This is a genomic window from Serratia sp. X10 (assembly GCF_017811775.1).
Lineage (GTDB): Bacteria > Pseudomonadota > Gammaproteobacteria > Enterobacterales > Enterobacteriaceae > Serratia > Serratia ureilytica.
Window position 1 is genome coordinate 171338 of record NZ_JAEIOH010000005.1, and the last position, 57671, is coordinate 229008.

52 protein-coding genes (2 of these 52 running past the window's edge) are annotated in these 57671 nt (G+C 59.7%); 21 read left to right on the forward strand and 31 right to left on the reverse strand.

The window, feature by feature from the left end; genetic code table 11:
* Window positions 1-779, reverse strand: partial view of an esterase-like activity of phytase family protein gene (locus tag J9788_RS17825; protein ID WP_182265629.1) — the 5' portion only. Its footprint begins 565 nt before the window's first position; the window shows 779 of its 1344 coding nt (coding positions 1-779); it begins with the start codon at window positions 777-779; the stop codon falls past the left edge of the window.
* A 75-nt stretch (window positions 780-854) separates the two neighbouring features.
* A complete protein-coding gene (locus tag J9788_RS17830; protein ID WP_072056095.1) occupies window positions 855-2054 on the reverse strand; it encodes a cyanate transporter in 1200 nt (399 codons plus the stop codon).
* Window positions 2055-2180: 126 nt separating this feature from the next.
* Between J9788_RS17830 and J9788_RS17835 the strand changes: the two genes are divergently transcribed.
* The gene (locus tag J9788_RS17835; RefSeq protein ID WP_046898795.1) at window positions 2181-3035 is read left to right on the forward strand and encodes a LysR family transcriptional regulator; all 855 of its coding nucleotides are present in this window, start codon (window positions 2181-2183) and stop codon (window positions 3033-3035) included.
* Window positions 3036-3041: 6 nt separating this feature from the next.
* Here the strand turns inward: J9788_RS17835 and J9788_RS17840 are convergent, their stop codons facing one another.
* Together J9788_RS17840 and J9788_RS17845 are read right to left on the reverse strand one after the other, a co-directional pair.
* On the reverse strand, window positions 3042-3482 hold the full coding sequence (locus J9788_RS17840) for a hypothetical protein (RefSeq protein ID WP_046898794.1): 441 nt from the start codon (window positions 3480-3482) through the stop codon (window positions 3042-3044).
* Window positions 3433-4053, reverse strand: coding sequence for a nucleotidyltransferase domain-containing protein (locus J9788_RS17845; RefSeq protein ID WP_046898793.1), 621 nt, complete (start codon window positions 4051-4053; stop codon window positions 3433-3435). The genes J9788_RS17840 and J9788_RS17845 overlap by 50 nt, the downstream gene beginning before the upstream one ends.
* A 206-nt stretch (window positions 4054-4259) precedes the next feature.
* Here J9788_RS17845 and J9788_RS17850 point away from each other — a divergent pair, with 206 nt between their 5' ends.
* The 3 genes from J9788_RS17850 to J9788_RS17860 all read left to right on the forward strand — a co-directional run bounded on the left by J9788_RS17850 (window position 4260) and on the right by J9788_RS17860 (window position 7226).
* A complete protein-coding gene (locus J9788_RS17850) occupies window positions 4260-5648 on the forward strand; it encodes an amidohydrolase family protein (RefSeq protein ID WP_046898792.1) in 1389 nt (462 codons plus the stop codon).
* A gap of 100 nt (window positions 5649-5748) precedes the next feature.
* Window positions 5749-6300, forward strand: coding sequence for an isochorismatase family protein (locus tag J9788_RS17855; protein WP_046898791.1), 552 nt, complete (start codon window positions 5749-5751; stop codon window positions 6298-6300).
* Between the two features lie 2 nt (window positions 6301-6302).
* The gene (locus J9788_RS17860; RefSeq protein ID WP_182265628.1) at window positions 6303-7226 is read left to right on the forward strand and encodes a GlxA family transcriptional regulator; all 924 of its coding nucleotides are present in this window, start codon (window positions 6303-6305) and stop codon (window positions 7224-7226) included.
* On the opposite strand, the gene J9788_RS17865 is transcribed toward J9788_RS17860, so the two are convergent.
* Window positions 7221-8213, reverse strand: coding sequence for an acyltransferase (locus J9788_RS17865; protein WP_182265627.1), 993 nt, complete (start codon window positions 8211-8213; stop codon window positions 7221-7223). The genes J9788_RS17860 and J9788_RS17865 overlap by 6 nt on opposite strands.
* 217 nt (window positions 8214-8430) lie before the next feature.
* Between J9788_RS17865 and J9788_RS17870 the strand changes: the two genes are divergently transcribed.
* A complete protein-coding gene (locus J9788_RS17870; RefSeq protein WP_182265626.1) occupies window positions 8431-9678 on the forward strand; it encodes an MFS transporter in 1248 nt (415 codons plus the stop codon).
* 176 nt (window positions 9679-9854) lie between these two features.
* Here the strand turns inward: J9788_RS17870 and J9788_RS17875 are convergent, their stop codons facing one another.
* The 10 genes from J9788_RS17875 to fdnG all read right to left on the reverse strand — a co-directional run bounded on the left by J9788_RS17875 (window position 9855) and on the right by fdnG (window position 20709).
* Window positions 9855-10130: a type II toxin-antitoxin system RelE/ParE family toxin gene (locus tag J9788_RS17875; protein WP_033631416.1), complete on the reverse strand. Its 276-nt coding sequence runs from the start codon at window positions 10128-10130 to the stop codon at window positions 9855-9857.
* A complete protein-coding gene (locus J9788_RS17880) occupies window positions 10130-10390 on the reverse strand; it encodes a CopG family ribbon-helix-helix protein (protein WP_094141698.1) in 261 nt (86 codons plus the stop codon). Before J9788_RS17880 ends, J9788_RS17875 begins: the two co-directional genes overlap by 1 nt.
* Before the next feature lie 82 nt (window positions 10391-10472).
* Window positions 10473-12314 (reverse strand): selenocysteine-specific translation elongation factor, encoded by a 1842-nt coding sequence (gene selB, locus J9788_RS17885; RefSeq protein ID WP_182265625.1) that lies wholly within the window; start codon window positions 12312-12314, stop codon window positions 10473-10475.
* On the reverse strand, window positions 12311-13705 hold the full coding sequence (gene selA, locus J9788_RS17890) for an L-seryl-tRNA(Sec) selenium transferase (RefSeq protein ID WP_182265624.1): 1395 nt from the start codon (window positions 13703-13705) through the stop codon (window positions 12311-12313). The genes selB and selA overlap by 4 nt, the downstream gene beginning before the upstream one ends.
* A gap of 69 nt (window positions 13706-13774) precedes the next feature.
* Window positions 13775-14380 carry a glutathione S-transferase gene (locus tag J9788_RS17895; RefSeq protein WP_182265623.1) on the reverse strand — a complete coding sequence of 202 codons (606 nt, stop codon included), beginning with the start codon at window positions 14378-14380 and terminating at the stop codon, window positions 13775-13777.
* A gap of 40 nt (window positions 14381-14420) precedes the next feature.
* Window positions 14421-15071, reverse strand: coding sequence for a DcrB-related protein (locus tag J9788_RS17900; protein WP_016929564.1), 651 nt, complete (start codon window positions 15069-15071; stop codon window positions 14421-14423).
* A gap of 114 nt (window positions 15072-15185) precedes the next feature.
* A complete protein-coding gene (fdhE, locus tag J9788_RS17905) occupies window positions 15186-16115 on the reverse strand; it encodes a formate dehydrogenase accessory protein FdhE (protein ID WP_046898785.1) in 930 nt (309 codons plus the stop codon).
* Complete coding sequence (gene fdoI / locus J9788_RS17910) at window positions 16115-16750, reverse strand: formate dehydrogenase cytochrome b556 subunit (protein WP_004934017.1); 636 nt, start codon at window positions 16748-16750, stop codon at window positions 16115-16117. The genes fdhE and fdoI overlap by 1 nt, the downstream gene beginning before the upstream one ends.
* Entirely contained in the window at window positions 16747-17649 is a 903-nt protein-coding gene (gene fdxH / locus J9788_RS17915; RefSeq protein WP_004934014.1) for a formate dehydrogenase subunit beta, read from the reverse strand. Before fdxH ends, fdoI begins: the two co-directional genes overlap by 4 nt.
* 12 nt (window positions 17650-17661) lie before the next feature.
* On the reverse strand, window positions 17662-20709 hold the full coding sequence (fdnG, locus tag J9788_RS17920; RefSeq protein WP_182265622.1) for a formate dehydrogenase-N subunit alpha: 3048 nt from the start codon (window positions 20707-20709) through the stop codon (window positions 17662-17664).
* 427 nt (window positions 20710-21136) lie between these two features.
* Here fdnG and sodA point away from each other — a divergent pair, with 427 nt between their 5' ends.
* Entirely contained in the window at window positions 21137-21757 is a 621-nt protein-coding gene (sodA, locus tag J9788_RS17925) for a superoxide dismutase [Mn] (protein ID WP_004934003.1), read from the forward strand.
* A 125-nt stretch (window positions 21758-21882) separates the two neighbouring features.
* On the forward strand, window positions 21883-23811 hold the full coding sequence (locus J9788_RS17930; RefSeq protein ID WP_182265621.1) for a methyl-accepting chemotaxis protein: 1929 nt from the start codon (window positions 21883-21885) through the stop codon (window positions 23809-23811).
* A gap of 32 nt (window positions 23812-23843) precedes the next feature.
* Here J9788_RS17930 and J9788_RS17935 read toward each other — a convergent pair whose 3' ends face one another.
* The gene (locus J9788_RS17935) at window positions 23844-24458 is read right to left on the reverse strand and encodes a histidine phosphatase family protein (RefSeq protein ID WP_182265620.1); all 615 of its coding nucleotides are present in this window, start codon (window positions 24456-24458) and stop codon (window positions 23844-23846) included.
* 131 nt (window positions 24459-24589) lie between these two features.
* On the opposite strand from J9788_RS17935, the gene yiiM reads away from it, so the two are divergent.
* Window positions 24590-25261: a 6-hydroxyaminopurine reductase gene (gene yiiM / locus J9788_RS17940; protein ID WP_015376169.1), complete on the forward strand. Its 672-nt coding sequence runs from the start codon at window positions 24590-24592 to the stop codon at window positions 25259-25261.
* Window positions 25262-25362: 101 nt separating this feature from the next.
* On the forward strand, window positions 25363-26142 hold the full coding sequence (locus tag J9788_RS17945; protein WP_046898780.1) for a class I SAM-dependent methyltransferase: 780 nt from the start codon (window positions 25363-25365) through the stop codon (window positions 26140-26142).
* Window positions 26143-26152: 10 nt separating this feature from the next.
* On the opposite strand, the gene J9788_RS17950 is transcribed toward J9788_RS17945, so the two are convergent.
* Window positions 26153-26515, reverse strand: coding sequence for a YibL family ribosome-associated protein (locus tag J9788_RS17950; RefSeq protein ID WP_015376167.1), 363 nt, complete (start codon window positions 26513-26515; stop codon window positions 26153-26155).
* Window positions 26516-26588: 73 nt separating this feature from the next.
* On the reverse strand, window positions 26589-28055 hold the full coding sequence (locus J9788_RS17955; RefSeq protein WP_046898779.1) for a PLP-dependent aminotransferase family protein: 1467 nt from the start codon (window positions 28053-28055) through the stop codon (window positions 26589-26591).
* A 148-nt stretch (window positions 28056-28203) separates the two neighbouring features.
* Here J9788_RS17955 and J9788_RS17960 point away from each other — a divergent pair, with 148 nt between their 5' ends.
* Window positions 28204-28812: a LysE family translocator gene (locus tag J9788_RS17960; RefSeq protein WP_046898778.1), complete on the forward strand. Its 609-nt coding sequence runs from the start codon at window positions 28204-28206 to the stop codon at window positions 28810-28812.
* On the opposite strand, the gene J9788_RS17965 is transcribed toward J9788_RS17960, so the two are convergent.
* The 4 genes from J9788_RS17965 to J9788_RS17980 form a co-directional block, all read right to left on the reverse strand.
* Window positions 28809-29360, reverse strand: a complete 552-nt coding sequence (locus tag J9788_RS17965) for an MltR family transcriptional regulator (protein ID WP_046898777.1) — start codon at window positions 29358-29360, stop codon at window positions 28809-28811. The genes J9788_RS17960 and J9788_RS17965 overlap by 4 nt on opposite strands.
* Window positions 29361-29454: 94 nt before the next feature.
* Window positions 29455-30600: a mannitol-1-phosphate 5-dehydrogenase gene (locus J9788_RS17970; RefSeq protein ID WP_182265619.1), complete on the reverse strand. Its 1146-nt coding sequence runs from the start codon at window positions 30598-30600 to the stop codon at window positions 29455-29457.
* 58 nt (window positions 30601-30658) lie between these two features.
* Window positions 30659-32578, reverse strand: a complete 1920-nt coding sequence (locus tag J9788_RS17975) for a PTS mannitol transporter subunit IICBA (protein ID WP_182265618.1) — start codon at window positions 32576-32578, stop codon at window positions 30659-30661.
* Window positions 32579-33277: 699 nt separating this feature from the next.
* Window positions 33278-33997, reverse strand: a complete 720-nt coding sequence (locus tag J9788_RS17980; RefSeq protein ID WP_046898774.1) for a DUF3053 domain-containing protein — start codon at window positions 33995-33997, stop codon at window positions 33278-33280.
* Window positions 33998-34216: 219 nt separating this feature from the next.
* Here J9788_RS17980 and J9788_RS17985 point away from each other — a divergent pair, with 219 nt between their 5' ends.
* Entirely contained in the window at window positions 34217-35221 is a 1005-nt protein-coding gene (locus J9788_RS17985) for a Fic family protein (protein ID WP_060660858.1), read from the forward strand.
* Window positions 35222-35261: 40 nt separating this feature from the next.
* Here the strand turns inward: J9788_RS17985 and glyS are convergent, their stop codons facing one another.
* Window positions 35262-37331, reverse strand: coding sequence for a glycine--tRNA ligase subunit beta (gene glyS / locus J9788_RS17990; protein WP_182265617.1), 2070 nt, complete (start codon window positions 37329-37331; stop codon window positions 35262-35264).
* 9 nt (window positions 37332-37340) lie between these two features.
* On the reverse strand, window positions 37341-38258 hold the full coding sequence (gene glyQ, locus J9788_RS17995; RefSeq protein ID WP_004933966.1) for a glycine--tRNA ligase subunit alpha: 918 nt from the start codon (window positions 38256-38258) through the stop codon (window positions 37341-37343).
* Between the two features lie 466 nt (window positions 38259-38724).
* On the opposite strand from glyQ, the gene J9788_RS18000 reads away from it, so the two are divergent.
* The gene (locus J9788_RS18000; protein WP_042783396.1) at window positions 38725-39399 is read left to right on the forward strand and encodes an acyl-homoserine-lactone synthase; all 675 of its coding nucleotides are present in this window, start codon (window positions 38725-38727) and stop codon (window positions 39397-39399) included.
* Here J9788_RS18000 and J9788_RS18005 read toward each other — a convergent pair.
* Window positions 39346-40092: a LuxR family transcriptional regulator gene (locus tag J9788_RS18005; RefSeq protein WP_033645125.1), complete on the reverse strand. Its 747-nt coding sequence runs from the start codon at window positions 40090-40092 to the stop codon at window positions 39346-39348. The genes J9788_RS18000 and J9788_RS18005 overlap by 54 nt on opposite strands.
* 585 nt (window positions 40093-40677) lie before the next feature.
* Window positions 40678-42666 carry an autotransporter outer membrane beta-barrel domain-containing protein gene (locus tag J9788_RS18010; protein WP_182265616.1) on the reverse strand — a complete coding sequence of 663 codons (1989 nt, stop codon included), beginning with the start codon at window positions 42664-42666 and terminating at the stop codon, window positions 40678-40680.
* 197 nt (window positions 42667-42863) lie between these two features.
* On the opposite strand from J9788_RS18010, the gene J9788_RS18015 reads away from it, so the two are divergent.
* The 8 genes from J9788_RS18015 (at window position 42864) to ghrB (ending at window position 50299) form a co-directional block, all read left to right on the forward strand.
* A complete protein-coding gene (locus tag J9788_RS18015; RefSeq protein WP_042783395.1) occupies window positions 42864-43430 on the forward strand; it encodes a DNA-3-methyladenine glycosylase I in 567 nt (188 codons plus the stop codon).
* Window positions 43427-43879, forward strand: coding sequence for an N-acetyltransferase (locus tag J9788_RS18020; RefSeq protein WP_046898772.1), 453 nt, complete (start codon window positions 43427-43429; stop codon window positions 43877-43879). The genes J9788_RS18015 and J9788_RS18020 overlap by 4 nt, the downstream gene beginning before the upstream one ends.
* A 248-nt stretch (window positions 43880-44127) precedes the next feature.
* On the forward strand, window positions 44128-44790 hold the full coding sequence (locus J9788_RS18025; RefSeq protein ID WP_033645129.1) for an OmpA family lipoprotein: 663 nt from the start codon (window positions 44128-44130) through the stop codon (window positions 44788-44790).
* Window positions 44791-44914: 124 nt separating this feature from the next.
* The gene (locus tag J9788_RS18030; RefSeq protein WP_182265615.1) at window positions 44915-45949 is read left to right on the forward strand and encodes a LacI family DNA-binding transcriptional regulator; all 1035 of its coding nucleotides are present in this window, start codon (window positions 44915-44917) and stop codon (window positions 45947-45949) included.
* Between the two features lie 165 nt (window positions 45950-46114).
* Window positions 46115-46867: a sugar phosphate isomerase/epimerase gene (locus J9788_RS18035; RefSeq protein WP_182265614.1), complete on the forward strand. Its 753-nt coding sequence runs from the start codon at window positions 46115-46117 to the stop codon at window positions 46865-46867.
* A gap of 7 nt (window positions 46868-46874) precedes the next feature.
* Complete coding sequence (locus tag J9788_RS18040) at window positions 46875-47840, forward strand: sugar kinase (protein ID WP_046688560.1); 966 nt, start codon at window positions 46875-46877, stop codon at window positions 47838-47840.
* 139 nt (window positions 47841-47979) lie between these two features.
* Window positions 47980-49248, forward strand: coding sequence for an MFS transporter (locus J9788_RS18045; protein ID WP_182265613.1), 1269 nt, complete (start codon window positions 47980-47982; stop codon window positions 49246-49248).
* A 73-nt stretch (window positions 49249-49321) separates the two neighbouring features.
* On the forward strand, window positions 49322-50299 hold the full coding sequence (gene ghrB / locus J9788_RS18050) for a glyoxylate/hydroxypyruvate reductase GhrB (RefSeq protein ID WP_033645132.1): 978 nt from the start codon (window positions 49322-49324) through the stop codon (window positions 50297-50299).
* A gap of 67 nt (window positions 50300-50366) precedes the next feature.
* Here ghrB and J9788_RS18055 read toward each other — a convergent pair whose 3' ends face one another.
* From J9788_RS18055 to J9788_RS18075, 5 genes are all read right to left on the reverse strand, one after another.
* On the reverse strand, window positions 50367-51317 hold the full coding sequence (locus J9788_RS18055) for a hypothetical protein (protein ID WP_046898771.1): 951 nt from the start codon (window positions 51315-51317) through the stop codon (window positions 50367-50369).
* Complete coding sequence (locus tag J9788_RS18060; protein WP_182265612.1) at window positions 51307-52569, reverse strand: ATP-grasp domain-containing protein; 1263 nt, start codon at window positions 52567-52569, stop codon at window positions 51307-51309. The genes J9788_RS18055 and J9788_RS18060 overlap by 11 nt, the downstream gene beginning before the upstream one ends.
* Before the next feature lie 103 nt (window positions 52570-52672).
* Window positions 52673-53611 (reverse strand): phosphotransferase, encoded by a 939-nt coding sequence (locus tag J9788_RS18065; RefSeq protein ID WP_182265611.1) that lies wholly within the window; start codon window positions 53609-53611, stop codon window positions 52673-52675.
* Window positions 53612-53616: 5 nt separating this feature from the next.
* Window positions 53617-54756, reverse strand: a complete 1140-nt coding sequence (locus tag J9788_RS18070) for a PLP-dependent aspartate aminotransferase family protein (RefSeq protein ID WP_046687995.1) — start codon at window positions 54754-54756, stop codon at window positions 53617-53619.
* A gap of 79 nt (window positions 54757-54835) precedes the next feature.
* Window positions 54836-55615, reverse strand: coding sequence for a 2OG-Fe dioxygenase family protein (locus tag J9788_RS18075; protein ID WP_182265610.1), 780 nt, complete (start codon window positions 55613-55615; stop codon window positions 54836-54838).
* 1014 nt (window positions 55616-56629) lie between these two features.
* Here J9788_RS18075 and J9788_RS18080 point away from each other — a divergent pair.
* Window positions 56630-57671 carry the 5' portion of a valine--pyruvate transaminase gene (locus tag J9788_RS18080; protein WP_047025992.1) on the forward strand. The gene runs 209 nt beyond the window's last position, so the window shows 1042 of its 1251 coding nt (coding positions 1-1042); its start codon is at window positions 56630-56632; its stop codon lies off the right edge, out of view.

Consider the following 57671-nt stretch of genomic DNA (forward strand, 5'->3'; position numbering starts at 1 on the left):
AGCGGGTACAGCTTGCTGCCGTCCGGCGAGGCGGCCATGCCTTCAAAGCCTTTGGAACGCGCCACCTGGAAGTTCTGTTTGCCGTCCGGCGCGCCCGGCAGGGTTAGCGTCGGGTTGTCTGGCGATTTCACCACCTTGCCGTCCACTTTGGTGTCGAACACCGCCAGCACCTTGCCGTTCAGGTCGGCCTTGATCAGGTAAGGCCCGAACTCTTCACCGATCCATAAGGCATCGTCGGCAAACTGGAAGCTTTCCGGATCGAAATCGCTGCCGGTCAGATAGCGCTGCTCGGTGCTCTCGTTGATGATGTGGAACGGCACCTTTTTATCCGGATCGTGCAGGAACACCGTCTTCAGCGGCGCGACCGTGCCGTCTTTGAAATCGATCTTGTAGTGGTTGAGGTACAGCATGGCGTCCGGGGAGTTGGCCTTGCTGCCGAAGCCGTTGTCGGTCAGCACCCAGTAGGTACCGTCGGGCATGTGTTTGATGCCGGAGTGGCCCTGCAGCGGCTGGCCGTTGATCGGCAGGCCGATGCCGGTCAGGCGATCGGCGGATTTACCCGCCACGCTGCCCAACTCGGTGACGCGTTTACCGCTGGTGTATTTGCCACTCTGTTGCAGATCGCTCGGCGCGTCCTTCGGTGTGGAAACGGCGGATTTCACCGGCAGCAGCGCATGCCCCGCCAGCGTCGCCGGCACCGGCTGCGCCTCGGCCCACAGGTTGGCGCTCAGCGCCATGCAGCCGACCAGCAGCGCCAGCCGGGTTTTGGTGTTGTGCATGTCATTGTCCCTTTTCGTTGTTATCGCCCAGAAGTAAAAGCAACGTCACTATAGGGAGCGGCAATGACAGAAATATTATTCGGCGAACGCCCGCCGGTAACTGTGCGGATGGAAGCGCCAGGTGATGGCGATCAACACCACCACCAGCAGCGCGTGGATCTGCCAGTCCAGCACGAAGCCACCGCTGTAGTCGCGCAGCAGGCCGGAGAGGTAGGGCGTCACGCCCGCCAGCAGGAAGCCGACGCCCTGCATAAAGGCCACCAGTCGCCCGGCCGCCGCTGGCTGGTGCAGGTGATCGAGCGCCAGCACCAAACACAGCGGGAACGCGCCGCCCAGCCCCAGCCCGGAAAGCAACACCCACAGCCACGGCAGCGTCTGCGGCAGATAAATCAGGCCGATAAAGCCGATCAGTTGCATCATCAGCGCCAGCAACAGCAGCGGCCGCCGGTCATGATTGCGCGCCAGCGCCGGCAGCAGCAGCGCGCCCATCACCTGGCCGAAGGTCATCAGCGCCAGCAGTGAACCGCTGGCCTGCGGCTGCCAGCCGAGCTGCATGTAATACGGCGGCAGCCAGGCGATCAGGCTGGTATAACCGCCGTTGATCAGGCCGAAATAGGCGCCGAGCAGCCAGGCGCGCCGGTTGCGCAGCAGGCCTGGCCCGCGGTGTTCGCCCGCCGCGCCCAGGCGAGACAGCCCGCGGCTGACCGGCCACCAGGCCAGCAGCGCCACCAGGGCCGGTAACGCCCACCAGGCCAGCGCGCTGTGCCAGTCGTGCCCCGTACTCATCAGCCACGGGGTGATCGCCGCACCCAACCCGCCACCGCCCATCAGCGCCGCCGACCACAGCCCGGCCACCAGCGCCATGCTTTTAAGGAAGTGATGCTTGATGATACCGGGCATCACCGCCTGGATCACCCCGATGCCGAGCCCGCCCAGCACCGCGCTCATCAGCAGTTGCACGCTGCCGGGGGCCAGTTCGCGCCAAAGCGCGCCCAGCCCGATCGCCAGCAGGCTCAACGCCACGGCGCTGCGTTCGTTGAACAGCCGATTGATGGCGCCGCCCGCCAACGCCATCAGCCCCATCATCAGCACCGGCAGCGTGGTCAGCAGCGCCGCGCCGCCAAAACTCAGCCCGGTGGCCTGGCGCAACGTCGGCAGCAACGGGCCAATCGAGGTCAACAGCGGCCGCATGTTCAGGCCGATCAACACCAGCGCCAGCAGCAGAGGATTGAGCCAGCGGCGTGGAGAAGATGAATTAACAGAATGATTTAACACGGTATATTCCTGGTACTGCGAAATGAAGAGTGCGGCGTCACAGCGCGATCGCCGCAGCGTTGCGTTACTGTAGGCAACGCCGCTAGTATTGGGAAATTAAATAATAAAATAGCCAACAGTGGGAAAATGAATCGTTACCCGATGTTCAATCCGCAGCTGCTGCTCAGCTTCGTCGCCGTGTGCGACAGCAACAGCTTCACCCGTGCCGCAGAGCGGGTGTTTTTGTCGCAGTCCACCGTCAGCCAGCAGGTGCGCCGGCTGGAAGAGATGCTGGGCAAGCCGCTGTTTGAGCGTTCCTCGCATCAGGTGCTGCTGACCGAAGAAGGCGTCAAGCTGTTGAGCTACGCGCGCCGCATTATCGCGCTGAATGAAGAAGCCCACGATGCGCTGACCGGCATCTGGCGCGACGGCGTGCTGCGGATCGGCATGCCGGAAGATTTCGCCGTGCCCACCACCGGGCTGCTGGCCGAATTCAACCGTGAGCACCCGCACCTGCGGCTGGACGTCGCCAGCGGCCTGAGCGCCGATCTGCACAGCGCCTACGCGCGTGAAGAGCTGGATCTGATCATGGTGAAGCAGCGCCGCCGGCAACCGCCGCGCGCCGCGCGGCCGGAACCGCTGCTGTGGCTGGACAGCCTGGCCTTCCCGGCCATCGAGCAATCGCCGGTGCCGCTGGCGGTATTTCCACTGAACGGCCTGTACCGCGACGAGCTGTGCCAGGCGCTCGACAACCTCGGCAAACGCTGGCGCATCGGCTACAGCAGCGCCAGCCTGGCGGCGCTGACCGCCGCCTCCGCCGCCGGGCTGGGCGTCACCCTGCTGCCGGCCGGCTGCCGTTTGCCAACGCACCGGGTGCTGGGCGCGGCCGAAGGATTGCCGCCGATAGACAGCTTCGAACTGGCGCTCTACTACCGCGACGGCGCCCCCGCCGCCACGCTGGCGCTGGCCCAGCGGCTGGCGGCGTTTTGCGGGCTTAAGTAAGGCAGCTTACGCCACTATCTGCGGATATTCGCGCTGCAGCCAGTCGATAATCCGTACCCACAGCGCTTCTGTCTGCTCAAGGCAAGCCTGTACCGCCGCGTCCGTCACCAAGTCGCCGGAATAATCCGCCACGTTGCGCTGCTTTCGCAATGCATCCAGGCAGATCATTTCCTCTCGCGGCAGCCCTACGGTGAGCGGCAACGATTGGATCATGATCTGGTGATGGCCGGGTTTGCTGGTCAGCGTGCGGTATCCTTTGGCTTGCAAAGCGGCATTCGCCATTTGCATGACCGCTTTATATGCCGTGTCGAAACGGCTCTCATTGCTGAGCTGAGTGATACCCGCATCGCGTCGATTGCGAGCGGCGGCGGCCAGCAATTTTTTAATCGCCCCCGCGTCAGGCGTTATCACCTCCAGTCCCAGCCCGACCAGATTGTCCAGCGTCATCCTTGTCTCCCGCAATCCAAAGTTGGGGTTTCTGCATAATGTCCTGTATAAACGCGGAGTTCTCGGCCAAAGCCGCTCGCCACTCTTCTGGCGAGTACAGTTTGGGGTTAATTTCCCGACCCAGCGTTTCCTGCAGCGGGTAAACCGCCTGAATCACCTCCGCAAAAGACAGTTTGCCGACAATCAGAACATCGATATCACTGGCCGCCGTCGCTTTGCCACTGGCGACAGAACCAAAAATAAAAGCGCGTTCAATAGCTTCGCCAAACGCTGCCAATGTCTGCCTTAAGCACTCCGCCGGCCCGCAAACCTTGCGGAAAATCGCCGCCAGCTCAGGGAAAATCAGGCAATCGGCGTTGGCCTGATAGCAAATTTGGTTACCCTGCCGCTGCCTGAGCAAGATGCCGCTCTCCGCCAACCTGCTCAACTCTTTATGTAAAGTGCCAGCCTGAGTTGCGGTGCGCCGCGCAATTTCTCGCACATGAAACGCACGCCCGGCTTCAATAAACAGCAGGCTTAGCACTTTTCTACGGTATTCGCTGAACAGCAATTCGAGCATCGGATCGTGCATCACGCTAACCTCATGTAGCTTTAATGACTACAAATGTAGCTATTAAAGCTACGAAAGAGCAAGCCAGGAAAATCCTTGCCCCGGCCGCACGCCGATCATTACCAAATCGAATAGTCACCAGTGGCAAATGTCGCTGCCAACCGGCCGGTTCCTCTCCTAAATTGGAGGATGTTTTCACCCCTCACCTCTGGATTAAGGAACCGAACGTGGAAAACCCTCAACAACCGGGCCGCAGAGCCTTCCTCAGCCAAACCGGCAAACTCACCACCGCCTGCGCGGTGATCGGCCTGACCGGCGGTGTGGCACAGGCCGCGTCTCTTGGCGGCGAGCCGTGTGCGCCAACGCCGATGACCCTGACCGATCGTCACTACTGCCTGAGCGAGGTGCGGCTGGAAGACGGCTTTGAATACGACGGCGACACGGTGATCGGCACCCGCACCGCGCTGTACACACTGGAGATCAAAGACGGCAAGATCGCCGCCATTCACGCCGCCAACGCCGCGCTGCCCGCCGGCGCGCCCCGCTATAAGGCGCAGGGCCAACTGCTGCTGCCGGCGTTTCGCGATATGCACATCCACCTTGACAAAACCTTCTACAGCGGGCCGTGGCAGGCGCCGCGCCCGCGTCAGGGCAAGACCATCATGGACATGATCGCGCTGGAGCAGACGCTGATCCCGACACTGCTGCCCACCTCGCAGCAACGGGCGGAAAACCTGATCGCCCTGCTGCAGTCCAAAGGCAGCACCGTGGCGCGCAGCCACTGCAATATCGATCCGGTCAGCGGCCTGAAAAGCCTGGAACACCTGCAGCGCGCGCTGGAAAACCACCGGGCGGACTTCAGCTGTGAAATCGTCGCTTTCCCGCAGCACGGCCTGCTGCACTCCAGGGTCGATGCGCTGATGCGTGAAGCGATGCAGATGGGCGTGCAGTACGTCGGCGGGCTGGATCCGACCAACGTCGACGGCGCGATGGAGAAATCGCTCGACGCCATGTTCCAGATCGCCCTCGATACCGGCAAAGGTGTGGATATCCACCTGCATGAAACCAGCCCGGCCGGGGTCGCCGCCATCAACTACATGATCGCCACCGTGGAGAAAAACCCGGCGCTGCGCGGCAAGGTCACCATCAGCCACGCTTTCGCCCTGACCACGCTGACGCCGGGTGAACTGGCGGAAACCGCCACCCGGCTGGCGGCGCAGCAGATCACCATCGCCTCCACGGTGCCGATCGGCGGCCTGATGATGCCGCTGCCGCAGCTCAGCGAGAAAGGGGTGTTCGTGATGACCGGCACCGACAGCGTAATCGACCACTGGTCGCCGTTCGGCACCGGCGACATTCTGGAGAAGGCGAACCTTTACGCCCAGCTGTACCGCGGTTCCGACGAGTATCACCTGTCGCGCGCCATGGCCATCTCCACCGGCGGCGTACTGCCGCTGGACGATAAGGGCCAGCGCGCCTGGCCGAAAGCCGGCGATGCCGCGGAGTTCGTGCTGGTCAACGCCAGCTGTTCCGCCGAGGCGGTCGCCCGTCTGCCGGCGCGCAGCGCCACCTTCCATCAGGGGCGCCTGGTGGCCGGTCAGGTGAGCAAAGCCTAAGGTCGGTCCGTTGTTGTCATCATGATGGCCGTTTTTGGCCTTCTGCCAGAGTAAGGCGCGGCGCAAGATGGTCGCCACACACACTGGCGGAGGGCCGAAAATGTCACAGAGCGCGTTATTGATCATCGATGTCCAGCAATCATTCCAGCACCGTCCATTCTGGCAGGAGGACGATCTGCCGGCGTTTCAACAGGCGCTGACCCGCCTGATTGCGGGCTGCCGACAGCGCGGCGCGGCCCTGGTCGACGTGCTGCACGTTTCGCCGCAAGGTCCGTTCTCACTGGCTTCGGGCCATGTGCAGCGCCTGCCGTTCCTCACCCATCAGGCGGATATCACCGTACACAAGCATGTGCACAATGCGCTGACCGAATCCGGCCTCGACGCCTGGCTGCGCGAGCGGGACATCAACCACCTGATCGTCTCCGGCATCCGCACCGAACAGTGCTGCGAAACCACCACCCGGGTGGCGTCCGATCTCGGTTATCGGGTGACTTTCGTCACCGAGGCGACGCTGACCTTCCCGATGCGCCATCCCGACGGCGAAGTCTTTACCCCCGCGCAGTTGAAGCGGCATACTGAAACCGTACTGGTCGATCGTTTCGCCCGCATCGCCAGCGTGGATGAGGCGCTGGCGCAACTCGCACAGGAGTAATCATGTCGCAGGCCGTCTATTTTCTGCTGTTGCCCAACGTGCTGTCGCTGGACGTCAGCGGCCCGGCGGAAACCCTGCGCCTCGCCGGGCAGTTCAGCCTGCGTTACCTCAGCCCGGCGCCGCAGATCGTCTGCTCCATCGGCATGACGCTGAGCGGCCTGCAGCCGTTGCCCGAGCGCCTGGAAGACGGCGCCATCCTGGTGCTGCCGGGCGTCGGCGATTCGCAGCGCTATTTCGCCGGAGAGGAGGCCGAGCAGGCGCGCCGCTGGCTGGCGACGCTGCGGCCCGATCTGCAACGGCAGCGCATCACCCTGGTGTGCATCTGTTCCGGCGCGCTGCTGGCGGCGCAGGCCGGGCTGCTCGACGGCTATCAGTGCACCACCCACCACGACGTCATCGAACGTATCCGCCTGCAGGCGCCGGCGGCGCAGGTGAAAGAAAACCGCATCTTCGTCGAAGACCGTGGCGTCTACACCAGCGCGGGCATCACCACCGGCATCGATTTGGCGCTGCACCTGGTCCACCACCACTGTGGCTCCGGCCGGGCGCGCGACGTCGCACGCGACATGGTGGTTTATTTCCGCCGCGCCGGTGACGATCCGCAGCTGTCGCCCTGGCTGCGCTACCGCAACCACCTGCACCCGGCGGTGCACCGCGCGCAGGACGTGATGGCCGCCGAGCCGGAGGCCGACTGGTCAGTGCCGCAGATAGCGGAGAAGGCGCACGTCAGCAGCCGCCACCTGGCGCGGCTGTTTCGCAACCACGTCGGCATCAGCGTGCGGGAATATCATGAGCAGCTGCGGCTGGCGGTGGCGCAACAGCGTCTGCAGCAAGGGTATGGCTTGGAGAAGGCCGCGCTGGCGGCTGGGTTTTCTTCCGGGCGGCAGCTGCGCCGCGCCCAGCAGCGCCAGCGCTCGCCGCTATGACACCAGCCGGCGGGTATCCAGCCGCTGCAGGCCGACAGACAGCAGTAGGCTGCCCCCCAGCGCCACGCCGAACACCCAGAAGATATCCAGCAGCGGGTGGCCGATGAAATCCAGGTGCCGATTGCGCATCACGTTGACGATAAGGGCGTGAAAACCGTAAATCGCCAGCGAATGACGGGAAAATACGCTCAGCCAGCCGATCGGCTGCGGCAGACAGTGTTTCACCCACACCAGCAGCGCCACCGCCGCCATAAACACCAGCGGGCCGCTGTAGATGTAATAGGTATCAGCGAAGTTGCCGTTGATGAACAGCTGATGTTTGGTGCCGCGCGCGATCAGCGCCACGCACAGCGCAAATCCCAACGCCGCCAACCAGCCCACGGCGCGCCCGCGCGCCTCCATCATGCCAATCGCCCGTCCGGCCAACGCATACAGCAGGTAGTAGAAGGTATCGCCGTAGATATACAGGTTAACCGGCAGCAGATGCGCGTTGCCGAAGGTCAGCTTATCGGTATTCGGATTGGCGATCGCCGCCAACACCACCAGCGCGGCGGCCAGGTAGCGGCGCGATACCGGTTTGACGCTAATCAGCGGCGACAGCAGGTAAATCACCGCGATGGCGTAGAAAAACCACAGATGATAGAACACCGGCTTTTGCAGGATGCCGCGCAGCGACGGCCAGAAACCGATCTTGGTGAAAGCCGCGATATAGATCAGCGCAATGGCGCTGTAGAACAGAATGCAGCAGAGGATGCGGGTGAAATGCCGCCGGCCGGCACTCTTTTCGCCGAAGAACAGGTAGCCGGAAATCATGAAGAACAGCGGCACCGACACGCGCGACAGTGAATTCAGCACGTTGGCGATGTCCCAGTTGTGCAACCCTATCGCCGCGCCGTTGGTGACGTAATAGGTGGTGGCGTGGATCATCACCACCATCATGCACGCCATCGCCCGCAGGTTGTCTATCCAGCCGATTTTCTCGCTCAAACGCTCGCCCGATCTTGTGTCATATTGATATGTTAAGAAGAGGTTATCGGGCACGGCGTTCGGCGACAACCCAAAAGCGAAATATCAGAATGCACTTAAACAACACCTTATGATTGCGAAGGTGAACAATTGGCGGCAAAATAGCCGCCATAACTCGCTCAGTTTGCGCTTCCCGCCCTGGCAGTTCCTTTTTCTCTTTTACTATCAGTACAATAATATGAAAACGACATTACCACCTGCGGCACGTTTGGGCCGGCAGGCGCTTTTATTCCCTCTTTGTCTGGTGCTGTTCGAGTTCGCCACCTATATCGGCAACGATATGATTCAGCCCGGCATGCTGGCCGTCGTGGCGGATTTCAACGCCGGCGAAGAGTGGGTGCCCACCTCGATGACCGCCTATCTGGCCGGCGGCATCTTCCTGCAGTGGCTGCTCGGGCCGCTGTCGGATCGCCGCGGCCGTCGCCCGGTGATGCTGGCCGGGGTGGCGTTCTTTATCGTCTCCTGCCTGGCGATCCTGCTGGTCACCACCATCGAGCAGTTCATCGCCATGCGTTTCCTGCAGGGCATCGGCCTGTGCTTTATCGGCGCGGTCGGCTACGCCACGATCCAGGAGTCGTTCGAAGAGGCGGTGTGCATCAAAATCACCGCCCTGATGGCTAACGTGGCGCTGATCGCCCCGCTGCTGGGGCCGCTGGCCGGTGCGGCGCTGATCCACGTCGCACCGTGGCAAAGCATGTTCGTGCTGTTTGCGGCGCTGGCGGCCATCGCCTTCTACGGCCTGTGGAAAGCCATGCCGGAGACCGCCACGCTGCAGAGCGAGGCGTTTTCCGCCGCTAACCTGTGGCGCGACTACCGCCAGGTGCTGGGCAACCGCCGCTTCCTGTGCGGCGCCCTGGCGATCGGTTTCGCCAGCCTGCCGCTGCTGGCCTGGATCGCCCAGTCGCCGGTGATCCTGATCAGCGGGGAGTCGTTGTCGACGCTGGATTACGGCCTGCTGCAAATTCCGGTGTTCGGCGCGCTGATCCTCGGCAACCTGACGCTGGCGCGCCTGACCGGCAAAAACAGCGTGGAACGCCTGATCAAGCTGGGCGCGGGCCCGATGCTGTTGGGGCTGCTGATCGCCGCGCTGGCGACCCAGTTCTCCAGCCACGCCTACCTGTGGATGACCGCCGGCCTGAGCCTGTACGCCTTCGGCATCGGCCTCGCCAACGCCGGGCTGTACCGCCTGACGCTGTTCTCCAGCAACGTCAGCAAAGGCACCGTGTCCGCCACCATGGGCATGCTGAGCATGATGGTGTTCACCGTCGGCATCGAGCTGGCCAAGGTTGCCTACGTCTGGGGCGGCAGCGGGCTGTTCAACCTGTTCAACCTCATCAGCGGCCTGTGCTGGCTGACGTTGGTGGCGCTGTTCCTCGCCAAACGCCGCAACGGCGACCCCACGCCGCAGCCGAACGGCGCGGCATAAGCGCGACGATAAAACGCCGGTCCGGTTTCCCGACCGGCGTTTTTTATGCGGCTTCAGCCGAGCCCCCCCAGCGCATACCCCGCTCCCACCACCGCTACCGCCAACAACAGCAACGCCGACAAGACGGAGATCGCCCGCCGGGCCGCCGTCAGGTTTATCGGGTAGGGGAATTCCGCCTATCGCTCTTCGCGGGTATGCCAAATACGCAGAACATAAATCGCTGCCGGCTGCACCTGGTAACGTATCTCATAGCGGCCGACCAGAATACGCCTCACTTCCTGCGGTAAAAACTCGTCCAATCTTTCACCCAGGCGGGGATTATCGAGCAACGCTTTAGGCGCAGCGACCAAGGCCTTCACCGAATTCGCTGCCGCAGTGCGGTTAGCCAAGGCAAGAAACTCAAACAAACGCGCCAAATCCGATAGCGCCTTACTCGTCCATTTTAATTCCATCAGCGCGGTACCGGCAGCGGCTCGTCACTGTCCAGGCTGGCCGCCCAGGCTTCTACCGACTCATGATCGATAACGTTTTGCTCTTCGACATCGGCCAGCGCCGCCAGCGTTAACCGACGGCGCTCTTCCTCTTGCTCAAGCCAGGCGGCGAGGGCTTGCTTCACTATCCATCCCCGTGAGCGGTCAAGTTTGGCGGCCATTTCATCCACCTTTTCAGCCAAAGGCAGCGGCACATGAGCGGTGATGACTTTCGTATTCATCGTCTTGCTCCTCAGTACAATCAATATCAATCAAAGTGATTAAAGCTGATTATACCGCCATCAGAGAACAAAAAACACGCAATCAGTTGCCGAACAGCCCGCCGTCGCGCAGCAGATGCTCGTTGCCCTTACGGCGGGTAAAGCCGCTGCGATCGAAGAACTCCAGCACCTGGATCGCCAGCTTGCGCCCGACGCCGAGCCGATCGCGGAAATCGGCGGCGTTGGCGCCCCCGCGCTCCGCATCCAGCTCGCGGATCAGCGCCGCGAACTGATCGATGCGTCGGCTGAGGTAGTAGCGATCCACCACCACCGCCGTCACATGGCCCAGTTGAGCCGCCTTGCGCAGCAGCGAGCGCACCCGGCTTTCCTCTTCGCCCAGCTCGCTCGCCAGATCGCGCACCCACCACGGCTCGTCGCCGAACAGCGGTTCGATGCGCGCCCACAGCGGCGCCTCTTCGGCGCTGAACGCCAGGCCGTGTTCCGGCAGGTGCAGCCAGCCGCGCGTATTACGCAGCGCGCCGGCCTTCAGCAGCCGATCGATCATCATAAACACCAACGCCTCCGGCTGCTGAGGCAGAGCCATGCGCCGCAGGCGGGCGCGCCCTAATCCCAGCTGATCGGCGTGCTGTTGGTGGTACTCCGCCAGCACCTGCAGCAGGTGGCTTTCCGCCTGTTGCACCTGATCCTGCGCCAGCGCCCGGTCACCGACGATCAGCAGATCGCGGTTCGCCAGCAGTGCCGCCAGGCCGTCGTCGGTCAACTGACGCGCCCAGGCAAACGCCGCCAGCGACAGCGCGCCGTGCGGCAACTCAAGCGCCAGCGCCTGCGCATCGTCCTGCGCCTGCGCCAGGGCCTGCAGCCAGGCCAAATAGTCCGGCTGGCGCTTGCCGCGCTTGGGCGCATTCAGCCTGAGCACCCGGGCCGCGCCCAGCGTTTGCCGCGCGCCGATATCGCGCAGCACCAGCCGATCGTTCTGTGCCAGCCACAGCGGACGATCGAGGATCAGTTCCGCCAGCCCGTCGTTCAGCAGCGAAATGCGCCCGGTGATGTGGCTGGCGGCATGGTGCAGATGCAGCGGCTGCCAATGGCGGATCGGCCAATCCGTCTCCAGCGCCACCAGAATGCGTTCCGCCGCCTCCGGCGGGCGCTGCGCCAGCAGCCAATCGCCGCGCGCGATCCGGTCTTTATCGACATCGCCGCTGATGTTAAGCGCGATGCGTTGCCCGGCCTGCGCCTGTTCCACGGTCTGATTCTGAGCATGCAGGCCGCGCACCCGCACCGGCACGTCGGCGCCGGTCAGCCACAGCGTATCCCCCACCTTCACCCGGCCGCCGAGCGCGGTGCCGGTCACCACCAGCCCCGCCCCTTTGACGCTGAACGCACGGTCTACCGCCAGACGAAAACGGCGCGTCAGCGCATGCTCGCCGGGCGACAGCGCCAGCAAATGCGCGCGCAGCGCCTCGATACCCTCGCCCGCTGCCGCCGCGGTGACAAACAGCGGCGCATCGGGCCAGCCCTGGCGCGCCAGTTCGTCGCGCACCTGACTGCGCACCTCATCGACACGCGCCGCCTCCACCCGGTCGGCCTTGGTCAGCGCCACCGTCAGCGCCGGGCGCCCGCTCAGGCGCAGGATCGCCAGATGCTCGCGGGTCTGCGCCATCACGCCGTCGTCGCAGGCCACCACCAGCAGCGCATGGTCAATGCCGCCGACGCCCGCCAGCATATTGGCGAGGAATTTTTCGTGGCCGGGCACGTCGATAAAGCCCAGCACCCGGCCGTCCGGCTGCGGCCAGTAGGCGTAGCCCAGATCGATGGTCATGCCGCGGCGCTTTTCTTCCGGCAGGCGATCCGCGTTGATCCCGGAGATCGCCTGCAGCAGGGTGGTTTTGCCATGATCGACATGGCCGGCGGTGGCGATGATCATGATGCGCTCAACGCGTCGATCAGCGCCCCTTCCTGTTCCAGACAGCGCAGATCCAGCCACAGCCGGCCGTCGCCGAGGCGACCGATCACCGGCTGCGGCAGGCGGCGCCAGCGTTCAGCCAGCGCTTCCAGCGTGGCGCCACGGCCGTCACGCGGCGTGAAGGTCAGCGCATAGCTGGGCAGGCGATCCACCGGTAGCGAACCGCTGCCAATCTGCGACCAGCACGGTTCGGCGCGCAGCTCGAAATCGGCGGTGAACCGTGGCGTCAGCGCCGTCAGCAGCCGCTCGGCCGCCTGTTGCATCTCCTGCTGCGGGCGGGTCAGCAGCCGCAGCGTCGGCAGCTGCTCAGCCAGTTTTTCCGGCTGCAAATAAAGCCGCAGCGTGGCCTCCAGGGCCGCCAGCGTCAGCTTGCCGACGCGCAGCGCGCGCTTGAGCGGGTGCTGCTGCAGGCGCGCGATCAGCGCCTTTTTGCCGACGATGATGCCGGCTTGCGGGCCGCCCAGCAGCTTATCGCCGGAGAACGTCACCAGATCGACACCGGCGGCCAGCAACCGCTGCGGCATCGGTTCGGCGGGCAGGCCGTACTGCGCCATATCGATCAGCGAGCCGCTGCCCAGATCGGTGGCGGTCGGCACGCCCTGTTCGGCCCCGAGCTGCGCCAGTTCAGCCTCATCGACCGCCGCGGTAAAGCCCTGAATGCTGTAGTTGCTGGTGTGCACTTTCATCAACAGGCCAGTCTGCTCGTTGATGGCCTGGCGGTAATCCTTCAGATGGGTGCGGTTGGTGGTGCCGACCTCAACCAATTGACAGCCGGCCTGGCGCATCACGTCGGGAATGCGGAACGCGCCGCCGATTTCCACCAGCTCGCCGCGCGACACCACCACCTCTTTGCCGGGGGCGATCGCCGCCAGCATCAGCAGCACCGCCGCCGCGTTGTTATTGACGATGCAGGCGTCCTCTGCGCCGGTCAGCCGGCACAGCAGACTCGCCACCGTCCGATCGCGATGGCCGCGCCCGGCGCCGTCCAGATCGTACTCCAGCGTCACCGCCTCTCCCATCACCGCGCTCACCGCATCCTGCACCGGCTGCGCCAGCAGGGCGCGCCCGAGGTTGGTGTGCAGCACGGTGCCGCTGAGGTTGAACACCGGCAACAAAGCCGGACGTTGCTGCCGGGCCAGCTCGGTCCTCAGCGCCTGCGGCCAGTCGCCGCACCAGGCCGGTAAACGTTGCTGTTGCCTGATAGCGGCGCGCGCCTCGGCCTGCAGCCGGCGCAGCAGTTCGCCGATCAGCGTCTGGCCATGCTGCGCCACCAGCGGTTCAATCGCGGGTTCACGCAGCAGGCGGTCGATGGCGGGCAGTTGGCTGTAAAGAAGGTGGGATTCAGTGCTCATGGTCGCTCGGTTTTCAGTTTAGACGTATCGGCATAGCAAAACCCCGCCGCGGCGGGGAGAAAAGAATGTTCAGGGCGGCGCCGTGCGGGCGAAGCTTTCGCGGGCGAACAGGCGTTCGGCCAGCTTGACCAGCGCCGGACGTTGGACGCACCAGTTGGGCAGGATGCGGCGGAAATTGAGATAGCCCAGCGCGCAGCCGACGGCGATATCCGCCAGCGTCAGCCGCTCGGCATTGAGCCACGCTTTTTCCCGCGCCAGCGCCTCCAGCGCATCCAGGCCGTGCGTCAGCTTGTCACGCTGGCGCAGCATCCAGTTTTCGTCCTGCTTTTCCGGCGCGCGCCGGCTTTCGCGGAACAGTGTCGCCGCCGCCTCAGTCACGCCGTCCGCCAGCGCCGCCACCTGGCGGACGCGCAGCGCAGCGGCGCGATCGGCCGGCAAAAACGCCGGCTCCACCGTCAGCAGTTCGAGGTATTCGGCCACGATCGGCGAGTCGTAAAACACCTCGCCGTCATCGGCGATCAGCACCGGCACTTTGCCGAGCGGGTTCTGCTCCTTCACCCGGCTGCCGGGCTCATACGGCGGATCGTTGACGAATTCAAACGCGATCCCCTTCTCCAGCAGCATCACGGAAATCTTGCGCACAAAGGGGCTGGTGTAACTGCCGATAAGCTTCATCCGGTCTCCTCCGCTTCGTCCTGGCCGCGGCGCAATGCCCTTACTTCACCGCCAGAGTATCGATAATCCGCTGCACCAGCGCCTGATGCACTTCCGGCGTTTTGGCCGGCGACAGCATTTGCAGCGTTACCACCCGTTTGTTGAACACCGTCAACACCAGGGTGGACACCACCTTTTGGCCGTTGACGGTCTGCTCGGTATCCACCCGGCGAAACTTCTGTTTGCCGACGGTGAAGTTCTCTTCTTTGGTGGTCTGGATATTCTGATAGCGCTCGGCCAGCACCGTGATGGCGCTCTGCGTCAGCTCTTTCAGCATTTTGTCGCTGGTATTGATCTTCATGCCGTCCGGCGGGATCACTTCGGACGAAACCGCGCTCTGGCGCGACTTGCCGTCGAGGAAGCGCTGGATGGTGGAGGTGCTGTCATTGACGATGCCGCTGTTCAACGTTTGATCGCTAAAGCCCGGCGGCAACTCGAAGGTGATCTTGCCCTTCTGCAGCGACACGTTCAGCCCCGGCGGCGCGGGTGGGGTTTCTACCGGCGCAGGCGGCGGCGGTGGCGCGGGCTGCGTCACGGTCGGCTTGGTGTCCGGTGGCGGCACCGCCGGTTTGGTGTCGTCCTTGTTGTCGCAGGCCGCCAGTCCGATCGCCAGCACGGCGACCGCGGTCAGTTTTGCCAGGGTGTTTAACATCGTGGTTCCTTTCGCTTGGCGCGTCATGGCCTAAACGTAGCAACTCGCCCGGGCGAATGCCAGAAGCCCGTTCTGAAATTGCTTGTCCGGCCCCGCGCGAACGGGGCCGGGCGGTTACTCCGCCGGGAACAGGAACGGATTGATGCTGCTGCGGCCGAAGCCTTCCTCTTCCATGCGGGCGTCCAGCACCAGCGAAGCCAGATCGTCGGCCACCGCTTCGACCTGCGGGTCTTTTTCCTGATAGAGGATCTTCAGGTAAGTGCCGCAGTCGCCGCAGCTTTCCGCCTTCACCGCCGCCTGTTCGCTGTCCAGCGACCAGTAGTTGAGATCGCGGGTCTGCTCGCAGTTGCTGCACTTCACCCGCACCACGTGCCATTCGCTTTCGCACAGGTTGCAGTGCAGGTAGCGCAGGCCGTTGACGGTGCCGATATGCACCATGCTGGAAACCGGGATGCTGCCGCACACCGGGCAGAACTGGCGCTGCTCGCCGTATTCGGCGCGCGCCTTGCCGGGGATCAGGCTGGCCATCTGCGCCCAATAGAGCGACAGCGCGGCCCAGAGGAACGGCGCCTTCTCGCTGCCCACCTTGCCGAACTCGCGGTTGAGCAAGGCGTCGGCCATCAGCTCCAGCTCGTGCGCCGAGGCCTTCTCCAGGTTGTCCAGCACCGCCAGAATGTGTTCCGGCGCCTGCGGACGCAGCTCGGCGATCAGCGACGTCAGCAGCTTGCGCCAGTGCTCGCTGCGCGGGAACACGCTCAGATCGAGCGGCGGTTTGCCGCTGGTGGCGCCCTGCGCCAACGCTTCACTCAGATCGAGCTGCAGCGGGTTATCGTGCAACGCATGCTGCTGCGCCTGCGCCAGCTCGGCGGCGAAGTTCAGGTAGTCGCCCAGCGGGTTATCGACCGCCAGCTGACGCAGACGATCGGCGCGGCGGCTGTACAGGCTTTTCAGGTTGGCGAAAAGTAACGGCGGGATGTTCTCCGCCGTTGTGGACTTCTCACGCTGTGCCCCTAACTGCTCTTTAGGAACGATGCGGATACTCATCAGGGTTTATCTTCCTGTCGTTTCTCGCGGACCTCACGGTACCAGCGCGGATGATGTTTCTTGGCCCAGGCCGCCGGCACCCAGCCTTCCACCATCGCGGTAATGGTGCCTTTTACCCACAATGCGGCGTAAATGTGCACCATAATCACGATGATAAGGCCGACCGCGGCCAGCGAATGCACCAGCAGCGCGATGCGGATCAGCGGGATGGAGAACGACGGCGCAAAATACGGCCGCCAGATCACCACGCCGCTGGCCAGCAGCAGCACCAGGCTGATAATCGCCGCCCAGAACACGCACTTCTGGCCGAAATTATAGCGCCCGGTATCACCCACTTCCTCGTTCATGGCGATTTTGTGGATGTTCTTGGCCCAGACGATATCTTCCCGGTTGATCAGGTTATGCTTCCAGTAGCGCAGGAACATCAGCAGGAACGCGGCGAACATGATGACCCCGACAAACGGGTGCAGAATGCGCGCCAGCTGCGGCGTCCCGAAGATATTCATCAGCCAGTTGAAGGAGGGGAAGAAGAACCCCAGCCCGCTGATGGCGGCGAACACGAAGCAGAACGCCACGATCCAGTGGTTGATGCGCTCCGGTGCGCTGTAACGCTGAATGGGCTTTTCCTTTCTCATTTGCGCGTCTCCTCGTCGTGCGACTCGTCGTGCTCGTCCTCATCCTCGACGCGGTTAGGCCCGACGCCGACATAGTGGAACACGCTGGCCGCGAAGGTGGCGGCAAAGCCGATGGCCGCCAGGGGTTTCCACACGCCCTTCCAGAAGGTCACCGCCGGGCTGATGCTCGGGTTGTCCGGCAAACCGTGGTACAGCTGCGGTTTGTCGGCGTGGTGCAACACGTACATCACGTGCGTGCCGCCCACCCCCGCCGGATCGTACAGACCGGCGTTCTGGTAGCCGCGGGTGTTCAGCTCGCTGACGCGATCCGCCGCCACCTGCTTCATCGCTTCCTTGGTGCCGAAGTGAATCGCGCCGGTCGGGCAGGTTTTCACGCAGGCCGGTTCCTGGCCGACGTCCACGCGGTCGACGCACAGGGTGCACTTGTACACCCGGTTGTCGTCCTTGTTCATGCGCGGCACGTCGAACGGGCAGCCGGCGATGCAGTAGCCGCAGCCGATGCAGTGCTCGGACTGGAAGTCGACGATACCGTTGGCGTACTGAATAATCGCGCCTTCCGACGGGCAGGCCTTCAGGCAGCCCGGATCCGCGCAGTGCATACAGCCATCCTTGCGGATCAGCCATTCCAGCTTGCCGTTTTCCTCCACCTCGGAGAAGCGCATCACCGTCCACGACTTGGCGGTCAGATCGGCGGGGTTATCGTACACCCCGACGTTGTGCCCCACTTCGTCGCGGATGTCGTTCCATTCGGAACAGGCCACCTGACAGGCCTTGCAGCCGATACAGGTGGTGACATCGATCAGTTTGGCCACTTCTTCCTGGTGGTCACGGGCGCGCGGCGCCGGCGTGAAGCCATTGGTGGCGGATTTACGAATGATGTCTTGAGATTGCATGGCCATAATTCGTCTCCGTTACACCTTTTCCACGTTGACCAGGAACGCCTTGAACTCCGGCGTTTGCGTATTGGCGTCGCCGACGAACGGCGTCAGCGTGTTGGCGATAAAGCCTTTCTTCGCCACCCCTTCGTAACCCCAGTGGATCGGGATGCCGATGGTGTCGACTTCCTGGCCGTGCACCTGCAGCGTGCGAATACGCTTGGTCACCACCGCCTTGGCCTTGATGTAGCCGCGGTTGGAGCTGACTTTCACGGTATCGCCTTGCTTGATGCCTTTCTTCTCCGCCAGCTTCTCGCCGATCTCCACAAACTGCTCCGGCTGCGCTATGGCGTTCAGCCGCGCGTGCTTGGTCCAGTAGTGGAAGTGCTCGGTCAGACGATAGGTAGTGCCGACGTACGGGAACTTGTCGGATTTGCCCATCGCCGCCAGATCGTCCTTGAACACGCGCGCCGCCGGGTTGGACACCACGTTCGGGTGCAGCGGGTTGGTGCCGAGCGGCGTTTCGAACGGCTCATAGTGTTCAGGGAACGGCCCTTCCGCCATCTTGTCGGTGGCGAACAGGCGGCCCATGCCTTCCGGTTGCATGATGAACGGCCCGACGTCGCTGCCCGGCGCAGCGGTGCTGTAGTCCGGGATATCGGCCCCGACCCACTTGGCGCCGTCCCACTCCAGCAGCTGGCGTTTCGGATCCCACGGTTTACCCTGCGGATCGGCCGAGGCGCGGTTGTACAGAATGCGGCGGTTGAGCGGCCATGCCCAGGCCCAGCCCAGCGTGTTGCCGAGACCGGACGGATCGGCGTTGTCGCGCCGCGCCATCTGGTTGCCGGCCGGCGTCCAGCTGCCGGCGAAGATCCAGCAACCGCTGGCGGTGGTGCCGTCGTCGCGCAGCTGCGCGAACGAGCTGAGCAGCTCGCCTTTTTTCACCACCACTTTGCCGTCGGCATCCAGCAGATCCGCCAGCGCCTTGCCGTTGTTCTCCTGCGCCACCTCTTCCGGCGCCGGGTTGTCCGGCGTCAGGTAGTCCCAGCGCATGTTCAGCACCTGTTCCGGCACCGCGCCGCCGTCGCGCGCATACATCTCGCGCAGGCGGCTGAAGATGCCCGCCAGGATCTCGCCGTCGTTCAGCGCTTCACCCGGGGCGTCCGCGCCTTTCCAGTGCCACTGCAGCCAGCGGCCGGAGTTGACGATCGAGCCGTTCTCTTCGGCGAAGCAGGTGGACGGCAGGCGGAACACTTCGGTCTGGATCTGCGAGGAATCCACTTCGTTGAACTCGCCGTGGTTCTGCCAGAAGTTGGAGGTCTCGGTGTTCAACGGATCGATGGTCACCAGGAACTTCAGCTTGGACAGCGAAGCCACCACCTTGTTTTTGTTCGGGAACGACGCTACCGGGTTAAAGCCCTGGCAGAAGTAGCCGTTGACCTTGCCCTGCGCCATCATCTCGAAGTACTGCAGCACGTCGTAGCCTTTGTCCCACTTCGGCAACCAGTCAAAGCCCCAGCTGTTGTCCTTCTGCGCCTTGTCGCCGTAGAAGGTCTTCATCAGGCTGACGAAGAATTTCGGGTAGTTGCCCCAGTAGTTCACCTGGCCCGGCAGCAGCGCCTTCGGCGTGTTGGCCTTCAGGTAGGTCTCGAGATCGGTCTGTTTCTCCGACGGCAGCGTCAGGTAGCCCGGCAGGCTCTGCGACAGCAGGCCGAGATCGGTCAGCCCCTGGATGTTGGAGTGGCCACGCAGCGCGTTGACGCCGCCGCCCGCCATGCCCATGTTGCCGAGCAGCAGCTGGATCATCGCCATGGTGCGGATGTTCTGCGCGCCGACCGAGTGCTGAGTCCAGCCCAGGGCGTACAGGAACGAAGCGGTCTTATCCGCGACGCAGGTTTCGGCGATGTATTCGCACACCTTGAGGAAATCGTCCTTCGGCGTGCCGCAGATGTTGGTCACCACGTCAGGCGTGTAGCGGCTCACGTGCTGCTTCAGCAGGTTCCACACGCAGCGCGGATCCTGCAACGTGACGTCGCGCTTGGCGAAGCCGTTCTCGTCGAACTGGTAGTTCCAGGTGGTTTTGTCGTACTTGCGGTTTTCCGCGTCGTAGCCGCTGAACAAGCCGTCTTCGAAGGCAAAGTCTTCCCGCACCAGCAGGCTGGCGTTGGTGTAGGCCTCGACGTACTCGCGATTAAACTTGTTGTTGGTCATCAGATACAGCAACACGCCCGACAGGAAAGCGATGTCGGTCCCGGAGCGGATCGGCGTGTAGAAGTCCGCCACCGATGCGGTTCGGGTAAAGCGCGGATCGATCACGATCAGCTTGGCATTGTTGTGTATTTTGGCTTCCATCGCCCAGCGGAACCCCACCGGATGCGCTTCCGCCGCATTACCGCCCATGACGATAATCAAATTCGCGTTCTTGATATCAACCCAGTGGTTGGTCATCGCACCGCGACCAAATGTTGGAGCAAGACTTGCTACCGTTGGTCCGTGTCAGACACGCGCCTGGTTGTCTACGGCAAGCATGCCGAGAGCGCGACTAAATTTTTGCGACAGAAAACCGGTTTCGTTGCTGGCGGCAGAGGCGCACAGCATGCCGGTGGTCAGCCAACGGTTGACGGTAACGCCCTGGTCGTTGGTTTTGATGAAGTTGGCGTCACGGTCTTCTTTCACCAGCTTGGCGATGCGGGTAAAGGCGTCGTCCCAGCTGATGCGCTGCCATTTGTCCGACCCCGGCGCCCGGTATTCCGGGTACTTGAGGCGGCTTTCGCTGTGGATAAAGTCAACCAGGCCGGCGCCTTTCGGGCAAAGCGCGCCACGGTTTACCGGGTGATCCGGATCCCCTTCGATATGGAAAATGCTTTCTTTGGCGTTTTTGGCGCCATCACCAAGGCTGTACATCAACAGCCCACAGCCGACGGAACAATACGTACAGGTATTACGGGTCTCGCGGGCGCGCAGCAGTTTGTACTGCCGGGTTTCCGCCAACGCCACTTCGGGGGCAAAGCCCAGCGCGGCCACCGTCGTTCCTGCCATACCGCCAGCGCAGATCTTAAAGAACTGCCTTCTGCTGACCTGCATGGGGGTCTCCTTTACTCTCGATTGTCACATTGTTCAAATGGCGCTCCTCGCCAAAACGGCGGAGCGCTAATGTCACTGTTGTTATGCTGATACGCGACGCGGCGATATTACCACAGCGTGCTTGTGGTTGTTACACACTCGTGCTCATTCAGTGAACGCATTGGCACATTTCGATACATTTCGGCGTCGCAGCAGGCTCGGCGCTCTCTACAGTATAGAGAGTAACCAACGCATCGGCGCCAAGGCATGAAGAGGCGCTCAAGGCCTCTTTTCTATCAGTATGTTAACGCAGCGATTTGTTCATTAACCACACAGTCAGCAGGGCATTGATAATCATTTTCAATATCATTTAATTAACTATAATGATCCGACTGCTTACGCGGTGCTCGCCCTTTGCGCCGCCCATACACCACTGGAGATGATGATTATGAGTTATTCACTGCCATCCCTGCCGTACGCTTACGACGCACTGGAACCGCATTTCGACAAGCAGACGATGGAAATCCATCACACCAAACACCATCAGACCTACGTCAACAACGCCAACACCGTGCTGGAAGCTTACCCTGAGCTGGCCAAATACAGCGTTGAAGAGCTGATCCAGGATCTGGATAAAGTGCCTGCCGACAAACGCACCTTCATGCGCAACAACGCCGGCGGCCACGCCAACCACAGCTTCTTCTGGAAAAACCTGAAAACCGGCACCACGCTGGGCGGCGATCTGAAAGCGGCCATCGAGCGCGATTTCGGCAGCGTTGAGAAATTCCAGGAAGAGTTCGAGAAAGCCGCAGCCACCCGCTTCGGTTCCGGTTGGGCCTGGCTGGTGCTGAAAGACGGCAAACTGGCCGTGGTGTCTACCGCTAACCAGGACAGCCCGCTGATGGGCGAAGCCGTCGCCGGCGCTTCCGGTTTCCCAATCATCGGTCTGGACGTGTGGGAACACGCTTACTACCTGAAATATCAGAACAAACGCCCTGACTACATCAAGGCGTTCTGGAACGTGGTCAACTGGGATGAAGCGGCCGCACGCTTCGCCGCGAAGAAGTAATTCGCCCCCGTTGATGAAGATGCCCGCCGCAGGCGGGTATTTTTTTGCCTGGAATCCGCTAAAGTTTGACCACTTCTTGCCGATGGTTTGTTCAATTGACGTTCGCCCGGAGAAGGAAAAACGCTATGGCGGCATTGCAAGCATTGGCAGAAAAGTTCACCCATCTCACCGTAGGTAAAAAGCTCGGCCTCGGCTTCGCGCTGTTGCTGCTGTTGGCGGTCGTCATCGCCGGCACCGGGGCGCAATACCTGCATATCATCGAATCCCGCGCCGATCGCATCGACTTCAGCAACCGGCTGAACGAGGAGATCAATCAGGCCAAATACAACCGCGCCATGTATGGCCAGACCTACCAGCCGGAATACATTCAGAACAATCGCGCCAATATCGACAACGCCGTCAAACTGATAGACCAGGGGCAGGCGCTGGATTGGGACGCCCAAAGCCGCAAGGATCTGCAGCGTCTGGTGACGCTGATCGGGGAATATCAGCAGCAGCAAAAAGTCTTTGAGCAGGCGGTGGCGGCCAAAGACGCGGTGCGCCAGAGCTGGAACATGTCGGAAGTGCAGGCCAGCCTAAGCCAGGTGGAACGTCAGCTGACCAACGGCGATCTGCAGCTGGCCTTTATCCAGCTGAACCAGAAGCTGACCCAGGTGCGCTACGGCGCACGCGGCCTGCTGCTGAGCCTGAACAAGGAAACCGAGGCGCCGCTGATGGCGGCCATCGACGACGCGCGTGACGCGGCCAACGCCCTGAGCCGCCGGGTCAGCGACGCGCAACGCCCGCAGCTGCAACCGCTGCTCGCCGCTTTGGACGATTACAAAAACCGCATTGCGGCCTACCTGCCGGCCTATGAGCACGAGCAGCAGATCAGCCGGCAGCTCGGTGAACGCGCGCAGGCGATCGGCACGCTGGTGAACGCCTTTATGCAGGACGAGCTGGTGCAGACGCGCAACAACATCAATCTGGCGCAGCTGCAGATGGGCATCACCACCCTGATCGCCATCATCGCCGGAGTGCTTATCGCCTGGCGTATCACGCTGCAGATCACCCGTCCGCTGCACAGCACGCTGGCGATGGCGGAACGCATCGCCAGCGGCGATCTGCGCCAGGCGCAAACCAGCACCCGCCGCGATGAGCTGGGGCAGCTGCTGAACGCGGTGGCGGCGATGAGCCAAAATCTGCGCACCATGATTGAAAAGATCCAGATGGGGGTCAGCCAGGTCTCCACCGCCTCCGCGGAAATCGCCGCCGGCAACACCGATCTCTCTTCCCGCACCGAGCAGCAGGCGGCGGCGGTCGAGGAAACCGCCGCCAGCATGGAACAGCTGACCGCCACGGTGAAACAGAACGCCGACAACGCCCATCATGCCAATCAGCTGGCCACCGACGCCTCGCAGACCGCGCAACAGGGCGGCAAGCTGGTGGAGAACGTGGTCAGCACCATGCGCGATATTTCCAGCAGTTCGCAGCGTATCGCCGAAATTACTACCCTGATCAACGGCATTGCCTTCCAGACCAACATCCTGGCGCTCAACGCCGCGGTGGAAGCGGCGCGCGCCGGCGAACAGGGACGCGGCTTCTCGGTGGTCGCCAGCGAAGTGCGCAGCCTGGCGAGCCGCAGCGCCCAGGCGGCGAAGGAGATCGAAGGGCTGATCGCCGAATCGGTCAGCCGGGTGAAAACCGGCACCGAACTGGTGGAAAGCACCGGCAATACCATGGAGCAGATCGTCCGCTCGGTTACCCACGTGCGCGACATCATGGCCGAGATCGCCGCCGCCTCCGATGAACAGACGCGCGGCATCGCCCAGATTGGCCAGGCGATCGTCGAAATGGACCATACCACTCAGCAGAACGCCGCGCTGGTGGAAGAGTCCGCCGCCGCCGCCGATTCGCTGGAAGAGCAGGCCGACATGCTGTTGCAGAGCGTTTCGGTGTTCCGTTTGGCGGAGCAGACCGAACCCGCCGCCGTGAAAGCCGCCGCGCCGAAAGCGCCGGCCGTAAAACCCGCGGCCGCCAACGCCGCAGCGGAAGAGAACTGGACCACCTTCTGACGCCCTCAGGCGAGGAATAGCCGTTCCTCGCCCTATCTTTGTGGCAACAGGTGGGTCGCGACTCCCCAATTCAACAAGTTAAAACCAGAGGCGGTCGCATCAAGCATTGCGTAGCCGCAATTGCGATGACCGTATCTGCGGAGGTCCTCCTGCGGGTCGGCCCCTTTAAGCCACCAAATCAGTGCCTGCAGAGCATGGCCGTGCGTAACAACAGCAAGCGTTTGATTTTGTCCATCGACAGCCAGATCGGACAGACAAGCCATCAGGCGCCAGGCAACCTCATAAGCATTCTCCCCTCCCGGAGCCGACGCCTCTGCCTTACCGGCAAAGAGGCACTGCGTCGCTTCTGGATAATCGCGCATGGCCTGCGCATAAGATAATCCTTCCAGTCGGCCAAAATCTTGCTCCTGCAAACGCTCATCCATTTGCACAGTGCAGCCACATCTCTCAGCCAACGTCTCCGCTGTCGTAAAAGCCCGGCCAGCCGGTGAACTGATCAACGAAGTGACCGATAACATTTGCAAGCGAGCGCCAAGCCCAGCGATTTGACGTCGCCCCTCTTCTGTCAGCGGACTGTCACTTCGTCCCTGAATAATCCCCGAGCGGTTCCATTCTGACTCCGCATGCCTCAATACAATGAAACGCATGGTTTTTTCTCGACGATAAAAACCTAAATATAGACAGGAAAAACACATCCTTCCGTACAGGTAAACGCCAGGTAGTGTACGAGAACAACTCAGGCTATGCTGAGCCCTCGACGCGAGACACGGAGGCGCACATGCATCACCCAGACGTTTACATCGGCAGCATCCAACCCTATGAAGGCGGGCGCCCCAGCGCCATCGCCAAACGCCAGGTGGATGGCGCCATCCGGCTCACGCCGCTCGGGCTGGAAGGCGACGAACAGGCCGAAAAAAGCTACCACGGCGGGCCGGACCGCGCGCTGTGCCACTACCCGCGCGAGCATTATGCCCACTGGCGCGAGCAGTTTCCGGCGCAGGCCGAGCAATTTTGCGCCCCGGCCTTCGGCGAGAATATCTCCACCGAAGGGCTGACCGAACACAATGTGTTTATGGGCGACATCTTCCGCTGGGGCGAGGCGCTGATCCAGGTCACCCAGCCGCGCTCGCCGTGCTTCAAGCTCAATTATCACTTCGCCATCGAGGACATTTCGGTGCTGATGCAGCAAAGCGGCCGCTGCGGCTGGCTGTATCGGGTGGTGTCGCCGGGCGCGGTCAGCGGCGACCGTCCGCTGGCGCTGGCGGCGCGCAACAGCGATGTGTCGGTGGCCGAAGCCATCGCCATCGCCTGGCACATGCCGTTCGATGCGGAACAGTATCGCCGTCTGTTGGCGGTGGCCGGCCTCTCCGCCAGCTGGAGCAAGACCATGCTCACGCGGCTCGCCGAAGGGCGCCTTGAGGATTTCAACCGCCGCCTGCTCGGCCGTTGAAAGCGCGGGCGGAAAATGAAAAACGTGCGCCGAATGCCGCGTTAACCCTTTTCTTCCGCCTATACTGTAGCCGCACGTTTTTTCAGCCAGGAGCCAGGTATATGACCACCCCGACCCATTCGATTCATCACGCCGCCGCCGAGGGCTATCAGGCCAATGCCGATCGCTATGTGAAAGGCCGGCCGGATTACCCGCCGGAAATCGCCGACTGGCTGCGTGACGTCATCGGCCTGCACGCCGGCATGACGGTCATCGATCTCGGCGCCGGTACCGGCAAGTTCACCCCGCGCCTGCTGGAAACCGGCGCGCAGGTGATCGCCGTCGAACCGGTGCCGCAAATGCTGGAAAAACTGTCGGCGGCGCTGCCGCAGGTGAAAACGCTGGCGGGCACCGCCGACGCGATCCCGCTACCGGACGAGTCGGTGGATGCCGTGGTGTGCGCCCAGTCCTTCCATTGGTTCGCCACGCCGCAGGCGCTGGCGGAAATCCAGCGCATTCTCAAGCCCGGCGGCAAACTCGGCCTGGTGTGGAACATGCGCGATGCGCGCGTCGGTTGGGTGCGTAAACTGAATCAGATCGTCGATAGCCATGAAGGCGATGCGCCGCGTTTCTATACCGGCGAATGGCGCAAATTCTTCCCGTTCAAAGGCTTTGAACCGCTGCAGGAGCAGGTGTTTATGCTCGGCCACCGGGGGGCGGTGGAGGACGTGATCTACAACCGCGTGCGTTCAACCAGCTTTATCGCCGCGCTGCCGCAGGCGCAACAGGAGCAGGTTATCGATCGGTTGCGCCAACTGGTGGCGGAAGAAGAGGAACTGCGGGGCCAGGACACGGTCACCGTGCCCTATCAGACCAAGGCGTATTTCACCACCAAGGTCTGACGCCCGGGATTCAGAACGCTTTCTTGGCGTAGCCGGTGACCGCTTTCAGGCCCATCTCGCGGCCCAGCGCAGTCATCGGGTGCACTACGATCAGCCCGCGCGCGCTTTTCTTCAGCGCGCCCATATCGGCCTGCTCTTTCTTGGTGATCTCGCGGCTGAACGGCAGCTGGCTCAGCTTCTGCGCTTCGGCGCTCAGCTTCTCGCCGCGCACGTTTTTCAGGCGCTCGATCTCCGTCGCCAGCTTCTCTTTCTCTTTGGTGTGCTGCGCGATCAAGTCAGGGTTGCCCTGTTGGATCACGGTGGCGTCTTTGTGGTTCAAGGCGTCCAGCAGGTCGCTCAGGCGCTTGATCTCTGCCTTTTCTTTCTCTTTCATGGTCTCTGGCCCGTTGTGCCCAAAATGGCACTCTAATCAATGATACCGGCATTGTAGCAAAAGGCGCGCGCCGTTACCCGTCCTGCGCAATGCCGGGCGGCAGGCCGCTCATCTCGCAGGCCCTGGCGCCGAGCCGAGCCAGCGCCTGGGTGTAGCGCGCGTTGAACGGGTAGCAGCAGGAGAGCCGCAGCGCGTTGCGGTAGCGCCCGCTCGGGGAATACAGGGTGCCCGGCGTCAAACAGATCTGCTCCTCCAGCAGCTGATGGAACAGCGCCACGCTGTCCACGCCGGGGGGGAATTCGACCCAGAACACGAAGCCGCCCGCCGGCTGCGTGGCCAGCGTGCCGCGCGGGAAATGCCGGGCGATCAGCGCCCTCGCCTCGTCGACCTGCGCCGCATAGCGCTTGCGCAGGTTGCGCAAATGGTGATCGTAGCCGCCGCTCTCCAGGAAGGTCGCCAGCGTTTCCGACAGCAGCTGCGACTCGGACATCGACGACACCGCCTTCAGCTTGCGCAACGCCTCGTGAAAACGGCCGCCGCAGATCCAGCCGACGCGAAAATCCGGCGCCAGCGTTTTGGTGAAGCTGGAGCAAAACAGCACCCAGCCGTCGCGATCGAACGCCTTCACCGCCGGCGACAGCGCCCCGCCGAACTGGATCTCGGCATACAGCCCGTCTTCAATCAACGGCACCTGATGATCGTTCATCAGCCGCGCCAGCCGCTTTTTCGCGGCCAGCGGCATAGTGCAACCCAGCGGGTTTTGCACCGTCGGCATGGCGATCACCGCATTCAGCCGCTTCTCGTTCAGCAGCAGCTCCAGCGCGTCCAGCGACAGCCCCAGCTGGGGATCGGTAGGGATTTCCAGCGCTTTCAGCCCCAGGCTGGCCAGCAGCGGCAGCAGATAAAAGTAGGTCGGCGACTCCAGCCCGACGCAGTCGCCCGGTTTGGTGGTGACGCGCAGCGCCAGCTGCAGCGCCTCCATGCAGCCGTGGGTCAACACCACGTCGCCCGGCTCCAACAGCATGCCGAGCGTCATTGAGCGGCGGGCGATCTGCTGACGCAGCCGCAGGCTGCCGGGCGGCAACGGATATTGTCCGATCAGACCCGGCTGGCGGCGCAGTTGGGAAGACAGCATGCGCCCCAGTTTGCCGCCGGGATAGAAATCGCTGGTCTGCGGGCAGGCCAGCGCAATGTTGGTGAAGGCCGGATTCTGCTGGGCGGCGAACACCGTATCGATCAACGCCAGCACGTCGTCCGCCGGCGGCTCGATGCGGCTGCTGGGCGCCGAGGCCATCTTCAGCGCCGGCAGCGTGCTGCGGACATAAAACCCCGACTGCGGCCGCGCTTCGATCAGCCCGCGATCCTCCAGCGTGCGGTAAGCCGACACCACGGTATTGATGCTGACGCGATGGGTTTGCGCACAGCGCCGCACCGAAGGCAAGCGGTCGCCGGGCTGCAGCGTGCCGCGGCGAATGGCTTCGGCCAGCGTATCCGCCAGCTGCAGGTAACGGGTATCCGGGGTTTCATCGAGCAAGGTCACAGTTTCTCTCCAGGCAATGGGTACAGTTTACATTTCATACAACTGTAACCATGACAATATCCGATTTGTGATTCTGTCACCATCCCATCGCAGCGATTATGCTGATCCTCTCGTTATTACCGTCATTTTCACGTTCAAGGAACCTGCCATGCTGGACTCCGCCTTTGTCAGCTACGTCACCGTCATGTCGATCACCCCCGGTCCCAACAACCTGCTGCTGGCCTCGTCGGGCGTTAACTTCGGCCTGCGCCGCACCCTGCCGATGCTGTTCGGCATCTGCGTCGGTTGTGCGGTACAGCTGGCGATCATTATCCCGCTGCTGGCGCTGGCGCTGAGCTGGGCCGGCGTCATCCGCCTGCCGCTGGCGGTGATCGGCTGCGCCTATCTGCTGTGGTTGTCATGGAAGCTGTTTCAGGCGGCCTCGCCGGACACCAAAGAACAGGCGCAGCCGATGAGCCTGCTCAGCGGCGCGCTGTTTCAGGCGGTCAACCCCAAGGCCTGGCTGATGGTGATCAACGTGGCGATCCTGTTCACCCCGCGCGAAGGCGCCACTTTCGTCCATACGCTGTCTATCATCGCCGGTTTCGCGCTGCTGAACTTGCCGTGCGTGCTGCTGTGGGCGGTGTTGGGTGACCGGTTGCGCAACGCGCTGCGGGTCACCTGGAAACTGCGCGCCTTCAACGGCGTGATGTCCGGGCTGATGGCCGCCACCGCGCTGTGGTTGCTGTTCGACGAATGGCGCGCGGCCTTTGCTTAGCCGCGGCCGAGAGGAGAGAGTCGGGAAGGTTGTTTGGCGCCGATGCCGGCGATCAGGTCGGTAATGGACAGCACCATGGTGGAGCGCACCATCTGCTGATAACGCTGGCGCTGCATGGCGATCAGCGCTTCATCCGCCTCGCCCGGCTGCAGGAAGGTCGGCACCGGCGGCAGCGCGGCCACGCAGTGCAGCTCGCCGAACGGCCCGAGGATTTCGTCGTCGACGAAGCGGTATTCCGAACCGTCGTGGTTCAGCTCTTCGCGCATCGCCATCAGCAGCTCGGCGTCTTCATATTCGTGGCGGGAAATCACCCCCAGCCCGTACATCAGCTTCAGACGCACCGACAGATCCCCCAGCGGGCCGCTGCCGGACAATAGCGGTTCGACGGCATATTTCACCGCGTAGTCGTCCTTGCGGAATACCTGCACCACCAGCACGTTGAGCGCTTCCGCCAGCAGCTCTACCGCTGCGATCAGGAAGCTGCGCACCGTTTTGCCCGCGTTCAGCTTTTCCAGAACCTGGTTTTCAAATGCCTGTGCTTCTTCCATCGTCGCTTTTCGAAAGGCGTGGGGAGGGCCGTCGATGCCGAACTCGGGTTGCAGGAGCGCAGCAAGCTGCGCTCGGGTGTTCATCATCACGATTCTACTTGTGCATGGCGTTATACACAGCAACGGCCTGTTCTACAACCTCGCTTTCCGCCGGCAGGCCGGAAATTTGCGCCAGCGCGGCTTTCGGCCCGAGCGTGTTCAGCAGTTCCGCCAGTTCCTGCGCCTGCGGATCCTGTTCGCTGCGGTAGCTCATGGCGGCGGCGATGCCCTGGATCAGGTTGGCATGCGGCAGGCCGTATTCCAGCGTGCCCAGCAGCGGTTTGATCAGGCGATCGCCGGCGCTCAGTTTGCGCAGCGGCTGGCGCCCCACGCGCTCGACGTCATCGTGCAGATACGGGTTTTCGAAGCGGCCGAGGATTTTGTTGATGTAGGCGGCGTGCTTGTCGGCGTCGAAGCCGTAGCGTTTGATCAGCACCGCGCCGCTCTCTTCCATCGCCCCTTTCACCACCCGGCGGATCGCCGGATCGAGAATGGCGTCGCGAATGGTTTGCAGCCCGGCCCGTTGGCCGAGGTAGGCGGTGATCGCGTGGCCGGTGTTGAGGGTGAACAGCTTGCGCTCGACGAAGGCCATCAGGTTGTCGGTCAGCTCCATGCCGGCGATCGCCGGAGGCTGGCCTTTAAACTGCGTCTGATCGACGATCCATTCGCTGAAGGTTTCCACCGTCACTTCCAGCGGATCGCTGCTGTCCGCCGGCGGCACGATGCGATCGACCGCCGAATCGACGAAGCCGACATGCTGCTCAACCCATGCCTGCTCATCCTGCGGCAGCGCGGCGAACACGTGCTGCTTCAGCTGGCTGGTGCCGCGCACCATGTTCTCGCAGGCGATGATGTTCAGCGGCTGCACATTGCCCTGCTGATGGCGCAGCACCAGTCCTTTGGCGATCGTGCCGGCGATTTTGGCGAGAATTTGCGGACCCACGGCGGTGGTCACCAGATCCGCCTCGGCGATCAGCGCCACCGCGGCTTCGCCGCCGCTGTTGACGGCGCTGACGTTGGTGACGTTCTCCACGCGCTCTTGCTCGCCCACCACATGCACCGAGTAGCTTTTTCGGCTGTTCAGCAGATCCAGCACCGTTTGATTGACGTCGGCGAAGGTCACCTCAACGCCCGCGTCCGCCAGCAGCTTGCCGATAAAACCGCGGCCGATGTTCCCTGCGCCAAAATGTAATGCTTTCATAACTCTACCTTCTTAATGTCGAAGGGTGCAGCAAGCTGCACCCTTTAAAATGATTCTGTTATCCGGCTTTTTTGCCGCCGAGCAGGTCCAGCACTTCCTGGACGCTGGTGGTATTCGCCAGCCGCTCGATCACGCTCTCGTCATCCAGCGCGTTGGTCAGGCTGGTGATCACCTGAATATGCTCGTTGTTGCGCGCGGCGATGCCGATCACCAGGCGCGCCACTTCGTCCTCTCCATCGCCGAAGCGCACGCCCTGCGGGTACTGACAGAACACCACGCCGGTGCGCAGCACCCGGTCTTTGGCCTCGATGGTGCCGTGCGGCACGGCGATCGACTCGCCCAGGTAGGTGGAGGTGAGCTTTTCGCGCTCCAGCATCGCCGGCACGTATTCCGCCTCGACGTAGCCGCCCTTCACCAGTTGCTCGCCGGCGAAGCGGATCGCCTGCTCTTTGTCGCTGGCCTGCAGGTTGAGGAACACGTTGCTCTCGCTCAGCTTGAACAGGTTCGGTTCCCCGGCTTCAAAGCTGTCGTCCAACGCGCCCATCACCTTCTGCTGGTTGTCGGTGGTTTTGTTGACCGCCACCAAACGCTCGACCAGATCGCTGTACAGCTTGCTGTCGAGGAAGTTGGTCAGCGAGATGTGCTGGGCCTGCGGCGCGTGGCGCATCGCGCGCTCGGTCAGATCGCGGTGGGTGATCACCAGATCCACGTCGTCCGGCAGGCTGTTGATGGCGCTGTTGGTCACCGAGATATTCTTCAGCCCGGCGTCGGTCACTTTCTTGCGCAGCACCCCGGCGCCCATGGCGCTGGAACCCATGCCCGCATCGCAGGCGACGATGATTTTGCGCACGGTGCTCAGATCGCCGTCGACCGATGCCGGCGCCGCCGCGCCGCCTTTGGACTGCGATTTCATCTCTTGCATGCGACGGGTCGCGGCTTCCAGATCGTCATCCTCTTTCACCTTGGAGGTTTTCAGCAGGAAAGCGGATACCACGAAGGAGACGGCGAAGGCAGCACATACCGCCGCAATGTTGGCGAAGTAAGCGCCTTTCGGCGTCATCGCCAGCACCGCCAAAATCGACCCCGGGGAAGCCGGAGACACCAGGCCGCCGTTCAGCATCGTCAGGGTAAAGACGCCGGTCATGCCGCCCAGGATCACCGCCAGCAGCAGGCGTGGGTTCATCAGCACGTAGGGGAAGTAGATTTCGTGGATGCCGCCCAGGAAGTGAATGATCGCCGCACCGCCGGCGGATTGCTTGGCGCTGCCGCGGCCAAAGAACATGTAGGCCATCAGCACGCCCATGCCCGGGCCTGGGTTGGCTTCTATCAGGAAGAACACCGACTTGCCGGCTTCCGTGGCCTGCTGAATACCCAGCGGCGAGAAGATGCCGTGGTTGATGGCGTTGTTCAGGAACAGGATTTTCGCCGGTTCCACGAAGATGGACGCCAACGGCAGCAGGTTGTTCGTCACCATCACGTGCACGCCCGCGGCCAACAGTTTGGAGAGCACCTCCACCAGCGGCCCGATGCCCAGGAAGGCCAGGATCGCCAGCAGCATGCCGATGATGCCGGCGGAGAAATTGTTCACCAGCATTTCAAAGCCGCTTTTGATCTTGCCGTCCACCCAGCGGTCGAAATGCTTGATGGCCCAGCCGCCCAGCGGGCCGGCGATCATCGCGCCGAGGAACATCGGCATGTCGGCGCCGACGATGACGCCCATGGTGGTGATGGCGCCGACCACGCCGCCGCGATCGCCGCCCACCAGCCGCCCGCCGGTGTAGCCGATCAGCAGCGGCAGCAGGTAGGTGATCATCGGGCCGACCAGCTTGGCCAAGGTCTCATTCGGCAGCCAGCCGGTTGGAATGAATAGCGCGGTGATAATCCCCCAGGCGATAAAGGCGCCGATGTTGGGCATCACCATGTTGCTCAGGAAGCGGCCAAAGTTTTGCACTTTAACCTTGATGTCTGGTGAAAACATAAAACACACCCCTATTGTTACGCGCTGACAATAGAGCGCGTGATTATTGTTGTGACGATCCAGCCGTGTTGCCGCTGTATGCGAAACGGACTCTATCACGCTGTTTTTGTCACGCGAACTTCACGGATTTTTTGTGATACAAATCACATACAACACCCCAGCAAACCCTCATTTATAGTGATTTAGATCACATTTATGACGTGTAAAAAAAGCACAACGAGAAAAAAATCGCCTTAAAACCCGAAATAAAGTGATGTCAGTCACACTTTCAACTTTGTGTTTTGTTTTTAAATTGCGACAAGCATCACAATTTATTTTTAGCTGCCGCGCCCGATAACCACGCGCTGTTTGATCTTCCCTGTGAGCACTCATCCCGCCGGGAACTAGCGAAGTGATGAGTGAAAGAAAACTACATTGCCTAATGAATGGATTAATTGAAGTGTAGTACAGAAGCCTGCGCAATAAGCCAGCAAGCTATTGGAAACGCTGAGGGGAAATAAAACAGGCCGGCAATGCCGGCCTTTAGCTGCTGACAAAGGAGGAAAAAGCGTGGTTTTTCCTCCTTTGTGGTGAGCAGCCGAAAATCAATGAATTGATTTTCCTTATTCTTATATGTTGCCTTCTATAAACCCGGCAACGTCTTCAAGGTTGGTATTAACCTCAGGCCGGCAATGCTGGCCTGTCTCATGCGTGGGCGCGTTATTGCATCACGCTTTGAATGGTTTTCTGCGCATTCATCAGGTTCTGCTGCTTAGCCACCAGATTCGACATCATGGTGTTGTATTGCGCCACCTGCTGCGCAGTGCGGAACTGCACGCCGTTGTTGTTGAAGCTGACCTGATTGCCCTGGCTCTGCAAGAAGTCGCCGACCTGCACCAGATCCTGCACAAAGCTGGCGGTGGTCGGGATCGCCGGCATCAAGGCGTTGGCCGGTGCGGTGACGATCTTGTCATAGGCCTGGTTGTACACCGCCTTGAGATCGTCAGGCTGCTTCAGCGCCGCGTGGGCAGTATCCGCCTGCGATTTGGCCGACTGGATCTGCTGGCCCAACAGGTTCAACGCCCCGACCGATTGCTGCAGCGCGTCGCGTTTGTTCAGGTAGTCCTGCGCGGTGCGGATCTGGTTAATCTGATCCAGCGCCGGGGTCAGGCTGGCGCCGACCGACTTGGACAACTGCTGAGAAAAACCGACCAAAATCGCGTAATCACCGGCATAGTTGCCGAACTTCTGTTTCTGGTCTTCGCTCAGCGTGGGGATGTTCGCCCCGCTGCGCATCACGGTATTCTGTAAGTAATCGATAAATGCTTTGCGCTGTTCCGGCTCTTTATCGCCGCAGGCGGTCAATTGCATGACCACCAACAATGCCAATACCGGTGCCAACCAACGCGCGAAACCTCTGCTCTGGATCCCTACCGCCATGTGACATAACTCCTGTTATAAACCTGCTTTTTCATTGGACTCCGCCCCTTTTTCCGCACTCCGTGCGCCTATAAGAATAGATCAACTGGCGGCGTTCCGATACGCGATTCCACTTGCGGTGAACATTGTCTCGGCCGGAGGCGGTTGAAAACGGCGTACTGCACGTGCCACGCACGCATGGTACACTTTTCCTACGTTTATCGTCGGGCCAACTTGCTCATGTCCTCTTATCAGCCACCGTTGACCATCACGCCCTCCATTCTGCATCTGGCGACAGACGTCGGCGCCGCATTGGCCCGTTTGACGATACAAGCGGAACAAGAGCATGCGTTGCGGCTAAGGCGCATCAATCGGATCCGCACTATTCAAGGTTCGTTGGCGATCGAAGGCAATACCCTGAGCGAAGAGCAGATCACCGCTATCATCGCAGGTAAGCGCGTCATCGCCCCTCCGCGTGACGTTCAGGAAGCAATGAATGCCATCCATTGCTATACCAACCTGAATCATTGGCATCCCGAAAATGAACGCGATCTGCTTGCCGCACATGGGATGTTGATGAACAGCTTACTGCCTGATGCTGGCCGCTATCGTCAAAGCGGCGTCGGCGTGATGAACGGCAATGTCGTTATCCATATGGCTCCACCGGCGGAACGCGTACCGTTGCTAATCCGTCAATTGCTCATCTGGCTGCAACAAACCGACCTGCCACCGCTGATCGGCAGCTGTGTATTTCACTATGAATTCGAATTTATCCATCCCTTTGCCGATGGAAACGGCCGTATGGGACGGTTGTGGCAAACGCTGATTTTGTCACGCTGGGATCCGTTGTTCGCCAACGTGCCGGTTGAGAGCCTGGTACATGATAACCAGCCCGGATATTACCAGGCTCTGAATGCCAGCAACCAAAAGACCGATTGCTCACCCTTCGTTGAATTCATGCTGGAAATGATTCTAAAAGCGCTTGAGCTGAGCATTACCCCCCAAGTCACCCCCCAAGTCACCCCCCAAGTCGCTGACTTGCTAGCGGCGCTGCAAGGGGAGATGTCGCGAGAAGCGCTCCAGAATGTTCTACAGTTGCAAGATCGAAAATCTTTCCGCGAGCGCTATCTACAGCCGGCCTTGAATGCGGGTTGGATTGAAATGACGCTACCGGATAAACCCAAGAGCCGTTTACAACGCTATCGCTTGACCGCTGCCGGTATCAGACTGTTACGCCAACCATAAAAAAGGCGCCCGAGGGCGCCTTTTCACAGCAAAGAATCGCTTATTGCAGCACGGAGATATCCGCCACCTGCAGGAACAGCTCGCGCAGTTTGCTCAGCAGCGTCAGACGGTTAACGCGCACTTCCGCATCGTCCGCCATCACCATCACGTTGTCGAAGAACGCATCCACCGGCTCACGCAGCGCGGCCAGTTCCACCAGCGCTTCCTGGTAGTTGCCCGCCGCGAAGTACGGCTGCAACTTGTCGCGCAGCACCACCAGGTGAGTCGCCAGCTGGATCTCAGCCGCATCCTTCAGCACCGAGGCGCGCACGCTGTCGTTCAGCGTTTCGCTAGACTTGGCCAGAATGTTGGAGACGCGTTTGTTGGCCGCAGCCAATGCCGCCGCCTCGTCCAGCGTGCGGAAATGGGATACCGCCTTGACGCGCGCGTCGAAGTCGGCCGGTTTGGTCGGACGGCGCGCCAGCACCGCCTGAATGGTATCGACCGCGTGGCCTTCTTCCTGATACCAGGCGCGGAAGCGGCCCAGCATGAATTCCACCACGTCGTCGACCACCTTGGCATTGGTCAACTTGCTGCCGTACAGGCGCACGGCCTCTTCGGTCAGAGTCTGCAGATCCAACGGCAGGTTTTTCTCGACGATGATGCGCAACACGCCCAGCGCGGCGCGGCGCAGCGCGAACGGGTCTTTATCGCCTTTCGGATGCTGCCCGATGCCGAAGATGCCGGCCAGGGTGTCCATCTTGTCGGCGATCGCCAGCGAGCAGGCCACCAGCGACTGCGGCAGCGCATCACCGGCGTAGCGCGGCTGATACTGCTCGTTCAGCGCAACGGCGATGTCTTCCGCCTCACCGTCGTGGCGCGCATAGTGCATGCCCATCACGCCCTGGGTGTCGGTGAATTCGAACACCATGTTGGTCATCAGGTCGCACTTCGACAACAGGCCAGCGCGGGTGGCGTGGTTGACGTCGGCGCCAATCTGGCCGGCAACCCAGCCCGCCAGCGCCTGGATGCGATCGGTTTTGTCGCGCAGGGTGCCCAGCTGCTGTTGGAACAGCACGGTTTCCAGGCGCGGCAGGTTGTCTTCCAGACGTTTTTTGCGGTCGGTGTTGAAGAAGAACTCGGCGTCGGCCAAACGCGGACGCACCACCTTCTCGTTGCCGGAGATGATCTGCTGCGGGTCTTTCGACTCGATGTTGGCCACGAAGATAAAGTTAGGCAGCAGTTTGCCTGCGGCGTCGTACACCGGGAAATACTTCTGGTCGCCCTTCATGGTGTACACCAGCGCTTCCGCCGGCACCGCCAGGAATTTCTCTTCGAATTTGGCGGTCAGCACCACCGGCCATTCCACCAGAGAGGCCACTTCTTCCAGCAGGCTGTCGCTCAGATCGGCCTTGCCGCCGATCTTCTGCGCCGCCAGTTCGGCGTCGCGTTTGATAAGGGCTTTGCGCGCTTCGTAGTCAGCGACCACTTTGCCGCGCTCCAGCAGGATCTGCGGGTATTGGTCGGCATTGTCGAGGGTGAACTCGGCTTCGCCCATGAAGCGGTGGCCGCGCACGGTGCGCGCGGATTCGATGCCCAGCACGGTGCCCGGGATCAGATCGGCGCCCAGCAGCATCGTGACGGTGTGCACCGGACGCACGAACTGCACGTCGGAATCGCCCCAGCGCATCAGTTTCGGGATCGGCAGCTTGCCGAGCGCGGTGCTGACCATGCCGGCCAGCAGTTGTTGCGCCGACTGGCCTTTGACGTGGGCGCGGTACATCAACCACTCGCCCTTGTCGGTCACCAGGCGCTCCGCCTGATCGACGGTGATGCCGCAGCCGCGCGCCCAGCCTTCGGCCGCTTTGCTCGGTTTGCCTTCGGCGTCGAACGCCTGAGCGATCGCCGGGCCGCGTTTTTCAATTTCGCGATCGGCCTGCGCCGCGCTCAGGTTGGCCACTTTCAGCGCCAGGCGGCGCGGTGCAGCGAACCAGCTCACGTTACCGTGTTCCAGGCCGGCGTTGTCCAGCTCGGCGGTGAAGTTGGCGGCGAAAGATTCCGCCAGGGAACGAAGAGCCTTCGGCGGCAGCTCTTCCGTGCCGATTTCCACCAGGAAAGTCTGTTGAGTCATGGCTGCCTCTTAGTTCTCGTTCTTCTTGTTGCACATCGGGAAGCCCAGCGCTTCGCGGGAAGCGTAGTAGGCTTCGGCAACGGCTTTGGTCAGCGTGCGGATACGCAGAATGTAGCGTTGACGCTCGGTCACCGAAATCGCCTTGCGCGCGTCCAGCAGGTTGAAGGTATGGCCCGCCTTCAGGATGCGTTCGTAGGCCGGCAGCGGCAGCGGTTTTTCCAGCGCCAGCAGCGATTGGGCTTCTTTCTCGTACTGCTCGAAGCAGGAGAACAGGAAGTCGACGTCGGCGTATTCGAAGTTGTAGGTGGACTGCTCCACTTCGTTCTGATGGAACACGTCGCCGTAGGTGGTGACGCCCAGCGGGCCGTTGCTCCACACCAGATCGTACACGCTGTCCACGCCCTGGATGTACATCGCCAGACGCTCCAGGCCATAGGTGATCTCGCCGGTCACCGGCTTGCACTCCAGGCCGCCGACCTGCTGGAAGTAGGTGAACTGCGTCACTTCCATGCCGTTCAGCCACACTTCCCAACCCAGGCCCCAGGCACCGAGCGTCGGGTTTTCCCAGTTGTCTTCCACGAAGCGGATGTCGTGGATGGTCGGATCCAGACCCAGCTCTTTCAGCGAGCCCAGGTAGAGTTCCTGAATGTTGTCCGGCGATGGCTTAATCACCACCTGGAACTGGTAGTAGTGCTGCAGACGGTTCGGGTTTTCGCCGTAGCGGCCGTCGGTCGGGCGACGGGATGGCTGCACATAAGCGGCGGCCATCGGCTCCGGCCCCAGTGCGCGCAGGCACGTCATCGGGTGTGAGGTTCCCGCGCCGACTTCCATGTCCAATGGTTGAACGATGGTGCAGCCCTGGCGCGCCCAATAATCCTGCAGTGTCAGGATCAGGCCCTGGAAGGTCTTGGTATCAAACTTTTGCATGTTGAATTCGCACGCGATACAAGTGGATTTATATGGAATGCGCCAGTATACCCTTTGACCGTAAGATATACAGCCAGAATCCGGCAACAAGTGCGAATCGGGGCGAGAAGCGCTGGATTTTCACCCGTCGGTCAAGAAAACCGTCGGCGGCATCGGCGCCGCAGAGGGCGAGATAACCGCACCGCTTTCGCTATCGGCTGGCTTTAGAGAAACGCCGATTCATCCCCCGCTTGCTTCCACTACCGGCAGCTTGAGGCTTCTTCGACAAACAACAGGCGTGTTGAACAACATTCAAATAAGTGAATGGAATGAAAAAAAACATAACTCAGTGTTATATATTTACTTTATTCTCACCGACGCGGCATCGACTGAAATTTACTTGCCATAGTGACTCTGGTAGTATAACAAGAACAAATAACAGCCGCAGCTAAAAAGCCATTTAAGTCGCTTAGGAAAAAGATTGAAAATGATAGAGCTCTTTGACGTAGACTATAATTTGCTGCCAGATAACAGATCGAAAGAACTATTCTCCTTAAGAAAAAAAACGTTTAAAGACCGTTTAGACTGGCTCGTTAATTGCGAAAATAACATGGAGTTTGACGAATACGACAACCGTCACGCCACCTATATTTTCGGCACCTACCAAGATCACGTCATTTGCAGCTTGCGATTTATCGAAACGAAATACCCAAACATGATCAGCGATGGCGTATTCGACAATTACTTTAACGATATAAAACTCCCCGAAGGGAATTACGTTGAAGCCAGCAGATTATTTATAGACAAGGCGCGCATTCAAGCACTTCAACTCCATCAAGCGCCAATTAGCACCATGCTTTTCCTGTCGATGATAAACTATGCAAGAAGCTGCGGCTACGAAGGCATATACGCCATTATCAGTCACCCGATGCGCATTATTTTCCAACGCTCCGGCTGGCATATCTCGGTGGTAAAAACCGGATGCTCCGAAAAGAATAAAAATATTTATCTGATCTATCTGCCGATAGACGATGCCAACCGGAACAGATTGCTGGCGCGCATCAACCAACACGCCACAAAGTGGGATAACCCATTGGATTCCTGGCCATTATCCTTCCGAGTCAGCGAGAAGCGGCCGGATGAGCTGCAGCTCCACACCTAACCTGATGGCATGTTTGGCATTGGTGACGCCAAGCTTTTTGACGGCGTTACCGATGTGATATTTTACGGTGGTGAGTTTTATTCCCAGGATAAGGGCAATTTCTTGATAGGATTTACCTAAGCTCGCCCAGTAGATGATCTCATTTTCACGCTTGGAGAAAAACTCCCGCTGGTTCATTTTTTCAAAGTCAGCAGGCGTGCTCATTTCCTGGTAGAGCGCCGTCATTTTTCCGTGCATGGTAATCAGCAGCATTTGAATTTCGGCCTTATTATTGTCAATCTGCTGTTCAACATCCGCATCACAATGCTTATCCAACATAATGGATAACACCACCAGATTATGATGATGATCGTGCAAGACGAAAGTATACCCATTAATAATATTGTAGTTCTTGGCCATATCAAAAATCTTTGGCAATTTTAATCCTGCGCCAATTTCCAAATCTTTATCCCAGGTAAACGGGGTGATTCTATGTGATGCGGTAATCAAAACGGGATCAATAAACTGATAGTTGTTTTTGATATAAAACTCGAACCACTCAGTCCTATTGGAAATGATTGAAAAGCTAGTCGGATTTCTTTTATTCATTATAGCATAGGCATATTTTATATTATTGTATTTGCTCAGCCCGCGTTCCAACTCTTCTTTTATAGAGGCATTAATGGTTTCATTATTGAAAAAAAAGTTAGACACTCACCAATCCTCTTCAAGAAATAACATCACTATAAAACTGAGAAGAGTATAACCCGGTTGCGCCGCCAAGTAAATTAAACCGACAAGCATAATGGGAAGCGTTAATAATCAACAGGTGTTTTCAAGAGTCAATTAAAATAATTTCGGGAGGGGAATTAATTTAATCGAGAAATAAGCGCGTCGCTGAAGAAGGGGCGGCGGAGGGCATTATCCGGCAAAGAAACACAAATAAAACAAAATCATAACAACCCGGCATCATGACATGCATCTGACAAAAGCGTTCTGTCGCGTTGAAGATGAGAGGGGGCCAGACAGGCAGGCGAAAACGCCCCGCATCAGATGATGGAGGGAAAAAGCCATTGACAGTGAAGATTTGGATATACAATAATAACCAAAATTTTCCCTGGTGTTGGCCAAGTGGCTACCTGATCCTTTATAGGATCAGTTTTTTTTTGTAACGCTGTATTTTACCGTTATGCAATAACGATAAGAACTTTCAGCGATAAATGATAGTTGTACTAAAGTACAGTCTTATCCGCCCACATCGCCTCGCCGTCACAGGCTCCCCCCCCTCCCGAGAGTTTCTCAGAAGCGCGCGCTGACGCCGACGTTATACATAAACTGCTCGCCGCTGCTCAGACCGCCGGTTTGCGAGACGGTGGCGAAGGCCGACACTCTGTCCGTCAACGGCATGTTGGCCCCCAGCGTGACATCCACCCAGTTTTTGTCCTGACCCGCACTGTCGCGAGTAAATGAGGTTTGCGTCGATTTCAGGCCGCCGCCGGCGCGGTAGACGTCATCGCCGAACTGATGCTGATAACTCACTTCCGCATAGGGGTTAAACACGCCGAATTGCGTATCCAACCGCCAGCCCAGCGCGCCGATCTGCGAATGATAAGTTTGATCGTTGAAGCGCATGGCGGTGCTGTCATCACCGTCTTCGCTGTAGCCGGACACCTGGCTGTAATCCCAGGCGAACTGCGCCACCGGCCCGGTGGTGAGGTAAGCAGCGATAGGGAAGTCGTAGCCGGCGGTCACGCGCGCGCCCCACTGCTTGCCGGAGGTCGAACCGGTTTCGGTGCGCGTCAGCGGCCCCAACCGCATGCTGCGGCGGATGTCGTCATAATCCATCGTCGCATAGTGCAGATCGGCATTGACCCAACCCTGCTCGAATATGGCCAGCGAACTGAAGGCGGACAACAGCACCCCACGCGCCTTGTAGTCATAGCGGCTGGAAGGATGCTGATCGTCGTTGGAACCGGCGATCAACGCACCGATCAACCAGCTGTCGGTCAGTTGATAGTCCACGCCGACGGTCAGGTTGTGGGTGGTGGCGTTGCCATCTCCCGCCGCCCGGTTATCGGCATAGTCATAGTGCTGGCCTGCGTAGCCGCCGAACACGCCCAGCGAGCCCTGCGGATTGTCGCCGTTGCGCAGCTGCTGGAAACGGCTGTCGAGCGTGGCGCGGCTGTCACGCGCCATCGCCGCCGTCGCCTGATTCAGCGCCACCACCTGCGCCGGGCCATCCAGCACCGCCTGGATATAATCCGCAATCAGCAGGTGCGCCTGCGGGCTGGGGTGGAAATGGTCGGAGAACAGATAGGACTGGCCGGCGTCGAAGCCGGGCATGTCGGAACGGCAAACCGCCGAGGAAACGCCCGCCGGACAAGCCATGCCGGCCGTGTTGGCGAAGCCGAACTGCGCCGGATTGGCGATCGCTTCGGCGAACAGCTTGTTCACGTCCACCCGCACAATATTGCCGCCCCCCTGCGCCAGCAAACGGTCTTCGCTTTGATTATAGAAATCGGTCAACTGAGCGGCCTGCGCGCTCAGGCTGTCATAGGCCGCCACAAGCTGGGCGGCGATCGCCTGCTGCACCTGAGGGATCACGCTGCCCTGCTTCGCCGCGGCGGTCAACGCCGCGTGGATCGCCTGCGTGCGCGAAGCGTTGTCCGGGGTAGCCACCGAATTGAGCGTGGCATAGGCCGCCTGAATCGCCGCCCCCTGTACCGGCGGCAGCGCCTGCTGAATGATCAGCTCCATCAGCTGCGGCGTGGAGCCGATGTTCGGCACCGTCGGCACGATCACCGTGCCGGCACCGGCGTTCAGCAGCGAATGCACCTGCGCGGCCGCCGCGGCGGCGCTGTTATAGGCCACGCCGGGCGCGGTAGCGGCATTCAGCGCCGCCGCCGCCAGATCGTTGCCGCCGATCCAATGAATATACAAACCGTCGCCGTCGGCCTGGCCATTGACCCGGTTCAGATAGCGCTGCACCTGCTCCTGGGTGTTGTCGGCCGGGTTCAGGCCCGGCACCGCCACGGTGCCGCCGGCGGCGTAGTTTTCACCGCCGTTGTCCGAAGCCACCAGCGCCGCCCCGATGCGTTGCGCCAACGCTTCGTCGTACAGCAGGTGCTGGCTGCCGTCATAGGTGAACCGGCCGTTGTTGCCGGTATCGCTCAGGCTGTCGCCAAAGACGTAGAGTTGATCGTACGCCTGAGCCGGAAGGGTCACACTGCAAAGTAACGCCACTGCAAGCGCCGCCGGGCGGGGCATGCATGTTATTTTTAGAGGCATGAATCGACTCCTGAGAGCCTGCAAATGAAGGCAATGTCGTTTTTATCGTTGGCCGGTTTTCCACCGGCCATGTAGTAACTATTGTCGGCTTTTTCGTCACGTCAAGCGGGGCTGCGGACAAAACAATCAGAGGCTTGCCAAGTTCGCCGCTTCGAGCGATGATTACTGTTCATAAATACAGCATAAGGACATTCAGGATGGCAGACGAACGTTGCGGTTGGGTGACGGCCGATCCGTTGTATCTCGAGTATCACGACAAGGAATGGGGCACGCCCACCACCGACGCGCGCGAGCTGTTTGAAATGCTGTGTCTGGAGGGGCAACAGGCCGGTCTTTCCTGGATCACCGTACTGAAAAAGCGCGAGAACTACCGCCGCGCCTTCCATGATTTCGATCCGCAGCGGGTCGCCGCCATGACCGAACAAGACGTGGAAAGGCTGCTGCAAGACAGCGGCATCATCCGTCACCGCGGCAAGATAGAAGCCATCATCACCAACGCCAAAGCCTATCTGGCGATGGAGGCGGCCGGCGAGAATTTCGTCACCTTCATATGGGACTTCGTCGGCGGCCGGCCCCAGCTCAACCGCTGGCAGGCGCTGAACCAGGTTCCGGCCAAAACCGAGCAGTCCGACGCCATGTCCAAGGCGTTGAAAAAGCGCGGCTTCAAGTTTATCGGCTCCACCATCTGTTACGCCTTCATGCAGGCCAGCGGGCTGGTGAACGATCATCTCACGGGGTGCATGTGCTACCCAAAGCCACGGTGATCCTCCCCTGTGGCCCGGCGGATATCGACCGGCTGATGGCGCTGTGGCTGCCCAGCACCATCGCCGCCCATCCATTCGTGGCGGAAAAATACTGGCGTGAAAGCGCCACACTGGTGCGGGAAAATTACCTGCCGCGCGCGCAGAGCTGGGCCTGCTGGCATGAAAACGAGATCGTCGGCTTTATCAGCGTGCTGGACGAACAGTTCATCGGCGCGCTGTTTGTCGATCGGGCGTATCACGGCCGCGGCGTAGCCCGGGCGCTGATGACGCACGTGCAGCAGCGCTACCGCCGGCTCAGCCTGGAGGTTTATCAGCAAAACCTGCGCGCCTGCGCGTTTTACCACAAGCACGGTTTTCAGGTGACGCAGCGCCTGTTTAACGACGAAACCCAGGCCTATACGCTGATCATGAACTGGCCGGCAATCGAGAATTCAACCGGTTACGGTTAAAAAAGGCGCATTCGCGCCCTGGCGGCGCGCAATTAGGAATCCGCTGCATGGCGCCGCCCGGCGTTTTGTCGCATAACTCCCCCAGCACTTACCCGCGCTCATCATTTGTCACGTTTTTCTCCGGAACTGCCGGCGAGCCAACGCGTCATAGTAGCGCGGTGATGCGGGCCCCACCTGCGTCGCCTACTTTTTTGCGCCCCCGTGTTGGGCCGGCGCGTACAGATATTGATGCCATTAAGGACAAGAACATGAAAAAACGCATTGCAATTATTGCCGGCGCAGTGAGCGTCGCGCTCACGCTGTCGGCCTGTACCACCAACCCTTACACCGGCGAATCCGAAGTCGGCAAGTCCGGCATCGGCGCGGGCCTCGGGGCCGCACTGGGCGCCGGCGTCGGCGTACTGTCCTCTTCCAAGAAAGATCGCGGCAAGGGCGCGCTGATCGGCGCGGCGGCCGGTGCGGCGCTCGGCGGCGGCGCTGGCTATTACATGGACGTGCAGGAAGCCAAACTGCGCGACAAGATGAAAGGCACCGGCGTCAGCGTCACCCGTCAGGGCGACAACATCGTGCTGAACATGCCGAACAACGTGACCTTCGACAGCAGCAGCGCCACGCTGAAACCGGCGGGCGCCAACACCCTGACCGGCGTCGCCATGGTGCTGAAAGAGTATCCGAAAACCGCAGTCAACGTCATCGGCTACACCGACAGCACCGGTTCCCGTTCGCTCAACATGAACCTGTCGCAGCAGCGCGCCGATGGCGTAGCCAGCGCGCTGATCACCCAGGGCGTGGCGGCGAACCGTATCCGCACCGCCGGTGCCGGCCCGGACAACCCGATCGCGTCCAACAGCACCGCGGAAGGCAAGGCGCAAAACCGCCGCGTCGAGATCACCCTCAGCCCGCTGCAATAATCCCGCGCGGGGCGCCACCGGTGCCCCGCCGCTTCCCTGCGATTTTCTCCTTATCCTTCAACATTCCCGCCCGCACGCCGGGTATGGTAGTCTCCTTGGCAATTAACCGCAGGAGGGATCGGCTGTGAGCACTGTCAAGGCAACGCGCGCCTCAGGACGCGCCACCATCAGCGATGTAGCGAGCATCGCCAAAACCGGCAAGACCAGCGTGTCACGCTATCTGAATGGTGAACAGCACCTGCTTTCCGACGATCTCAAACAGCGCATCGAACAGGCGATCCAGCAGCTCGACTACCGCCCAAGCCAGATGGCGCGCAGCCTGAAGGGCGGCCAAACGCGCCTGATCGGCCTGATCCTCGCCGATATCACCAACCCCTATTCGGTGGACGTGATGCGCGGCATCGAGGCCGCCTGCCGCCAACAAGGCTTTACCCTGCTGGTGTGCAACACCAACAACGAAGTCAATCAGGAACAGCACTACCTGCAGCTGCTCAGCAGTTACCGGGTGGAAGGCATCGTGGTCAACGCTGTCGGCATGCGCGAGGAAGCCTTATCCACGCTGCAACAGTCGATGCTGCCGATGGTGCTGATCGACCGCAAAATCCCCGACTTCGCCTGCGACGTAGTGGGCCTGAACAACCGCGAAGCCGCCACCGTCGCCACCGAGCACCTGCTGCAACAAGGCTTCGAAGCGATCCTGTTCCTCAGCGAACCGCTCGGTACGGTCAATACCCGCCTGGAACGCCTGCACGCCTTCAGGCATACCATGGCGCAGCACCCTGCGCTGCTGGCGGAGCAGGCCGAAACGCCGCTCAACGATCGGCAAAAACTGGAACAGGTGCTGGGCGATTTCAGCGGCCGTCATCGCGGCATGCGCAAGGCGGTGATCTCCGCCAACGGCGCCCTGACGCTGCAGGTGGCGCGCGCCATGCGCCGGCTCGGCATCCAGTGGGGCAACGACATCGGCCTGCTGGGCTTCGACGAGCTGGAGTGGGCGGAACTGGCGGGCGTCGGCATCACCACGCTGAAACAACCCACCTACCAAATGGGGCACGCGGCGCTGGAGCGGCTGGTGCAGCGTATTCAGGGTCTGGCCGCCCCCAGCGGCGAGCAGATGTTCTCCGGCGAGTTGATCGTCCGCGGCTCTACCACCCGCTAACCCGCCTTCTCCGGGGCCTTAACCGCCCCGCCTTCATCGGCTGTTTTTTGCTCAGCTTCGTGATTGCGATCATATTTTTACATTCTGTCGCTTTCTACTGGAACCGGTTCCATTTAACGTACCGGTAACAGCAGCGGCGGCGACAATGCCGCCTCAGGAGTCAAAATGAAAACAGAAATCATCGTGGTCACTGGCGCCTACGGCGCCGATACCGTCAAACAACAGGGCGGCCAGCGCGCGCTGTTGCCCATCATCGCCGGCGCGGGCGCCGACGGGGTGGAGATCCGCCGCGAACTGTTCGCTGCCGGCGAACTGGACAGCCTGCCTGCGCTGGCCCAGGAGATAGAACGCCAGCAGCTGTTCGCCGTCTATTCAGCCCCTGAGGCGCTGTTCACTCCGCAACATACGTTGAATCCCAACCTGCCGACGCTGCTGGCGGAAGCGCAGGCGCTGAACGCGCGCCAGCTGAAGCTCTCCCTCGGCCATTTCCGCCCCGGCTTCGATTTTACCGAGCTGAAAGTGGCGCTGGAGCAACATCCGGTCAAACTGGTGGTCGAGAACGACCAAACGCCGGACTGCGGCATTTTGTCGATGCTGAACGCCTTTTTCCATGCAGCGGAAGATAGCCACCTGCCGGTCAGCATGACCTTCGATATGGCCAACTGGCTGTGGGTGGGGCAAGACGCCTTCGCCGCCGCCGAGCGCCTGGCCCGCCACGTCGGTTACGTGCACGTCAAGGCCGCGACGCAAGGCCTGCGCGGCTGGCGCGCCATTGCGCTGGACGATACCGACGGCAGCTGGCGCGATCTGCTGGCCCGCCTGCCACACGATGCGCCGCGCGGCATCGAATTCCCGTTGCAGGGTGATGACCTGGAAGCCGTCACCCGCCATTACGTCAATATTTTGCGTGCGGAGTAACCCCATGATGACAACGTTAACGGCAACCACGGCGCAGCAGGCGCCCCTGGATGTGGTCACGCTGGGTGAAGCCATGGCGATGTTCGTAGCGGCGCAGACCGGCGATTTGGCGGAGGTGGAAACCTTCACCAAACGCATCGCCGGCGCCGAACTGAACGTGGCGATCGGCCTGGCCCGTCTGGGCATGAACGTCGGCTGGGTCAGCCGCGTCGGCAACGACTCGTTTGGCCGCTTCACCCTGCAGCAGCTGAAAAAAGAAGGCATCAACTACCGGCAGGTGACGGTCGACGGCCACTATCCGACCGGTTTTCAGGTGAAATCCAAGACTACCGATGGTACCGATCCCAGCGTGGAATATTTCCGTAAAGGCTCGGCGGCCAGCCGCCTGTCAGTCGCCGATTTCAACCGCGAATATTTCGGTTCCGCGCGCCACCTGCACCTGAGCGGCGTGGCGGCGGCGCTGTCCGGCGAATCGCTGGCGCTGTGCCACCATGCGGCGCGCGAGATGCGCGCCATGGGCAAAACCATTTCGTTCGATCCCAATCTGCGCCCGGTGCTGTGGCCCAGCCGCGAGGTGATGATCGAGCAGCTGAACCAGCTGGCGTTCGCCGCCGACTGGGTGCTGCCGGGGTTAAAAGAGGGGCAGATCCTCACCGGCCAGTCGACGCCGGAAGGCATCGCCGATTTCTATCTGGAGCGTGGCGTGCAGGCGGTGATCATCAAAACCGGCCCGGACGGCGCCTGGTTTAAAACCGCCGCCGGCGATAAGGCGGCGGTGGCTGCGGTCAAGGTCGACAACGTGGTGGATACCGTAGGGGCGGGTGACGGCTTTGCCGTCGGCACCCTCAGCGCCCTGCTGGAAGGCAAAACGCTGGTACAGGCGGTGCAACGCGGCAACAAAATCGGCTCGCTGGCGATCCAGGCCATCGGTGACAGCGAAGGCCTGCCGACCCGCGCGGCGCTGGCCGAATAACAATAAAAAAACGACTTCTCCGCATGACGTCAGCCTCTGGCCCTACAACCGGGACGCGTCGGGAGAGCATCTGCCCCTTCGTCTTTCATGCCCAACGGGCTGGGCGAAGGGGATGCAACACCACTGAAGGATACTGAACATGAACAAAGCGACTGTCGCGGCCAAACGCTGGTGGTACATCATGCCCATCGTGTTTATCACCTACAGCCTGGCCTATCTCGATCGCGCCAACTTCAGCTTCGCCTCCGCCGCCGGCATCAATGAGGATCTCGGCATCACCAAGGGCATGGCCTCGCTGCTGGGCGCGCTGTTTTTCCTCGGTTATTTCTTCTTCCAAATTCCCGGCGCCATCTACGCCGAGCGCCGCAGCGTCAAAAAACTGATCTTCTGGTGCCTGGTGCTGTGGGGCGGCTGCGCTTCGCTGACCGGCGTGGTGAGCAATATCCCGATGCTGGCCGCCATCCGCTTTATCCTCGGCGTGGTGGAAGCGGCGGTGATGCCGGCGATGCTGATCTACATCAGCAACTGGTTCACCAAATCGGAGCGGTCACGCGCCAATACCTTCCTGATCCTCGGCAACCCGGTGACGGTGCTGTGGATGTCGGTGGTGTCCGGTTACCTGATCCACGCCTTCGGCTGGCGCGAAATGTTCATCATCGAGGGCATTCCGGCGGTCATCTGGGCGTTCTGCTGGTGGGTGCTGGCGAAAGACAAACCGGCGCAGGCCGGCTGGTTGAGCGCCGATGAGAAACAGGCGCTGCAACAGCAGCTGGACGAAGAACAGAAAGGCATCAAGGCCGTGCGCAACTACGGCGAAGCCTTCCGTTCGCGCAACGTGATCCTGCTGTGCGTGCAGTACTTCGCCTGGAGCATCGGCGTGTACGGCTTCGTGCTGTGGCTGCCTTCCATCCTGCGCAGCGGCATGCAGATGGGTATGGTGGAAGCCGGCTGGCTGTCGGCGGTGCCTTACCTGGCGGCGACCATCGCCATGATCGTGGTCTCCTGGGCGTCGGACAAAATGCAAAACCGCAAGCTGTTCGTCTGGCCGCTGCTGCTGATCGGCGCGCTGGCGTTCTTCGGCTCTTACGCCGTCGGCGCCAACCATTTCTGGATCTCTTACGGCCTGCTGGTGGTCGCCGGCGCCGCGATGTACGCCCCTTATGGGCCGTTCTTCGCCATCATTCCGGAAATGCTGCCGAAAAACGTCGCCGGCGGCGCCATGGCGCTGATCAACAGCATGGGCGCGCTGGGTTCGTTCTTCGGTTCCTGGTTCGTCGGTTACCTGAACGGCGCCACCGGCAGCCCGGCGGCTTCCTACATGTTTATGGCCATCGCACTGGTGGTGGCGGTGGTGTTGACGCTGATCGTCAAGCCCGCCCGCAACGAGATCCAGCCGCAGATGGCTTGATCCGGTTATACTTTTTCTCTGTCAATCAACCCGAGGGGGCGCCAGGCCCCCTTTGGCCCAGCTGGAGTTCGTGATGAAACCTTCTATCGTATTGTACAAAAGCCTGCCCGCCGACCTGCGTGAACGTCTGGAACAGCACTTCACCGTACACGCGTTCAACGGCCTGCAGCCGGAGAACCGCGAGGAACTGCGCCAGGCGTTGCAGCAGGCTGAAGGGATCATCGGTTCCGGCGGCAAAATTGACGAAGCCTTCCTGCAGCAGGCGCCCAAACTGCGCGCGGCCTCGACCGTTTCCGTCGGCTACGACAACTTCGACGTCGAGGCGCTCAACGCGCATAACGTGCTGTTGATGCATACCCCGACGGTGCTGACCGAAACCGTCGCCGACACCATCATGAGCCTGGTGCTGGCGACGGCGCGCCGGGTGGTGGAAGTGGCGGAACGGGTCAAGGCCGGCGAATGGCGCGGCAGCATCGGGCCGGACTGGTTCGGCGTCGACGTGCACCACAAAACCATCGGCATCCTCGGCATGGGCCGCATCGGCCTGGCGCTGGCGCAGCGCGCGCACTTCGGCTTCGGCATGCCGGTGCTGTACAACGCCCGCCGCACGCACGAAGAGGCGGAGCAACGCTTCAACGCCCGTCGCTGCGATCTGGATACCCTGCTGGCCGAGTCGGATTTCGTTTGCATCACGCTGCCGCTGACCGAACAAACTTTCCATCTGATCGGCCGCGATCAGCTGGCGAAGATGAAGAAAAGCGGCATTCTGATCAATGCCGGCCGCGGGCCGGTGGTGGATGAGCAGGCGCTGATCGAAGCGCTGCAAAACGGCGTGATCCACGCCGCGGGGTTGGATGTGTTCGAGAAAGAACCGCTGCCGGCCGACTCGCCGCTGCTCAGCATGCCGAACGTGGTGGCGTTGCCGCATATCGGTTCCGCCACCCATGAAACGCGCTACGGCATGGCCGCCTGCGCGGTGGATAACTTGATCGCGGCATTGACCGGCACAGTGAAAGAAAACTGCGTCAACCCGCAGCTGTTGCAGAAATAACTTAGCGCGGCCGGCGATCTGCGGATTGCCGGCCGCGCCGCTTTTTGCGGCTATCGACGGAGTATCTTCACTCCGTCAACCTCACGGGCTTCCCCCTTATCTTGCTGACGACAAATTTGCCAACGTCGTCATTGGCGATCAGCATGACCAGCAGCAGCATCACCAACACCGCCAGTTTCATATGGCTGTAGGCTATCGACGGGTCAAAAGCCTCCAGCAACAGCGTAATGCAGGGTGAAACATTCACAATAATGTTGGTGGTCAAGGCGCTGGTAAGTTCAATACCCTTTTGCAGCATCCATAGCGGCAATATATTCCCTAATATGACGATGATCGGCAGGTACATCCAGAAGCTGGATTGTGTCGTTGCCAATACGCCTTCGCTCGGCAACATCAGCGCGCAAACGCCAATGAGCAAGGGAAATCTGAACGACTGAATATTGACGGCGTTAAACGCTTTTTTGGACAATGATTTTGCAATATAGGTGCCGACAGCCATACAGGTTGAGGTGACGAGACACACTAAGCCGAGCGCCAGAACAAATAGGGTGTTTGAATCGAAGGGATTAAAACGCTGCCCTTTCACGGCCAATATCATCAGCACGGCGACAATAAAAGCCAGCATCACGGCTATAACGATGTTTTTTACCCCCACCGAGTTTCGGTTATAAATCTCAATGAAAACAGAAATGATCGGGCTCAGACCAAAAAGCATGGCCACCAGAATGGAGGGCTCCGTCCATTTCAACCCAACGAAAAGCCCAACCCAAGCTCCCAGCGTAGATATATTCAATAATAGAATTAACTTCCAGGCGTTGAGGCAAGCTCGCAGCTTGACGGGGAAAAACAGCACGGAGATCACAAAGAAACCGAGCCAGGTCAAGGTGAAAGTCCAAAACAATAATACGAACAGATCGATGCTCTGCAACAAACCTGAGAGAAAAACATCTATGGCCGCACCCAGGATGCAATATCCAAGAATGTACGTTGGGCCAGACGCCTTGATTTTACTGTTCATAGACTTCAAACATGCCCTTGCTTTCAAGGCCAACGATATATTGATAGTCGGCATTGAGCTGATCGGCGCAACGGTGGCTTAACGCAATCCAGCCCGGAGAGCTGTAAACGTCCGTCGTGAGTTTTATTTCCTGATCAACATCCGGCAGATTTGATTTCTTGTAGGATGGCAAACCGGCGATGGTATCGACATGCTTAACGGCCTTGATAGTGCCAGCGCTAAAAGATATCAGCTCTTTAATTTTTAAATAGTTTAACGGTTTATATTCCTCTGCGACCGCTTCCAGGAATGCCTCGGTTGAACACACGCTCAGTACCAGTTCGTCAATCTGCGTGCGCTTCAACGCCAGGGATGACAACGCCGGAAAACCCGCGCCGTGCGGTCTGGCCCCGGTTTCAATTAACGTCCAACCGTCTTTGGTTAAAAACAGTTCCGAGTGCGCTGCGCCAAACGTGATCCCTAAAGCATCCAGACAGCTAAAGATGTAATCTTTGAGCTGAGCGTGATTCTGCGCATCGAAGGAGGTCAGTTCGGTGAACTCACAGATGGAATCGGCCCCGTTGTAACTGCCTTTGCCCATCTTCCATATCGCACAGATCTTGTGACGGCCTTGATAACTGACAGTATCAACGACGTACTCTTCACCCTCAATAAAAGGCTGCAGAATAATGACTTCATTTTTTAAATTGAGCTGATTGCTTTTTTTGAACAAATCACCTGCATGAGCTTCAACTTCTTCAACCGTTTTGCAAACAAAAACGGAGTCCGTGCCTGCGCTGTCAACGGGTTTTAGGACCAGCTTCCGGTATTTTTTAAACAGCTCGGTCGCATATTGCGTGGCGTCTTTAACGGTAGTTAACCGGTGCGTGGGGATATGATTGATCGCGCTATTTTTCAGGCACTCCTGCATCAGGTATTTATTCCTGCGAGAACGACTCGTGCTGGTATCGTTACCGGGCAGGTCCAGAAGCTCAGCCAGATGATCTGCGAGTTCAATGCCTGTTTCACAGCCTGCAATCACCGCGATAACATCGTACTCTTGCAATTGATTGAGGATGTCATCCCCCGTGTATTGCAAACTGATAAAGAAATCATCCCCTCTGTAGCTATTCAGCAGCTTCGCCGGGATATCTTCTCGACTTTGAATGTGCGCGCACCCGTATCCTTTTTTATTGAATTCCGGTGCCACATCATTGCCGGATGAGTAGGCGTCAACGAGGATGACGATTTTTTTCGTGTCTTTGATGTCCATGCAGCGGGTTACTCCGTACTATAATCAGGGCCGAATATTAACGTTCGATTGTCTTGGCGTCGAATTTACGCTCGACGCCCTTTTACTTTATGGAGGGAACGTGTCAGCAAATTTGTGAGAAGTCGGTGCGTTCAATGCTTTTAGCCAGGCTTGTCATTTCGCGATATTTATCAGATTTATCACCACCCGGCTGATAGATTCTATACCGCCAATAACGCCAAAGAGATGTCAGAATGGCGGCGTATTCCGTATAGGTTTTCAACACCTTAATTTCTCGCGCTTCAAGCACTCTTATAGAATTATAACCCGCGATGATATGCTTCGCTTTTTCCGGCGACAGCGTCCCATTGATGCCGCAGGTGCCGACAATCGCCATGGCGATATCGAAAACGGAGTGATAAATACAGGTCAACTCAAAATCTATCATGCCGACGAACTGCTCGCCTTCAAACAGCATATTGTCGTAGAAAAGATCGGAGTGGATGACAGAGGTAGGCAAGCCGCTGATGCGTTCTACGGCAAGATGCCTGAGTCTGTCTTTGGCCCAGCGCTCATAATCCTGATCGATATTGGCATCGAGGGCATCCATGAACTTTTTCTGCTCATAGAAGACTGAGTCTGTTAAGAAATTAGGGACAGGGATCGTATGCAGTTTCGCCATGGCAACGCCGAGCTGCCTGAGCATATGTTCGTTGAAATCCCGGCGGACGGCGCCATCCATATAGGTTCTTAATAGAGAGTGCTTACCCCTTAAAATGATCGAATAGCTTTCTTGCCCTTTGGGTTTGACCAGCAAGGAGGTCTCATAATCGTGTGCTTCCAGCCATACCAGCGTCTTTGCCATGATCTCAACGTCATCACGGCTTTGCTCTTCAATAATGCTGAAAACACAGCGGCCGATATCCGTTTCGAGGCAGTAATTGGTATTGCCGGATCCCATCCCCAAGAAGGCGCTGCTTTTTACCGTCAGCCCATAAAGAGATTCTATGCGGTGAACTTCATCACTATTCAACGTTGAGCCTGTTTGCATTTCTAATTCCATATCATTCACTTGAGCGCTTGATGCAAATCTTCATACAAGTCATTAACGTCTTCGATGCCGACTGACATTCGTATTAATTGCCTCGTAATCCCTGATTTTTTCTGCTCCTGCTCGCTAAGACTTCTGAACGACGATGAGGCCTGATAAGGCGAGTTCAGCGTGGTTTCCAAATCCCCCAAACTGTTGGAAGGGACGATGAGATTTAACTTCTTCTGAAAACTTGTCGCGTCAAACCGCGGGGCGATTTCAAAGCTGACCATGCCGCCGAAGCCCCGCATCTGTTCGCGGGCAACGCTATGATTATGATGACTCGGCAACCCCGGATAGAACACGTTCGTCACATTAGGGTGCTCATTTAAACGGCTGGCCAGTTCCATCGCGTTGCGGTTAATGGCATTCATTCGAATGGCCAACGTGCGCAAGCTTCGCTCAAGCAGGTGACATGACTGCGCGTTCAGACACCCGCCAAAGTCATTCATATATTCGGCCATTGCAGCAATGGACTCTTCACTGCCGACAGCCACGCCGCCTGACACATCGCCGTGGCCGCCCAAAAACTTGGTGGCGCTGTGCAATACCAAATCGACGCCATATTCCAGAGGGTTTTGGTTGATCGGCGTCGCTACGGTGTTATCAATAATAGTGAACACCCCCCGACTCTTGGCGAATCGGGTCAATAGCTCAATGTTCAGGATTTTAAGCAACGGATTAGTCGGTGTTTCGATATATATCATTCGCGTATTCGAATTGACTAATGCGATGATGCTTTCTACTTCACAACTCTCCGAAACGCTGTATGTGATGCCTAATTTTGCAAAATGATTCTGTACAAACTTGAGCGCACCAGAATACACGCCGTTTTGTAAAACAATATGGTCACCGGCTTTTAAATGCGAAAGCATCGCCGTCGCGAAAGCCGCCATACCGGAACTGAATACCAGAGCGGCCTCACCACCGCTTTCCAATGCGCACATCTTCTCGGCAACGGCGCGCTGATTGGGTAAGTTACCATGTCTTGGATAGACATCTTCTGTCATATCAAGATGCTTGTGAGAACTCGCGGAGAATAGCGGAGAAAGAATGCCACCATGCATTTCGTCGATAATGGTCCCGCTGTGAACGGCAAGAGTTTCTTTTGCTAACACGGTTACTGCCTATTTTCGAGTATCAGGAAGTGGGGGGCATGCCTTGAATAAAGGATCCCCCCGTTCATGTAAGTCTTTATTACGATGGGTTATTTGGCACCGCGAACATCGGGGTGAAATCGATTAATATGACATCACGGAAGCCCACCTTACCGTGCCCATCCACATGAACCGGTTTCACCTGGTGCCAGACCAAATCATCAACGATGCCGATGGAATCCAGCGGTTTGAGCATCGCCTCATTACACAGGATGTTCGTCTTGGTGTTATCTGTGATGATGTTCTCACCGCCAGAAACACCATCACGATTGATCAAATGTATCCAGGTGCAAGGCTCGCCATCCTTATGAAGTCGATTCGGTACGGAAATCCCCGGCGCATCAACCGTCGCTTTCATTCTGATGAAGTGAATGCCGACCTCCATGGGAATCGTGGAAGCATATTCATGTAACGGGGAGTTTTTAAAATCATGCAGGACAAGCGACGTGATCAGATTATTTGACAAAATTTCGTTTGGGACAGGCTGAAACTTCCTTGCCTCCTCAACGACTTCATCATTAAATCCGACATCTTGTTTGTAACTGTAGGCGTGTTCGGAAGATTGAGGAATCAAGAGATTAAAGCAAGGTAAAAACACATATTTACTGTGCTGCCGATAGCGCCCCGCATTTTCGCCGTAGGGATCCAGAGCAAGCGTATCGAAATGCCGCTGAATAATACTTAAGTCTGATTTTTGCGCATCGGTAAGGTTAAAGTCATCCGAAGCCAATTTGCAATACCCTACTTCTGTCATCATGGGGTATGCGCTCACACGGCACTCAAGTGTGTTCTCAAACTCTTTAATGTTACCACGAATCATCGTGCAATCTTCCTTTTTACTCTGATTGGAATAACGACATATTGATGTTCACCGCAATGCTCATGAACATTGAACAGCAAATGCTTCCCTGTTTTTCAAGTGAAGTAATTCATCTCACAAATAAAAGAGCTTGATTATTTATTCTTTAAACTTCCTGCACGCTAAAAAGTGCGAAAGAGAATTTTATAGATTTCTTTTCCACTTATTTATCGAAACCAGACTTGCGCTGTTTTTCATTGCTACCTGACCTTATCTCACTTATGCGCGGTGAGCGAAAGTCTACGCTGCATACGGGTTTTCAAATGACGCCAGGTGAATCGGCGCGAAACCTTTATCCTCCAACCCTACCCGCCTAATGGGCTGCGAGGCCTGGCGATGCGCATCTGCCAGACACAGAGCGCCCTACCCTGGCGTTGTGCCGCTGAATGCTATTTGCGGCTCCCTCGCGGGCAGTATGATTAGTAATTTTTATACAAAATAGCCAATTTTCAGCAACGGCAACGTACATGCCCCATGCCGGCCAGCAGGAGACACCGCTCATCAAACAGATTACTCTGTAGAGAGACAGAGACGAAACTGGCAATCAACCTATGGTCAGGCAAGTAAAATCACCTTGAAAGGCGTGCTTTTGGCATGGCTTCATCCACGCTACCGCACTACTCATCCCTTCCCGAGCATTAGTTTAGATAATCTTTATTGTTAAGCTAAATTTAACGGATGCGGAAGTTACTCGATATGGTTATAAATTGCCATAGTGTTAATTAAATGCAGCGAAAAAGTGTGATCTGGGTCGGAGCAGCAAAACCTGTGCCAACCCTAAGATCGCGTAGCTGAAAGGTTGAGGTGATAATGGCGTGGGCCGGCGAACGGTCACAATAATCCAGCGTAATATGCTGCTAATCGAATGCAGGGCAAAACTTGTGCCCACCGGTCGATTTGTCAGCCGCATTGCAGCGGGGTTTATCTGGCGGTATGGTGGGTGATTACCTGCTAAAAAACAGTACTGCTGCACCTATGACTTTCTCACTTTTCGGCGAAAAATTTACCCGTTATGCGGGCATTACCCGTTTGATGGACGACCTGAACGAAGGCCTGCGCACCCCCGGCGCCATCATGCTCGGCGGCGGCAACCCCGCACAGATCCCAGAGATGGAAGCGTATTTCAAACAGCTGTGCCAGGAGATGCTCGACCAGGGCAAACTGACCGAAGCGCTGTGCAACTACGACGGCCCGCAAGGCAAGGACGCGCTGCTGAAAGCGCTGGCCAATCTGCTGCGCGACGAGCTCGGCTGGGAGATCTCGCCACAGAATATTGCACTGACTAACGGCAGTCAGAGCGCGTTTTTCTACTTGTTCAACCTGTTCGCCGGCCGCTACGCCGACGGCTCGCGCCGCCGCGTGTTGTTCCCACTGGCGCCGGAATATATCGGCTATGCCGATGCCGGGCTGGATGAAGGGCTGTTCGTCTCCGCCAAACCGAACATCGAGCTGCTGCCGGACGGCCAGTTCAAGTATCACGTCGATTTCGAACATCTCACCATCGGCGATGACATCGGCATGATCTGCGTTTCACGGCCGACCAACCCGACCGGCAACGTGATCACCGACGAAGAGCTGATGAAGCTCGATCTGCTGGCGCAACAGCGCGATATTCCGCTGGTCATCGACAACGCCTACGGCGTGCCGTTCCCCGGCATTATCTTCAGCGACGCCACGCCGCTGTGGAACCCAAACACCATCCTGTGCATGAGCCTGTCCAAGCTCGGCCTGCCCGGCTCGCGCTGCGGCATCGTGATCGCCGACGAGAAGGTGATCACCGCGCTGACCAACATGAACGGCATCATCAGCCTGTCCCCAGGCAGCATGGGGCCGGCGATGGCGACGGAAATGATCGAGCGCGGCGATCTGCTGCGCCTGTCGAACGAGGTGATTCGCCCGTTTTACAAACAGCGCGTCGAGCACACCATCGAGATCATTCGCCGCTACCTGTCGCCGGAACGCTGCCTGATCCACAAACCGGAAGGGGCTATCTTCCTCTGGCTGTGGTTTAAGGATC

What these genes read in the sequence shown, in the direction of transcription:
- J9788_RS18035 (WP_182265614.1), top strand. Translation starts at nt 46,115, where the DNA reads ATGAAAACAGAAATCATCGTGGTCACTGGCGCCTACGGCGCCGATACC.
- J9788_RS17945 (WP_046898780.1), top strand. Translation starts at nt 25,363, where the DNA reads ATGACCACCCCGACCCATTCGATTCATCACGCCGCCGCCGAGGGCTAT.
- J9788_RS17935 (WP_182265620.1), bottom strand. Translation starts at nt 24,458, where the DNA reads ATGCGTTTCATTGTATTGAGGCATGCGGAGTCAGAATGGAACCGCTCG.
- J9788_RS18015 (WP_042783395.1), top strand. Translation starts at nt 42,864, where the DNA reads ATGGCAGACGAACGTTGCGGTTGGGTGACGGCCGATCCGTTGTATCTC.
- J9788_RS17950 (WP_015376167.1), bottom strand. Translation starts at nt 26,515, where the DNA reads ATGAAAGAGAAAGAAAAGGCAGAGATCAAGCGCCTGAGCGACCTGCTG.
- selB (WP_182265625.1), bottom strand. Translation starts at nt 12,314, where the DNA reads ATGATCATCGCCACCGCCGGCCATGTCGATCATGGCAAAACCACCCTG.
- J9788_RS17895 (WP_182265623.1), bottom strand. Translation starts at nt 14,380, where the DNA reads ATGAAGCTTATCGGCAGTTACACCAGCCCCTTTGTGCGCAAGATTTCC.
- J9788_RS18045 (WP_182265613.1), top strand. Translation starts at nt 47,980, where the DNA reads ATGAACAAAGCGACTGTCGCGGCCAAACGCTGGTGGTACATCATGCCC.
- sodA (WP_004934003.1), top strand. Translation starts at nt 21,137, where the DNA reads ATGAGTTATTCACTGCCATCCCTGCCGTACGCTTACGACGCACTGGAA.
- J9788_RS17875 (WP_033631416.1), bottom strand. Translation starts at nt 10,130, where the DNA reads ATGGAATTAAAATGGACGAGTAAGGCGCTATCGGATTTGGCGCGTTTG.
- J9788_RS17835 (WP_046898795.1), top strand. Translation starts at nt 2,181, where the DNA reads ATGAATCGTTACCCGATGTTCAATCCGCAGCTGCTGCTCAGCTTCGTC.
- fdxH (WP_004934014.1), bottom strand. Translation starts at nt 17,649, where the DNA reads ATGGCCATGCAATCTCAAGACATCATTCGTAAATCCGCCACCAATGGC.
- ghrB (WP_033645132.1), top strand. Translation starts at nt 49,322, where the DNA reads ATGAAACCTTCTATCGTATTGTACAAAAGCCTGCCCGCCGACCTGCGT.
- J9788_RS17840 (WP_046898794.1), bottom strand. Translation starts at nt 3,482, where the DNA reads ATGACGCTGGACAATCTGGTCGGGCTGGGACTGGAGGTGATAACGCCT.
- J9788_RS17975 (WP_182265618.1), bottom strand. Translation starts at nt 32,578, where the DNA reads ATGTTTTCACCAGACATCAAGGTTAAAGTGCAAAACTTTGGCCGCTTC.
- J9788_RS17870 (WP_182265626.1), top strand. Translation starts at nt 8,431, where the DNA reads ATGAAAACGACATTACCACCTGCGGCACGTTTGGGCCGGCAGGCGCTT.
- glyS (WP_182265617.1), bottom strand. Translation starts at nt 37,331, where the DNA reads ATGACTCAACAGACTTTCCTGGTGGAAATCGGCACGGAAGAGCTGCCG.
- J9788_RS17900 (WP_016929564.1), bottom strand. Translation starts at nt 15,071, where the DNA reads ATGTTAAACACCCTGGCAAAACTGACCGCGGTCGCCGTGCTGGCGATC.
- J9788_RS18025 (WP_033645129.1), top strand. Translation starts at nt 44,128, where the DNA reads ATGAAAAAACGCATTGCAATTATTGCCGGCGCAGTGAGCGTCGCGCTC.
- J9788_RS18000 (WP_042783396.1), top strand. Translation starts at nt 38,725, where the DNA reads ATGATAGAGCTCTTTGACGTAGACTATAATTTGCTGCCAGATAACAGA.
- J9788_RS18010 (WP_182265616.1), bottom strand. Translation starts at nt 42,666, where the DNA reads ATGCCTCTAAAAATAACATGCATGCCCCGCCCGGCGGCGCTTGCAGTG.
- J9788_RS17970 (WP_182265619.1), bottom strand. Translation starts at nt 30,600, where the DNA reads ATGAAAGCATTACATTTTGGCGCAGGGAACATCGGCCGCGGTTTTATC.
- J9788_RS18060 (WP_182265612.1), bottom strand. Translation starts at nt 52,569, where the DNA reads ATGGACATCAAAGACACGAAAAAAATCGTCATCCTCGTTGACGCCTAC.
- J9788_RS18075 (WP_182265610.1), bottom strand. Translation starts at nt 55,615, where the DNA reads ATGATTCGTGGTAACATTAAAGAGTTTGAGAACACACTTGAGTGCCGT.
- J9788_RS17980 (WP_046898774.1), bottom strand. Translation starts at nt 33,997, where the DNA reads ATGGCGGTAGGGATCCAGAGCAGAGGTTTCGCGCGTTGGTTGGCACCG.
- selA (WP_182265624.1), bottom strand. Translation starts at nt 13,705, where the DNA reads ATGAGCACTGAATCCCACCTTCTTTACAGCCAACTGCCCGCCATCGAC.
- fdhE (WP_046898785.1), bottom strand. Translation starts at nt 16,115, where the DNA reads ATGAGTATCCGCATCGTTCCTAAAGAGCAGTTAGGGGCACAGCGTGAG.
- J9788_RS17845 (WP_046898793.1), bottom strand. Translation starts at nt 4,053, where the DNA reads ATGCACGATCCGATGCTCGAATTGCTGTTCAGCGAATACCGTAGAAAA.
- J9788_RS17860 (WP_182265628.1), top strand. Translation starts at nt 6,303, where the DNA reads ATGTCGCAGGCCGTCTATTTTCTGCTGTTGCCCAACGTGCTGTCGCTG.
- glyQ (WP_004933966.1), bottom strand. Translation starts at nt 38,258, where the DNA reads ATGCAAAAGTTTGATACCAAGACCTTCCAGGGCCTGATCCTGACACTG.
- J9788_RS17855 (WP_046898791.1), top strand. Translation starts at nt 5,749, where the DNA reads ATGTCACAGAGCGCGTTATTGATCATCGATGTCCAGCAATCATTCCAG.
- J9788_RS17965 (WP_046898777.1), bottom strand. Translation starts at nt 29,360, where the DNA reads ATGGAAGAAGCACAGGCATTTGAAAACCAGGTTCTGGAAAAGCTGAAC.
- J9788_RS17880 (WP_094141698.1), bottom strand. Translation starts at nt 10,390, where the DNA reads ATGAATACGAAAGTCATCACCGCTCATGTGCCGCTGCCTTTGGCTGAA.
- J9788_RS18065 (WP_182265611.1), bottom strand. Translation starts at nt 53,611, where the DNA reads ATGGAATTAGAAATGCAAACAGGCTCAACGTTGAATAGTGATGAAGTT.
- J9788_RS17985 (WP_060660858.1), top strand. Translation starts at nt 34,217, where the DNA reads ATGTCCTCTTATCAGCCACCGTTGACCATCACGCCCTCCATTCTGCAT.
- J9788_RS17960 (WP_046898778.1), top strand. Translation starts at nt 28,204, where the DNA reads ATGCTGGACTCCGCCTTTGTCAGCTACGTCACCGTCATGTCGATCACC.
- J9788_RS17930 (WP_182265621.1), top strand. Translation starts at nt 21,883, where the DNA reads ATGGCGGCATTGCAAGCATTGGCAGAAAAGTTCACCCATCTCACCGTA.
- fdoI (WP_004934017.1), bottom strand. Translation starts at nt 16,750, where the DNA reads ATGAGAAAGGAAAAGCCCATTCAGCGTTACAGCGCACCGGAGCGCATC.
- yiiM (WP_015376169.1), top strand. Translation starts at nt 24,590, where the DNA reads ATGCATCACCCAGACGTTTACATCGGCAGCATCCAACCCTATGAAGGC.
- J9788_RS18055 (WP_046898771.1), bottom strand. Translation starts at nt 51,317, where the DNA reads ATGAACAGTAAAATCAAGGCGTCTGGCCCAACGTACATTCTTGGATAT.
- J9788_RS18040 (WP_046688560.1), top strand. Translation starts at nt 46,875, where the DNA reads ATGACAACGTTAACGGCAACCACGGCGCAGCAGGCGCCCCTGGATGTG.